General features: G+C 40.5%; 55 protein-coding genes and 1 other RNA gene (1 of these 56 running past the window's edge). 33 read left to right on the top strand and 23 right to left on the bottom strand.

What is annotated here, in order from left to right; all coding sequences use genetic code 11:
• The first annotated feature begins 44 nt into the window (after positions 1–44).
• Positions 45–602 (top strand): ankyrin repeat domain-containing protein, encoded by a 558-nt coding sequence (locus tag K2W90_02535; GenBank protein MBY0353219.1) that lies wholly within the window; start codon positions 45–47, stop codon positions 600–602.
• 6 nt (positions 603–608) lie between these two features.
• Here the strand turns inward: K2W90_02535 and K2W90_02530 are convergent, their stop codons facing one another.
• Positions 609–1220 carry a class I SAM-dependent methyltransferase gene (locus K2W90_02530; protein MBY0353218.1) on the bottom strand — a complete coding sequence of 204 codons (612 nt, stop codon included), beginning with the start codon at positions 1218–1220 and terminating at the stop codon, positions 609–611.
• A 148-nt stretch (positions 1221–1368) separates the two neighbouring features.
• Between K2W90_02530 and K2W90_02525 the strand changes: the two genes are divergently transcribed.
• From K2W90_02525 to K2W90_02500, 6 genes are all read left to right on the top strand, one after another.
• Positions 1369–1941, top strand: a complete 573-nt coding sequence (locus K2W90_02525; GenBank protein ID MBY0353217.1) for a hypothetical protein — start codon at positions 1369–1371, stop codon at positions 1939–1941.
• Between the two features lie 140 nt (positions 1942–2081).
• The gene (locus K2W90_02520; GenBank protein ID MBY0353216.1) at positions 2082–3347 is read left to right on the top strand and encodes an ankyrin repeat domain-containing protein; all 1266 of its coding nucleotides are present in this window, start codon (positions 2082–2084) and stop codon (positions 3345–3347) included.
• A 451-nt stretch (positions 3348–3798) separates the two neighbouring features.
• The gene (locus tag K2W90_02515; GenBank protein ID MBY0353215.1) at positions 3799–4587 is read left to right on the top strand and encodes a hypothetical protein; all 789 of its coding nucleotides are present in this window, start codon (positions 3799–3801) and stop codon (positions 4585–4587) included.
• A 30-nt stretch (positions 4588–4617) separates the two neighbouring features.
• On the top strand, positions 4618–6312 hold the full coding sequence (locus K2W90_02510; GenBank protein ID MBY0353214.1) for a vanadium-dependent haloperoxidase: 1695 nt from the start codon (positions 4618–4620) through the stop codon (positions 6310–6312).
• Between the two features lie 148 nt (positions 6313–6460).
• Positions 6461–7378, top strand: a complete 918-nt coding sequence (locus K2W90_02505) for an ankyrin repeat domain-containing protein (GenBank protein ID MBY0353213.1) — start codon at positions 6461–6463, stop codon at positions 7376–7378.
• 49 nt (positions 7379–7427) lie between these two features.
• Entirely contained in the window at positions 7428–8030 is a 603-nt protein-coding gene (locus K2W90_02500; protein MBY0353212.1) for an ankyrin repeat domain-containing protein, read from the top strand.
• A gap of 82 nt (positions 8031–8112) precedes the next feature.
• Here the strand turns inward: K2W90_02500 and metG are convergent, their stop codons facing one another.
• From metG to K2W90_02460, 8 genes are read right to left on the bottom strand one after another with little or no spacing between them, the layout of a single operon-like run.
• Entirely contained in the window at positions 8113–10071 is a 1959-nt protein-coding gene (gene metG, locus K2W90_02495) for a methionine--tRNA ligase (protein ID MBY0353211.1), read from the bottom strand.
• Positions 10068–11315, bottom strand: a complete 1248-nt coding sequence (gene lepB / locus K2W90_02490) for a signal peptidase I (protein ID MBY0353210.1) — start codon at positions 11313–11315, stop codon at positions 10068–10070. The genes metG and lepB (K2W90_02490) overlap by 4 nt, the downstream gene beginning before the upstream one ends.
• 28 nt (positions 11316–11343) lie before the next feature.
• Positions 11344–12567 (bottom strand): signal peptidase I, encoded by a 1224-nt coding sequence (gene lepB / locus K2W90_02485; GenBank protein ID MBY0353209.1) that lies wholly within the window; start codon positions 12565–12567, stop codon positions 11344–11346.
• A gap of 29 nt (positions 12568–12596) precedes the next feature.
• Positions 12597–13733: a spermidine/putrescine ABC transporter substrate-binding protein gene (locus K2W90_02480; protein ID MBY0353208.1), complete on the bottom strand. Its 1137-nt coding sequence runs from the start codon at positions 13731–13733 to the stop codon at positions 12597–12599.
• Positions 13726–14520, bottom strand: coding sequence for an ABC transporter permease (locus K2W90_02475; GenBank protein ID MBY0353207.1), 795 nt, complete (start codon positions 14518–14520; stop codon positions 13726–13728). The genes K2W90_02480 and K2W90_02475 overlap by 8 nt, the downstream gene beginning before the upstream one ends.
• Positions 14521–14523: 3 nt before the next feature.
• Positions 14524–15429: an ABC transporter permease gene (locus K2W90_02470; GenBank protein ID MBY0353206.1), complete on the bottom strand. Its 906-nt coding sequence runs from the start codon at positions 15427–15429 to the stop codon at positions 14524–14526.
• Positions 15429–16520, bottom strand: coding sequence for an ABC transporter ATP-binding protein (locus K2W90_02465; protein ID MBY0353205.1), 1092 nt, complete (start codon positions 16518–16520; stop codon positions 15429–15431). The genes K2W90_02470 and K2W90_02465 overlap by 1 nt, the downstream gene beginning before the upstream one ends.
• A 36-nt stretch (positions 16521–16556) precedes the next feature.
• On the bottom strand, positions 16557–17270 hold the full coding sequence (locus tag K2W90_02460; protein ID MBY0353204.1) for a hypothetical protein: 714 nt from the start codon (positions 17268–17270) through the stop codon (positions 16557–16559).
• A gap of 341 nt (positions 17271–17611) precedes the next feature.
• Between K2W90_02460 and K2W90_02455 the strand changes: the two genes are divergently transcribed.
• From K2W90_02455 to K2W90_02405, 11 genes are all read left to right on the top strand, one after another.
• The gene (locus tag K2W90_02455) at positions 17612–18115 is read left to right on the top strand and encodes a hypothetical protein (GenBank protein MBY0353203.1); all 504 of its coding nucleotides are present in this window, start codon (positions 17612–17614) and stop codon (positions 18113–18115) included.
• A gap of 39 nt (positions 18116–18154) precedes the next feature.
• Positions 18155–18769: a hypothetical protein gene (locus K2W90_02450; GenBank protein ID MBY0353202.1), complete on the top strand. Its 615-nt coding sequence runs from the start codon at positions 18155–18157 to the stop codon at positions 18767–18769.
• A gap of 137 nt (positions 18770–18906) precedes the next feature.
• Positions 18907–19446: a hypothetical protein gene (locus K2W90_02445; protein ID MBY0353201.1), complete on the top strand. Its 540-nt coding sequence runs from the start codon at positions 18907–18909 to the stop codon at positions 19444–19446.
• Positions 19447–19463: 17 nt separating this feature from the next.
• On the top strand, positions 19464–19988 hold the full coding sequence (locus K2W90_02440; GenBank protein MBY0353200.1) for a hypothetical protein: 525 nt from the start codon (positions 19464–19466) through the stop codon (positions 19986–19988).
• 8 nt (positions 19989–19996) lie between these two features.
• A complete protein-coding gene (locus tag K2W90_02435; protein ID MBY0353199.1) occupies positions 19997–20707 on the top strand; it encodes a hypothetical protein in 711 nt (236 codons plus the stop codon).
• A complete protein-coding gene (locus tag K2W90_02430; protein ID MBY0353198.1) occupies positions 20700–21341 on the top strand; it encodes a hypothetical protein in 642 nt (213 codons plus the stop codon). The genes K2W90_02435 and K2W90_02430 overlap by 8 nt, the downstream gene beginning before the upstream one ends.
• Before the next feature lie 28 nt (positions 21342–21369).
• Positions 21370–21987 (top strand): hypothetical protein, encoded by a 618-nt coding sequence (locus K2W90_02425; protein ID MBY0353197.1) that lies wholly within the window; start codon positions 21370–21372, stop codon positions 21985–21987.
• A gap of 26 nt (positions 21988–22013) precedes the next feature.
• Positions 22014–22562 carry a hypothetical protein gene (locus tag K2W90_02420; GenBank protein ID MBY0353196.1) on the top strand — a complete coding sequence of 183 codons (549 nt, stop codon included), beginning with the start codon at positions 22014–22016 and terminating at the stop codon, positions 22560–22562.
• Between the two features lie 38 nt (positions 22563–22600).
• Complete coding sequence (locus K2W90_02415) at positions 22601–23167, top strand: hypothetical protein (GenBank protein MBY0353195.1); 567 nt, start codon at positions 22601–22603, stop codon at positions 23165–23167.
• Positions 23157–23660 (top strand): hypothetical protein, encoded by a 504-nt coding sequence (locus K2W90_02410; protein MBY0353194.1) that lies wholly within the window; start codon positions 23157–23159, stop codon positions 23658–23660. The genes K2W90_02415 and K2W90_02410 overlap by 11 nt, the downstream gene beginning before the upstream one ends.
• Before the next feature lie 36 nt (positions 23661–23696).
• The gene (locus tag K2W90_02405; protein MBY0353193.1) at positions 23697–24137 is read left to right on the top strand and encodes a hypothetical protein; all 441 of its coding nucleotides are present in this window, start codon (positions 23697–23699) and stop codon (positions 24135–24137) included.
• On the opposite strand, the gene K2W90_02400 is transcribed toward K2W90_02405, so the two are convergent.
• The 11 genes from K2W90_02400 to K2W90_02350 all read right to left on the bottom strand — a co-directional run bounded on the left by K2W90_02400 (position 24128) and on the right by K2W90_02350 (position 38074).
• Positions 24128–24838 carry a PASTA domain-containing protein gene (locus K2W90_02400; protein ID MBY0353192.1) on the bottom strand — a complete coding sequence of 237 codons (711 nt, stop codon included), beginning with the start codon at positions 24836–24838 and terminating at the stop codon, positions 24128–24130. The two genes, K2W90_02405 and K2W90_02400, sit on opposite strands and share 10 nt — an antisense overlap.
• Before the next feature lie 72 nt (positions 24839–24910).
• Positions 24911–25287: RNase P RNA component class A (rnpB, locus tag K2W90_02395), an RNA gene on the bottom strand.
• Positions 25288–25934: 647 nt separating this feature from the next.
• Positions 25935–26897, bottom strand: a complete 963-nt coding sequence (locus K2W90_02390) for an MBL fold metallo-hydrolase (GenBank protein MBY0353191.1) — start codon at positions 26895–26897, stop codon at positions 25935–25937.
• A gap of 131 nt (positions 26898–27028) precedes the next feature.
• Positions 27029–28306: a hypothetical protein gene (locus K2W90_02385; protein MBY0353190.1), complete on the bottom strand. Its 1278-nt coding sequence runs from the start codon at positions 28304–28306 to the stop codon at positions 27029–27031.
• Positions 28307–28387: 81 nt separating this feature from the next.
• Positions 28388–29446 (bottom strand): tRNA 2-thiouridine(34) synthase MnmA, encoded by a 1059-nt coding sequence (mnmA, locus tag K2W90_02380; GenBank protein MBY0353189.1) that lies wholly within the window; start codon positions 29444–29446, stop codon positions 28388–28390.
• A gap of 179 nt (positions 29447–29625) precedes the next feature.
• Entirely contained in the window at positions 29626–30849 is a 1224-nt protein-coding gene (locus K2W90_02375) for a hypothetical protein (protein ID MBY0353188.1), read from the bottom strand.
• A gap of 94 nt (positions 30850–30943) precedes the next feature.
• On the bottom strand, positions 30944–32005 hold the full coding sequence (prfA, locus tag K2W90_02370; GenBank protein ID MBY0353187.1) for a peptide chain release factor 1: 1062 nt from the start codon (positions 32003–32005) through the stop codon (positions 30944–30946).
• A gap of 15 nt (positions 32006–32020) precedes the next feature.
• On the bottom strand, positions 32021–32233 hold the full coding sequence (gene rpmE, locus K2W90_02365) for a 50S ribosomal protein L31 (GenBank protein MBY0353186.1): 213 nt from the start codon (positions 32231–32233) through the stop codon (positions 32021–32023).
• 14 nt (positions 32234–32247) lie between these two features.
• Positions 32248–33327 (bottom strand): hypothetical protein, encoded by a 1080-nt coding sequence (locus K2W90_02360; protein ID MBY0353185.1) that lies wholly within the window; start codon positions 33325–33327, stop codon positions 32248–32250.
• Between the two features lie 122 nt (positions 33328–33449).
• Positions 33450–35660 carry a tetratricopeptide repeat protein gene (locus K2W90_02355; GenBank protein ID MBY0353184.1) on the bottom strand — a complete coding sequence of 737 codons (2211 nt, stop codon included), beginning with the start codon at positions 35658–35660 and terminating at the stop codon, positions 33450–33452.
• 35 nt (positions 35661–35695) lie between these two features.
• The gene (locus K2W90_02350) at positions 35696–38074 is read right to left on the bottom strand and encodes a tetratricopeptide repeat protein (GenBank protein ID MBY0353183.1); all 2379 of its coding nucleotides are present in this window, start codon (positions 38072–38074) and stop codon (positions 35696–35698) included.
• A gap of 197 nt (positions 38075–38271) precedes the next feature.
• Between K2W90_02350 and K2W90_02345 the strand changes: the two genes are divergently transcribed.
• From K2W90_02345 to K2W90_02295, 11 genes are all read left to right on the top strand, one after another.
• Complete coding sequence (locus K2W90_02345; GenBank protein ID MBY0353182.1) at positions 38272–38991, top strand: site-2 protease family protein; 720 nt, start codon at positions 38272–38274, stop codon at positions 38989–38991.
• Positions 38925–39665, top strand: a complete 741-nt coding sequence (locus K2W90_02340; GenBank protein ID MBY0353181.1) for a hypothetical protein — start codon at positions 38925–38927, stop codon at positions 39663–39665. Before K2W90_02345 ends, K2W90_02340 begins: the two co-directional genes overlap by 67 nt.
• A gap of 8 nt (positions 39666–39673) precedes the next feature.
• Positions 39674–40981 carry a site-2 protease family protein gene (locus tag K2W90_02335; GenBank protein ID MBY0353180.1) on the top strand — a complete coding sequence of 436 codons (1308 nt, stop codon included), beginning with the start codon at positions 39674–39676 and terminating at the stop codon, positions 40979–40981.
• Between the two features lie 16 nt (positions 40982–40997).
• The gene (tyrS, locus tag K2W90_02330; protein ID MBY0353179.1) at positions 40998–42194 is read left to right on the top strand and encodes a tyrosine--tRNA ligase; all 1197 of its coding nucleotides are present in this window, start codon (positions 40998–41000) and stop codon (positions 42192–42194) included.
• Positions 42195–42318: 124 nt separating this feature from the next.
• Positions 42319–43047, top strand: coding sequence for an ankyrin repeat domain-containing protein (locus K2W90_02325; GenBank protein MBY0353178.1), 729 nt, complete (start codon positions 42319–42321; stop codon positions 43045–43047).
• The gene (locus K2W90_02320) at positions 43044–43745 is read left to right on the top strand and encodes an ankyrin repeat domain-containing protein (protein ID MBY0353177.1); all 702 of its coding nucleotides are present in this window, start codon (positions 43044–43046) and stop codon (positions 43743–43745) included. The genes K2W90_02325 and K2W90_02320 overlap by 4 nt, the downstream gene beginning before the upstream one ends.
• 15 nt (positions 43746–43760) lie before the next feature.
• Entirely contained in the window at positions 43761–44399 is a 639-nt protein-coding gene (locus K2W90_02315; protein MBY0353176.1) for an ankyrin repeat domain-containing protein, read from the top strand.
• A gap of 28 nt (positions 44400–44427) precedes the next feature.
• Positions 44428–45099, top strand: coding sequence for an ankyrin repeat domain-containing protein (locus K2W90_02310; GenBank protein ID MBY0353175.1), 672 nt, complete (start codon positions 44428–44430; stop codon positions 45097–45099).
• Between the two features lie 104 nt (positions 45100–45203).
• The gene (locus K2W90_02305; GenBank protein ID MBY0353174.1) at positions 45204–46517 is read left to right on the top strand and encodes a hypothetical protein; all 1314 of its coding nucleotides are present in this window, start codon (positions 45204–45206) and stop codon (positions 46515–46517) included.
• 22 nt (positions 46518–46539) lie between these two features.
• A complete protein-coding gene (locus K2W90_02300) occupies positions 46540–47871 on the top strand; it encodes a hypothetical protein (protein MBY0353173.1) in 1332 nt (443 codons plus the stop codon).
• 14 nt (positions 47872–47885) lie between these two features.
• Positions 47886–49220: a hypothetical protein gene (locus K2W90_02295; protein ID MBY0353172.1), complete on the top strand. Its 1335-nt coding sequence runs from the start codon at positions 47886–47888 to the stop codon at positions 49218–49220.
• 16 nt (positions 49221–49236) lie between these two features.
• Here K2W90_02295 and K2W90_02290 read toward each other — a convergent pair whose 3' ends face one another.
• From K2W90_02290 to K2W90_02280, 3 genes are all read right to left on the bottom strand, one after another.
• A complete protein-coding gene (locus K2W90_02290) occupies positions 49237–50553 on the bottom strand; it encodes an amino acid carrier protein (GenBank protein ID MBY0353171.1) in 1317 nt (438 codons plus the stop codon).
• Between the two features lie 75 nt (positions 50554–50628).
• On the bottom strand, positions 50629–51912 hold the full coding sequence (locus tag K2W90_02285) for an APC family permease (GenBank protein ID MBY0353170.1): 1284 nt from the start codon (positions 51910–51912) through the stop codon (positions 50629–50631).
• A gap of 4 nt (positions 51913–51916) precedes the next feature.
• Entirely contained in the window at positions 51917–53203 is a 1287-nt protein-coding gene (locus K2W90_02280; protein ID MBY0353169.1) for an APC family permease, read from the bottom strand.
• 166 nt (positions 53204–53369) lie between these two features.
• Here K2W90_02280 and K2W90_02275 point away from each other — a divergent pair, with 166 nt between their 5' ends.
• The 4 genes from K2W90_02275 to wecB all read left to right on the top strand — a co-directional run.
• Positions 53370–54449 (top strand): peptidyl-prolyl cis-trans isomerase, encoded by a 1080-nt coding sequence (locus K2W90_02275; protein MBY0353168.1) that lies wholly within the window; start codon positions 53370–53372, stop codon positions 54447–54449.
• Positions 54450–54529: 80 nt separating this feature from the next.
• Positions 54530–55516: a hypothetical protein gene (locus tag K2W90_02270; GenBank protein ID MBY0353167.1), complete on the top strand. Its 987-nt coding sequence runs from the start codon at positions 54530–54532 to the stop codon at positions 55514–55516.
• A 90-nt stretch (positions 55517–55606) separates the two neighbouring features.
• Positions 55607–56449, top strand: coding sequence for a hypothetical protein (locus tag K2W90_02265; GenBank protein ID MBY0353166.1), 843 nt, complete (start codon positions 55607–55609; stop codon positions 56447–56449).
• Positions 56450–56583: 134 nt separating this feature from the next.
• Positions 56584–57671: the 5' portion of a UDP-N-acetylglucosamine 2-epimerase (non-hydrolyzing) gene (gene wecB / locus K2W90_02260; protein MBY0353165.1), read on the top strand. The gene runs 94 nt beyond the window's last position; 1088 of the gene's 1182 nt are visible here — the first part of the coding sequence; the start codon lies at positions 56584–56586; the stop codon falls past the right edge of the window.

Below are 57671 nucleotides of genomic sequence, written 5' to 3'. Positions count from 1 at the left end.
TAGTCGTCACAACAATAGTCACAACATCATCTCAAGGAATTGCCATGAAATTGTTCACACACACTCTCGCATCAACCAGCTTCGTTTTGCTTATTTCTGTCACTACATGTTTTGGCGCAGCAACAGAAGAAATGAAGCGTGGAGACCGCAGAATTATACAACTTTGTCCAGTCGACCGAACCATAATAAATGGTAATCTAGAAGAAGCAAAAGAAGCTTTAGCACAAAGACCCGCCCAAGTAAATGACCCATACACCAAAGGTCTCACGTTGCTACACATGGCTGCATTGCAAAACAACCAAGAAATGGTTGAACTTTTGTTGAATACCGGAGCAAAAATTGATGCACAAGACGATGATGGCAATACTGCCTTATTTAGCGCCTTCTACAAAAAAGATGATGAAGGTCTTGTACAATTTTTGGTTGATCGTAAAGCAAATATTTTAATTAAAGATAATCATGGCTTCACCGCACTTGAACTTGCACGCAGACAAGGGAAAGTAAGAGTTATGCGCGTTCTTGAAACTGCAATGGTTAATCAAGGGCTTAACAGCTGGTATGAGCAAGTCAAGGTACGTAGCGCACGGACAAAAAGTTTTTAAAAATTATTAGCAGCGCACAAAAAACATAAGCCATGAGTTTGGCGCAATAGAACGCTTAAGCTCATGCTCAACCACAAAACCATTGCGCGTTAAGATTTCAGAAAACTCTTGCTGGCTGTACAAAAAGAAGGTACGGCCAGTATGCTCTTCAAAAAGCTCGTCGTTGCCTTCTTTGAGCGAAATAAAGCCAATACCACCGGGCTTGATCGTCTTTTTTATCGACTGCAAAACTTTGTCTATTTCAGTTTTTGGAATGTGCAATAAGGTTGCCGCGCACCAAAAACCATCAAAACGTGCGGGCGCAAAATCTAACTCGTACAAACTTTTTTTAAGAAATGTTCCCGTTGGACATTGCGTGCGTGCAAAGTCTAGAAGACCTTGCGAAACATCAATACCAACATACTCATAGCCGCTTTTAAGAAATTGTACCGCATCGCGCCCGGTACCACTACCAAGTTCAAGAATTTTACCCCGCTCCAAAAGCTCTTTGTAAAGCTCAAACTCTGGTTCAAAATATGCCGGGTCGTTGTGCGTTTGGCCCCACGCTTGTGCCTTGGCATCATAAAACTCGATTGTTTGTTGTTCTTTGACTGAAACTTTTAATTCCTGATACATCATAAAAAAAGCCTTCTTTTTAATGTTAAAAAATATGATACACAGCTTATCGCACGCTCTTTAAATGCGAAAGCTTTTTTTGCTGGCACACGCTGTGCTAAAGTATGCGCACGTTAAAAACTATTTGTTTAAAGAACAAGAAGGAATATCAATGATTACATTTCGTTATTGCGCGGTGATAATAATGTTTTTTAGTTTGCCAAACATGAGCTGCCAAGGGGCTGCCGGAACACCCGAAAGCACCTGGGCCGCCGCTGAAGAATCTTTTAACCAAGCACAACTCATTCTTGAACCAGTTATGAATGGCGCAACACATCCAGACCAACCCAAACTCACTATCACCGACCCAGACATTTTTGAAACAGTTCTGAATACATTAACAAACGCTGCCCAGGTTCACAAAAAACCCACTATCCAAGAACGCTGCACGTTGTGCTCAAAAGTCTTAAATCTTTTGGAACAAGTACACCAATTTTATTGTAATGCGTTGATAGAAATACGAAACGAAGCTGATGGCATGGTAGAAATTTATCTGGACAGCGAACATACAAAAAGTGAACGCGGTGCACGCGGAGAATATCTTGTTGAGTGGAAAAAGGCTAACAAGAATATTTCTGAACTTGTAGATCGCATTTTTGATGATCAAGAAGGAACTACTTTTGATACTACTGCTTGGCTTGAAAGAATGCAGGCTTATGCACACAACAGTGGCTTAATAAACTAAGCACAAAAAACGCTGTTTTTTGATATTTTTGGTATATATTTGACAGATTGAATTAAATAATCTATCCTAAACGTATAATTAAAAACACTAGAATTACCACAAAAAAGACTATTTTATATCTGTTTAGGGGGTTATTTATTATGAAGAATATCAAGAAATTATTTGGATTATTGCCACTTTTGTTTGCCAGTTCAAGCCTTTTTGGTGCGTCGTTGCTTAAGAAAAAACGCTTTGACTATAAAAAAACCTATCCTCTCCACTTTGCTGTTGTGACTAATCAAACAACAACACTAACCGAACTGGTAAAAGATTACGCAAAGATCAATCAACAAGACAGTAAAAAAAACACACCGCTCATGCTAGCAGCTGAGCATGGTAGTTATGACTGCGCAATCATATTACTGGCAAACGGTGCTGACCCAAATTTTCAAGACCCACTCAAAGGCTCCGGCAATACACCACTTCATCTGGCAGCCTCAAATGGAAACGAGTGTATTATTCAATTACTCCTTGAACATGGAGCAATCCCCACCTTCATGAACTGTCAGGGCAACACACCACTTCACCTTGCAGTTCTTAATGAACGTCCAGAGTGCGCCAGTCTTCTTGCCGACCACCTGCTTTCAAACCCAAAGACTATGCTTTTTATTGGTTCCAAAAATTTGGATGGCCTATCACCAATAGATTGTGCACAAGGAGAAATGAAAAAAATTCTGTTAGCAACCTACAACAAAGCGCTCCACTGCTTTAATGCGGCACGGTCAGCAGGACCTTCTGTATGCCCCCCAACACCAACATTTGACCAAAGCCTGCAAGAACGGTTACAACAAGACTCCACATTTGCACAGTACGCCAACGATTATCCACTTCACTTTGCGGCATTTTATAACCAACAGGAAGTACTTACCCATCTTCTCAAAAAAGGATCTCTAAATGTTAATACTCAAGATGAGCAGGGAAAAACACCACTCTTTCTTGCCGCCCAACAAGGTCACTACGCTTGCGTAGTAGAACTTTTACAACACCAAGCAAATCCATCTATTTTCGATAGAGAATTGGGTAACACGCCTCTTCATTTTGCTGCAGCATTTGGTCATGCCGACATTGTTAATCTACTTCTCATGCATGGCGCTGATGCAACTCAAGTCAACCACAAACACTCAACACCACTCCACTTAGCAGCTCTCAAACAACAAACACCGTGCATTAAATTCTTGGCAAATCATTTGCTGTTAAAACCAGAAACACGGATATTTCTCGAGAATAAAAATCTTAACAATAACACCCCACTTGACCAGGCGCGAGGAGAAGCTGCTCAGGCTTTGCGTGAAGCAATGATTAAACGCCGCTTACTTGAGTTGGTAGAAGAGCCCTCAAGCGATACTGATTGCTCAGAAGACGAATAACCGCACACACTAATTTTTAGACATTTACAAGCACTCTGGCATAGCTTGAAGCCAAGCCAGGGTGCTTTTTTTACGTCCCTTCGAGGAGCCCGTCTTCGCTAAAGCTTCGCCGGGCTCCTCAGGGCGAACGGGATGGAACAAAACAATTTTAAAATTAAAAAAGCAGTAAAAAGAAACCAACAACGCTATAAGCCGCAAGTAAGCACATAGCTCCGCCCTCCCTGAGGAGCCCAACGGAGCCTTGGCGAAGACGGGCGTCTCGAAGGGTTGTTTTGTTTTTTAACTTCTCAATCACCGCTCACAAACACCACATCCAACAAAAATATTTCGCAAAACATCTACCAATAAATCTTTTTTATGTTCTTTAACAAAGTATTGAAATAATAAATCAAAAAATTCTATGCTTTTTGTGATTCGTGAAAAGTAGCAGTCCGAAAAACAAGGAGTATCCATGAAGCACCGCTCTATTCGCACACTTCTCGTGTTAGGCATGGTTGCATCGAGCCTGAGCGCTCGAAATTGCATTAGCGATCAAACCATGCAATTTAATGTCGGTTCAACATTTTGCCACGCCCAGTACGATCTTGGCGATGTGCCAACCATGAAAGGTTACCAAGCCGGTATTCATACAGACTTTACGTATTCAAAAGAAGAAAGTTTTTATGGCCAGGTGCAGTTTGACGGCAGCTGGAACGCTGGCTACATAGCAGGTAACTTGTCACAAAAAAGCAAAGTTGGCGACTACCGACCAGAAGCTTTTTTTGGTTATAACTTTAAAGGCTGGTGCGACAGAAGTGTGATCACCCCATTAATCGGCTTTGGCTACCACCATTTCTCAAACGAACTGTACCCACAAATCATTACCTACAACTACCACCATCTCTACATTCCTGTTGGCTTTGATGTAACCTGGCCAATGCGCGAATGCAACTTTGAAATTGGCTTGCGCGCACTTGCACGCCTTGGCGTTGCAACGTGGGTAGATTTGGAAACACCAGCAGTCAGACTTGCTGATGATATTGATCTTGACTGGTCATATGGCTTTCATGTTGAAATTCCACTGACCTGGCACAAAACCACCGCACACGACATCAACTGGCAAGTAAAAGTTGTGCCATATTTTGACTGGAACCATTTTGGTGATTCAGATGATCATGGTCCATTTAATTTGCAAATTAGCGTGCCTGAACTTGACCGTTGGCACCTTGGCCTTCACGTAGATTTTGGTATGCGATTCTAACCAAACGTAATTTGAAACGAGGCAAACATTATGAATAAAAAAATTATCCTGTTACTCTCGGTCCTTTGCTCGTACGGGCTTGCCCAGGCAGACGATTTCACTCTTGTCCGCCGTGCCAACCGTCGGTTTAATGCTGCCACCGTGCGTGATGAGGCAACTGACCGCTGTGTGCGACAAGATCTTTGGGAACAACCAACCAACGGCGATGAAGAGTTGTATGACGATTATCGCGGCAACTACAGCAAGGGGTTAGCACAACTTGCCAGCGGCCTGCCAGATCCAAAGGCTTATGAATCTCTGCTATTTGCACTGGCAACCGGTAAGCCAAGCGATTTTGACAAAATTATGATGGGCACCAATCCTGTTCAACGCAAACTACACTCCCCACAAGCCGGCTTTGATTTCAATTTGGGCGGCGCTGACAGCTGGATTCATTCCATTGCCGCACCTCCTGCTTTAGCATCGGCAGAAAAAGCTGGTGAGCTGATTGAGTTGTATCAAATGGCTTTATTGCGCGATCAACGATTCAATGAAGATTTTGCAGGACCAACGGCAGAGGTTACTGCTGCTCTTACAGCGCTTAATGCGCTTTCTGACTTCAGGGGACCAAAAGCCGGCGGTATGGTTACCGCGCAAACTCTCTTCAGATCCAACGTTCCTGGCGCCGTTGATGGACCATATATTTCACAATTTTTATTGCTTCCAGTTTCGTTTTCAGACACCACATTTACTCAAACATACAGAGTTCCAAAAGCTGTTGGTAATGTAAACATCAATCTTAACAACAAGGACAACAATTTCTTAACAGATATCGCAACATGGACAAACATACAAAAAGGACAAAATCCTACAAATGCTATTGATTTTGAAACTGGGTTGTACCGACACATTATCACACTTCGCGACCTTGCCAGCTTTGTACATAACGACCCACCACAACTTCCTTACATTTTTGCGCTTTTAATTCTTGCTGGATGGGCAGGAACTGATGCAACGGTTTTCAATCCAAATAACCCTTATGCCGGCAACCCAACGCAAACACAATTTGCAGAGTTCTTTGTGCCACAATTCATAGGACTTTTATCACTAGCTTGTGATATGGCTCTTCGTGCCGCATGGTACCAAAAGTGGGTCGTGCACCGCACCATTCGACCAGAATACATGGCATGGCTTGCTCATCAACAATACAATGGTGTTGCTGGTTTTACAAACTTGCATAATGATCTTTTTGCTCCTTCAACTACACTAGACGATATCAACACTTTAAACATGACAACTGGTGGTGATGATACTTATCTTCTTCCACAAGTATTTCCTGAAGGTTGTCCACTCCACCCAACCTACCCTGCAGGACACGCAACAATTGGCGGCGCTGCAGCAACAATTCTTAAAGCATTCTTCAATGGGGATCATGACGTTCCCAACCCGGTAGTAGCAAATGCTGCAGGTACTGCTCTCGCCCCATATGGTGGCCCAGCCCTAAAAATCGGTAACGAGCTTAACAAACTGGCAGCAAACATTGCAATCGGCCGCAACATGGCTGGTGTTCACTACCGCTCAGACGGAGAAGAATCACTACGTCTTGGCGAAGCTGTAGCACTTTCATTGTTGGAAGACTTTGCATACACCATGAACATCGATTTTGAAGGCTTTAAACTTAAAAAGTTTGACGGCACAGAAGTTACCGTTGGCGCAAAAAAGGTTATGCCAGGCTTACCTCGCTAATATCACGCTGATCTAAAAAAAAGGGCTCCGATTTTGGGGCCCTTTTTTATTGCACTAACTAGTAAAAAACGTTATAGTTTACCCCCGTAAAATTTTTACTAAATTTTTTGTATTTTTATAACACACATCAACAAAAAGGTTTCTCTTCATGAAAAAACAACTGGTACTTGTACTCACGCTCTCATGTTCACTTTTTAACAACGCAACACCTGCTGCAAGCCCTGCCGCCTCACCGGTAACTGAACGCACCGCACAAGCACTGCTCAACTTACGCAGATCAAACCCCCTCACACGCCTTCAACCAACAAATATGCTCAGTGAATACAAACAAGCATTGCTCATTGATTGCATTAAAAATAACAACACCACTGCTTTGTATTTTTTCATGTTTAGCCACCCAGAAGCCTTGAAAGCACGAGACAAAAATGGCAATACTGCTTTGCACTTGGCAGCAAGTAGCGGCAAGCTTGACTGTGTTAAAACCATTCTTGAACAATGCTGCGACAACTGCCGCATCTTGAAATATCACAAAAAAAGGCAACAACTGTGGCAGCTTAATGCTCAAAACAACAGCGGTGCAACAGCTCTTCATGTGGCAGTTATTAACGGGCACAAAGAAGTTGTGCAAGAACTTTTAAAATATGGCGCTAATCCAAATGCGGCAACGTTAAAACTAGAAACTGCTTCAAACGTAACGCCCGTTCATTCAGCAATTATCATGAACAATCTTGGACTTTTGTACCTGCTGCTTGAACATCCAAAAACTGACCTCAACCTTGCCATGAATGTTGGCGCTTACGCACTAACGCCACTTCAACTTGCACAACAAAAAGGATTTGTTAAGTGCGTTGAGCTTTTGAAATATTATGAGAACAAAAAAAAAGCAACAGACTACGTACAAGCAAAACCATTGCAAACACCAACAATAAGCAAGCTTAAAGCAGATGGTATTGATCTGTTAAAAGAAGAGCATGAAGCCAAGCAACAAAAAATAACCCAACCAGCACAATCACTCAATCTTGAAAATCAAGAAAATACCGCGCCAGAAATGCTAGATTCAAAATAGTTAAATAGCCAATAAACGCAACCACCAAACTGTTAAAACAAGAAAGCACATGAATATGCTTAAAAAAATTGTAATGCCATTTATTTTTTGCTGCACTGTTTTTACTCAAGCAACACCGGCAATGCCTGATTTTTACTACGCAGCTATCAAAGATAATCTTGAACAACAAGGAACAACTGTTTTGCACGCAGCGGCAGAACATGGATATGACGCTTTTATAATGCCATTAATTGCGAGCGGTTTTCTTGTTAACGCGCTCGACAACAAAGGCAACACAGCCTTGCATTGCGCTGCGTTAAACGGGCATAATCTCTGCGTTGAACAACTTCTTATTGCTGCTCAAGTTCAGCATGAAAACTTACTCAACATACAAAACAACTGGGGCTTTACGCCATTGCATTATGCAACACTGAGCAACAATACAGCTTGTATTGAACTTTTGTTAACGTATGGCGCTAACCCTCGCGTTACAACATATCCCAGTGAACCGGGAAAAAGCGGAAAAACAGCACAAGATTTGGCTATTGCGATGGAAAAAACTGAAGCGTTTGCAGTCTTGCAAAAATGGGCTGATTGGGAAGCAACAAGAATTAAAAAACCTATGTTGCCATCATTTGACGATGTTTTAAGCTTTACTGGCTTAACACGATAATTTTTTTATTTTTTTATTTAGTAAAAGAAAGAGGGTGCTTCTTGGTTTAAGAAGCACCCTCTTTCTTTATTATCAAAAACTTTTATTGCAAACTGGTACCGTTTGGTACATTATGCGCAACCGTACTCATGCGCAACGTACCATCAGCATCTTTGGCAAACAGCATCATACCGTGCGATTCAAAGCCCATCATTTTGCGTGGTGCCAAGTTGGTAACAAACACGCCCTGCTTACCAAGCAAATCTTCAGGCGTAAAGTATTTTTTAATGCCAGAAAGAATTTGGCGCATGCCAAGCTCACCAAAATTAACCTGAAGCTTATAAAGCTTATCGGAACCTTCAATCGCTTCACACTGTTCAATAGTGCCAACGCGCAACTCAACTTTTGCAAAATCATCAATCGTAATCACGTTCTGTTCCTGTTTTTTTTCTTCAGTTGTCTCTTGAACCGCCGACCATACATCAGGCCGCACAAAGAGCGGCTCTGGTGTCATAGTCAACACAAAGGTTTTATTCCATTTATTTTCACGCAAATCTTGTTCGTAATTTTTGCCCAGCTCAAGCGTGTGGCCAAGTGAGGCCAACAAGCTTTCCATTTTGGTAGGCATAATGGGCCAGAGCATAATACCTATCGCACGCAAACTGTGACACGTTGCGGCAATAACTTCGTCAAAAAGCTCACGGTTAGTTTTTGCCAAAACCCACGGTTGTTGCTCATGAAAAAAGGCATTAACCAGTGACATAAACTTCCAGAGCTCTGCCAACGCAACATGATAGAAACCTTTGTTCATCTCTTCCCAATAAAAGCGATAGGTCTCAGCACAGTGGTCGCGCAAAATACTAGAACGCGCTTCCCACAGCGAAGCTGAACAGGCACCATCATCGCCTATTGGCGGGTTCACACGTTCAAGACCGTGCTTGAGCGCAAGCGTGAGCGTGCGGTTGAGCAAGTTGCCCAAATTATTGGCCAAGTCTGCAGTAATGTGCTCTTCCAAATCTTTTAAACTAAAACTACCATCTTGCGTTATAGCCATTTGTCTAATCAAATAATAACGCACTTGGTCCACGCCATAACGCTCGGCCAAGGTCATGGGATCAATAGCATTGCCCAGCGATTTAGACATTTTTTGACTGTCCATCAAAATGTAGCCGTGCACCAATAAGCGCTTTGGCAACGGCAAGCCTGCAGCCATTAAAAATGCAGGCCAGTACACGGCATGAAACCGCACAATGTCTTTGGCTAATATTTGCATTTCTGCTGGCCACCAAAAGTCAAATTTTTCACGCGCTTGCGCCGACTCTTGGCCATAACCAAGCGCACTGATGTAGTTTACCAGTGCGTCGCCCCACACATACACGGTGTGCGCAGCATCACCCGGGAACGGGATGCCCCACGAAACGGTTTTGCGTGAAATACTTAAATCTTTTAAGCCGGATTTTACAAACGAAATGACTTCGTTAATACGATCTTTTGGCGTAATAAAGTTAGGATTGTTTTCATAAAAATCAAGCAACTGCTCTTCGTATGCTGAAAGTCTGAAAAAATAGCTTTCTTCAGCAACTTCACGCAACGTACGGTTGCACGAAGGGCACAAATAAATACCGTTGGTATCTTTTGCCGAATCGGCATCAATAGTTACAAACGTTTCACACGGCACGCAATACCAGCCGGTGTATTCAGATTTATAAATATCATCTTGCTCAATTAATTTATTAATAAATGCCGTTACTGCTGTTTTATGTTCAGCATCGGTGGTGCGAATAAATTTGTCGTAACCAATGTTGTAGTGCTGCCACACTTTTTTAAATTCGGGGACAATAGCATCTACAAATGCTTGCGGTTGCTTGCCAGCCTCCAAAGCTTTTTCTTGAATTTTTTGCCCGTGCTCGTCGGTTCCAGTTAAAAAGAAGACTTTTTCACCAAGCAACTTGTGCCAGCGCGCTGCGGCGTCTGCCAACAAGGTTGAGTACAGCGTTCCCAAATGTGGTTTTGCGTTAACGTAATAAATGGGTGTCGTTATATAAAATTTATTTTTGTTCATGACTTTCTTTCTTCTGCTTGATAGCGCGGCTCATTAAAGGTGTCGAGGCGGGTAAAAAACGAACCCCAACGCACACGCTTGGTCCAAAACGTTATTGGATGTTTTACAAAATCAAACAACCAAAATGGTTCTTCGCTGTCTATTGAATACATTACAAAACTGGCACGACCATGAATTAACCGTTGGTCTAACAAACCCCAGTAGCGACTGTCGCGACTGTTTTTGCGACTGTCTCCCATTACCCAGCACATCCCTGGCGGTATGGTTATGGGACCAAATTTGTCGATATTATAAATGTGTTCTTCGTGCATACTTTGTTTTATAACATACGTCGGCGTAAACGGCTGACTCAACACAAGCTCGTGAGTAACAGGATCTCGTACCACATCACGCTCTTTGAGATGATAAAAAGGCTGCTCATCAAACGAAACGTTTGGATTATAAGAATAATGTGCAATTTTACTTGAAGCACACAATGCTGTTGGAATTTTAAATCCAAAAAAATTGTTCTGCGCAACAAGGCCTACTCTCTTTTTTACTTTAACCAGTGGGTACGAATTTACGTACGGCTCTTCTAACAACTGCCCATTCAAATAGACAACGGTACGACCATTTTCTACACGCCCTTCTATGGTATCACCCGGTACGGCAATAACACGCTTTACCCAATTGTCTGGCCCTGCGGACAACCCCAGCGCTGGCACAGGAACGCCAATATAGCGCTGCCACAACCAAGCAAAGAGATTTTTTTTGTCATAGTCAAATTCAGGGTTATCAAAAATAACCAAATCGCCCCGCTTTACTTGATCCAAATAGTAGGCCATTTTGTTGCCCCAAATCCGATGGCCAACTAAAATATTTGTCTCAGCAGAACCGGAAGGAACATGGTAAAGCCCAAAGACAAAACTACGTAAAACCAATGCAACAAAAAAGGCAACAGTGACTGAATTAAACCATTGACGCCATTCGGGCAACGTTACATTATAAAGCTCAGAATAAACCGCATGAAACTCACGCATCTTATTCTTAAGCACTACTTCGTCTGCTTGGCCCTCTGCGGTTGGATGCATGCCAATCTGAATCTCATTGAGATAATTTTGAGAGTCGGTCATCAACTGAGCTGCCTTTTCGGCTTGCCTTGTTAAACCTTGTTTTTGCCAGCTGCTAATCCGTTTTGCAAAAAACTTCTTACGTCGCTCAAAACGAGCGCGAGCCTTTTCAAATGAACGGTTCAATTCGTTCATAATGTGGGTACCTATCAGTAGTGATTATCTATTCTTTTGCTTGTGCAACAACGTCATTTTTCAACATTTTAAGCGTGCGATTCCAACGAACATGCTTAGTCCAAAAATTCATTGGGTGTTTTAATAAATCAAACAACCAAAAGTCTTCTTCACTGTCCAGCGAGAAAAGAACAAAGCTTGCACGCCCACGAATATACTTTTTATGCAACGGACCCCAATAACGGCTGTCTTCACTGTTTTTTCTGCTGTCGCCCATGACCCAGTACATATCTTTTGGCAGCGTAAACGGCCCAAAGGTATCGCGACTAAAAAATTCTTTGTACCCAACTTTAATATCATAAATTGGCGAATAAGGCTGGTACAGCACAGGCTTGCCAGTATGCGAATCACGAATTATATTTGCTTCTTCAATATCGTAAAATGGCTGAGCATTGTATGGTTTTGTTGGCACATACGTATAACGCAATTCTTTGGTCCAATGCTTACGCAAGAAACTAGGAACCATAAACGGTCCAATGTTGTCAAAATTAATAAAGCCTTTTTCTTTACGCATGGCAATGAGCGGATAAGGATTCACATACGGCTCATCCAGCTTGGCACCATTCAAATAAATTGTTGTTTTGCCATCTTCAATGCGCCCTTCAATAGTATCGCCAGGAATTGCAATAACACGCTTAACCACATTAATAGGCCCCGCACTTAAACCCAGCATAGGAACCGGCAAACCAATAAAGCGTTGCCATAAATATTGTATAGTGCTTGAACGGTCATACACGTGACGAGGGTCGTCAAAAATAACCAACTCACCGCGCTGCACGGGATGCAAATAGTAGGCCATTTTGTTGCCCCAAATCCGGTCGCCCACCAAAATGTTTGGTTCGGCAGAACCGGTGGGCACGTGGTACGGACTAAAAATTGTGTGGCGCAAAATAAATGCTAAAACTAACGCAACAACAATTGCTTCAAACCATTGCTGCACAAGCGGCTTGGTTGATTCATTTAATTCTTTATAAATTTTGCCAAAGCGCTTTACTTTTGCCTTTATTGCTACAGCATCTGCTGTGGCTGCAGAGAACTCGTGCTGCAGTTCTTGCACCAAATGGTCAGCCTGCTCAAGCAAATTTTTTGCGTTGCGACAAGGCTCATCTAAACCCTTTAAGCACCATTTTTCAACTTTTTTTTTGAACAACTCTTTCTTACTTTGATACTTGTCGTTGAGGTGTTTAAATTTTTTTCTTAAGCGTTCGATCATAATAATCCACCTAACTTTTTTGAGCTTTTTTAGGAACTTTTGACTGCAAGCCACATCTCTTCAAGTTTTTTGCGTGGCGTGTCGTTATGTAACAAATGAAGCTTAGCAAAGATATCGTCACTTGGGAAAAAATGCTTATTCTTTGAAAATTTTGGATCTATCAGATCATACGCCAAGCGATTGGAAGGATTGTAACCATAATACTCGGCATTGGCAGCTGAATTCTTTTTAGATAACATAAAATTTATAAAAGCATGCGCTTCATCAATTTTTTTAGATTCTGCTGAAATACAAAAACCTTCCATCGTAAAAATGCTGCCTTCAGTTGGAATGTGAAAACCAACATCATCAGAGGTTTCGTAAATTCTACGAATGTACTGGTTTGACGTGATAGCAACTTGAATAACGTCGGCCAAAAAGAAGTAACGCAAATCTTGATGGAAATAATTTTCGGCCCATTTTTTTTGCTCGAGCAATACTGTTTTTATTTTTGCAATACGCTCGTCGGTAAAGTCTTGCGCATGCTTGCTCCCAAATAAATAGAAGCCAGCAAAACAACTCATTTCTCGTGAGTCTTCAAGTACCGCAATTTTGTACTCATCGGTAATTAAATCTGGATGCACCAAACGCGAAGGCTTTTCAAAAATTAACGAAAGACTAATTTCTTTTGGATCTTTTGAGAAAATATCTTTTTTGTACGCAATGCCGTACGGCGCCCAACCACCAGGCAATGAATATTTGTTTTCAGGATCGCAAAAGCGATTCATCAAACGCTTGTCTAACTCTTCCATCAGGGGTATTTTGCTGTGATCAAGGGGCAAAAGCAGGTCTTCTTTACGTAACAAATCTATCATGTACGCCGTTGGAATAACCACGTCGTAACCCTTACCGCGCGTTATCTTGAATTTTGCCAAAAGCTCTTCGTTGCTATCAAAATATTTTAGACCAACTTTAATACCAAACTGCTCTTCAAATTCTTGTGCAGTTTCTGGCGCAATCATGTCGGCAAAGGCATAAACATACAATTTTTTGTCATCGACTAACAACTCTTGCACATGTGGAATGTACAAAAAGAACCCAATAACGCTCACATAAAACATCGTGATAAGAAAACGAATACCACATTTACGCACAAAAACTGGATCTAAGGTAAAAAATTTATTCATGACCAAGCACCTGATCGGCAACACCAAGCGCGCATAACAAGAGCACAACCACACTACTCACCACCAAGAAGCACGCAGAAATAGCATTGATGGTTGGGTCTATACCGGCACGCGCCAACGAATAAACGTAAACCGAAAGTGTTTGTACCGATGGGTTTGAACAAAAGAATGCTATTAAAAAATCATCAAGCGAAAGGGTAAAAACCAATAATGACGATGCCAAAAGCGAGGGCGTGAGCAAGGGAATATAAATTTTACGCAATGTTTGGCCATAGGTCGCTCCAAGATCGAGCGACGCTTCAGTTAAAAATGGATCAAGCTCCACAAAGCGAGCACGCACAATAGGCACTACAAAACCAAGACCTAAAAGCGTATGCCCAGTAATTAAGCTACCATAACCCAACGGGATATTGAAAAATACAAAAGTACTTAAAAGCCCAATAGACATAACAATTTCTGGCAACAAAATATTTGGATAAAAAATATTAAAGAGAAAGGGCGTCTTCCACCAGCGACTTGCCAGCACAAAACAGGTACCCAGCAAAACGCTTAAAAAAGTAGCGCTAATGGCAACAATAACAGAAACTTGCAGCGATTCTAATAAATCGGTATTTTTTAAAAGTTCTTTGTACCAACGTAAGGTAAAACCAACCCAACGAGCCGAAACTTCAGAATCGTTAAACGAAAAAATTGCCAACACCACAACGGGCAGGTACAAAAACAGATAGGCAAGCATTACAAAAACTGGATGCACCAGCCTAAAGAAAAAGCGTCTATTTTCAACCATTTCTTACACGTCCTTCATGAAATCTGCATGCAACTTACGCATAACACGCTTAAGCGTTTTATGAATGTTGTCTAAACAATAACCAAAAAACAACATAGAAACGGGAAAGCTGACCATCACCAGCGCTAAAGCGGCTCCGGCACGCCAATCTCGTGATATTAAAAAGTTGTTAACAATAATGTTGCCTAAAAATATGGTCTTGCCGCCACCAAGCAATGTTGGGACAGCAAACTCTCCAAATGAAGGCAAAAATACCAAAACAAAACCGGCATAAACACCCGGTAACGATTGAGGAAAAATAACACGACGAAGCGTGTCAAAACGTCCAGCACCAAGATCTGCTGCCGCTTCAAGCAGTCGCTTGTCCATGCGCTCAAGTACCGTAAAAATGGGTAAAATCATGAACGGCAAATACACCGAAACCATGCCCACAATGACTGAAAAATAACTGTTTGTCAGATTAACTGATGGTGACAAAAGGCCAGTCCAGTAAAGAAACTGATTTAAGAAACTATTTTTGTCGAGCAAAAACATCCACGCATAAATTTGCACAATTAAACTTGTCCACGAAGGCAAGATTAACGAAAAAAGCAAAATGGTGCGAAAACGCTTTTGTACCTTGAGCGCCAAAAAATAGGCAACCGGATAGGCAATAAAAAATGAAACAATAGTTGTTGCAAGCGCCACGCTTAGCGAATTTAAAAAGACCCTAAAATAAATGGCCGAAAATATATCACGATAATATTTGAGTGTAAGCGTAAACGTATGCGTGGTTTCAGAATAGTCACAAAAACTATACAAAACGAGTAATGCTAATGGCAAGTACAAAAAGAACAGCTGCCACAACAAAACAGGGCACGAGAGAAAAAACGAAAATTCTTCAGCAATTAAGCCACGTAATCGTTTCATTAATATTCCAACAGCCCAACGTTTTCTTTTTGAAAGTACAAATACACTTCATCATCATAATCAATAGTTTCTGAAGGAAAATGCTCATCATTTTGTTGAAACACCATCAAGCGTTGTCCATTGTCTACCGTCACCCGAAAGGCTGTTGAGCGACCATAATAAATCATATCAACTACTTTGCCTTTCACACAATTTGAAAAGCCTTCATTCGGGTTTTTTGTGATATGAATTTTTTCTGGCCTAATATTCATAAGCAAGCGGCAACCGGAAATTAACCACGGCTTTTCCAACGGAAAATAAACAGAATAAGTACCCAAGCCATCAACATTTACCATCTGCTTGCCTTCAATCACGTGGTAGGTACCTTCAATCAGATTAGTACTGCCTACAAACGTTGCTACAAAGCGGGTGGTTGGAAATTCGTAAATTTCTTTAGGTTTGCCAATCTGCTCAATTCTGCCATTGGTGCTCATAATTGCCATTTGGTCGGCAACGGTTAATGCTTCAAATTGATCATGCGTTACGTACACAAAGGTTGTTTTAAGCTTGAACTGCAAGTCAATCAACTCAAGCAGCATTTTTTCTTTAAGTTTAAGATCTAGCGCTGCCAAGGGCTCGTCAAGCAACAAAACTTCTGGTCTGTTAATAACGGCACGCGCAAGCGCCACGCGCTGTTGTTGCCCACCCGAAAGACTGCGAGGATATTTATTTTCATGGCCAATCAAGCGCACAATACTCAATGTTTCAGCTACACGCTCATCAATTTCTTTGCTTGGCACACCTTTAACACGCAGGCCAAAAGCAACATTTTCAAAAACGGTTAAATGAGGGAAAAGGGCGTATTGTTGAAAGACGGTATTAACACGACGCTTGTTGATGGGAACATTGGTAATGTCTTCATCGCCTAAAAAGATTTTACCTGAATCTACCGACTCAAGTCCGGCAATAAGACGCAACAACGTTGTTTTGCCGCACCCACTGGGCCCAAGCAATGCAAAAAACTTACCGGCAGGGATTTCCAGCGAAAGATTATCAATGATAACTTCGCCGTCATGATATTTAGTTACTGATTCAAATCTAATGCGTCTCATCTATCGCCCACCTTTTAATCAAAAAAGATTACCTGCTTATTTTTTGGCCTTACCAAACTTGGCTTTACCAAACAAGGCAGGAATTACCACGTCGGCCAATGTGCAGGGAATAAGCACAACAACGATCATGTACAAAAACACAAAGCCCATTCTTGTCCACCAGTCATGAAAACCAAAGCTCACCAGATACAAAATAGAAGCCATGGAACTGATAAAAATATGGAAGAAGTGGAAGCTTACTGAATAAAAAACTTGGCGACTGCGCTCGTGCCCACTCATGACCCAACCATTAATAATACCTACTATCAGAAACGGAAGCACGGTGTCGAGATGTTTTAAAAAACACCAATGAAAGTGCATAGACAAGTCAATAAACCTGCCACCAAGATACGGCAATATTGCATCGGACAACGTACAAAAAATAGCAGGCACACAAAACCCAACGGCTATGCCGCCAAGCGTACTCTTGGAATATTTACGAAACATTAAAATAGTTCCAGTACCCGCAAATAATAAATGAAGGTAATGAAAATTATGGAACAATTTGTAAGCAATTGAATGGTGCCCGTGACCATGGTGCGCTTCGCCGCCAATTGACAATAAGCTTAAAAAAACCATCGACAGCGCCACTGAAAAAATGGCAAACGGCAAATGGCACAAAATCTCTTCCCAAATCGTGTGGTGATGCTCTAAAACGCCATGATCTTTGTGGCCGTTTTCTATATCAGAATGGTGGTGGTCGTGTTTCATAGTTACAACTTTCTCATTACTCATTTTTTTGACTTACTCAATACCTTAAAAATTCTTTGCCTGTGCACCTTTAAAGATAGCCCCAAAAGGCCTAGAGCGCAAATAAAACAGGGAGAATTATGATATCGGATAAAAAATGAATGTAAAGAACCGCCAAAAAATTTCAATATGAAAACTTTACACTACAAATAGCACTCAAAAGAGCTTCAAACCATCGCAATACCTTGTCTACAAATCTGGACCAAGAAATCCAAAACCGCTCGTTCTTTGACTTCTGGCACGCCCTTTTTCTAAACTCACCAATAATTGGGTTGCGGTTTAACCGGGGAAAGGGACGTGTCATGAAAAAATTAATCGCTCTTTGTTTTTTTTTGAGTATACTTGCCAGTCTAAAAAGTGCAGGCACGTACAAAGAAACAGGCGACAGCGAACTGTTGGAACGTTATGGAGATCTGTTGCCAGAATGTGCCCAAGAGCTCTGTTACAAAGCATTATGCCAGCGCGTAATAAGTTTTTTAAAACCACGCCGACTTTTTGCCAAAGAAAATGCCGGTGTAAAATATACGCTAAACCACTATGCGCTCAATGCGTTTTTGGCCGCCCATCAGAAAACCATTCCCCAAAAGAGCATGTGGTTTACTAAAGAAGACTTTTTTTCAAGAAACGAAGAGATTGTTTTAGATACATATATTGCATTTGTTACACAAGAAAGAACAGAAACAAAAACACCAAACCGCATCGAAGCACTCTGTCACGCGATATGTTTAAGATTTCTTGGCAGTAGAATTCCAGATCCAAAAATCTTAACAGAAGACCCTCTCGACAGCGGCTGCATCATTTTTTAGAACCAAATAATTTAGTTAGAAAAACACACCAGGACGCTCATGAAGAAAATTTTATCGCTACTTTTTTTAATAACAATTCTACCTCTCAATTTGTTTTCATGCGCAGGATTGCCAAGTAAAAAATCATGGAATGATAACAAATCAGACGATATAGCCTTGCCCGATCCTAAGATTATCAATTTCTTCGTTAAGAAATTTCTTAGCGATGAGAAAGTTTATAACACCTCACAAAAAGAACAAGCAAGCGCTTTAATGTACGCACAACAACGCCTTCTTAAAATTCATCAAACGCAACGCTTTGGTGTTTTTTGCCAACCAAAACAAATATATAGCCACATCCACCTTTCTCCGTTGGGAAAAAAATATCGAGATTTTGTTGAAGAACTAAGAAAATATTTTCCTGAAGATACAAGAAATATCGCCGAAAAAGAATGCCACTCCCTCTTTTTAAAATGGATGGGTCAGCAACCACTTTACTGCTGGCATTTCACTGAAAAAGATGTGCGTGCACTCACACACGGGCTGTATCTAGGTTATCTCTTCATCTACAATGGCTACGTTTACCGCAGAGTTTATACCGGCAAGAAGGTAATTAGCTATTTAGAAACACGATTTCTGAATCCACAACAATATGACTCACTCAATTTTCGATAAAAAACTTTTTCTCGATCATAAATTACTCGACATCCCAAAACTATTCTCTTAGACTATTTCTCCACGAAATGATACGATTGCATGGGCTTCCTGCAATAAATTAACAACTTCTTTTTTTTAACAATAGGATTTTTACTATGCTTCGCTCGGCCAAAAAATTTATGATCATTGCTGTTTTATTTTCAGCATCATGCTCACTACAAGCAGCTGACAGTGCACCAGAATTTCCAGGCGCAGATGAACAGGCCGCTCCAAAAATTGTTGTTGATAAAAAAATCTTACAACTATGCTATGCCCACCTCATTCATTTTCTTGTCCAAAAATTACCTGGATCAGGCGCTATAAAAATACAAACTCTAGAAAACAAAAAAGTATCTTTATCTGGCATTAATGCCGATGCATTGAGCTTTCTTGTTGGTCATGCTTACACAGCACTTGGAAGCATTCGACGTTCAGCTTCTTTTTCTCAAATCGCTCATATTAAACCAGTAGAATTAGTAGACACCTACAAACAATGGCTCGACGAAACCATTAACGAAGACGTTTACATAAAAGTAAGCGATAACCAAGCAGATCAAGAAGAAATCAAGCAAAATATACGTAACATTTTTCATAAACTTTTAATTTATCTCACGGGAAAACCAGTTCCTGGAACAGGCGGTTGCTCGATTTCCTAGTTTTTTAGGTTAAGAATATGTTTACAAAAATCGCACTTTTTTCTTTGTTTGCTTGTGTATCATGCTCTCTGCACGGAATGGCATTCAGACTGGAAGACATAGAAACCTATGACGTTATGGATAGCAGCTCTAAAACACAAAAGACTTACTTTAAAGCACTCACCGCATTTATATTAAAATCTCTGCGCGGAACCGATCGCATTCAGATTAGATATATAACTGGCCACACCACGGAATTTGTTGGCATAAATAAAGATGCCTTTAATGAACTGGTCCAGCTTGCACAAACCGAATTAGACTACGCAAAAGAACATCCTAAATCTTTCGAAAAAGAAGCAAAACAATCAATAACAACTTTTAACGAATGGGACCATCGCGCAGGAAAAGCCTTTTGGGAAGCAGATTATGAGCTCTTGAGTTTGGTTGATGCTCCAAAAGTCCATCACGAGGTACATCCAAAAATTATACGCCTCAACTTTAATAAAATGCTAGTCTACATTTCTAACCCCTCGTTTTTTTCAAACCTGTGGGCATTATTTTGAGAAATTCAATGCTAAAAAAATTTGCTCTTTTTTCTTTGCTTTTTTTCACCGCCAACTCGCTACACGGCGCTGCCGGAAGCAGATTGAGCGATGTTGAAAGAAAAGCGCTCAAGCCAGTAGCAGAATTTTATTATTATAAACTTTTGCAATTCATTCAAAACCATGTACGCGGCACCGATCAAGTTGTTGTACAAAACTGGAAACGTGAAGAAACAATATTGGACAATATCGATCAAGCCGGGCTTGAAGATATGAAGCAATACGCCGGCATAGCTTTTTTTATGGCAAAGACAGCTGAAAATGCCCACCGCTTTGGAAAAAGTGTTGGAGGAATATCCCAAAATTCGCCTGCGCCCAACACTGCCTGCGCTGCATATGTTCACTTGATACAAACAACGCGCCCTGAACAACACCAAGATCGTACTCAAGAATTTGTAGCACACAATTTTCACATGACGTTACTTTTGATGCTTGGTGTTGATATAAAAGCTCTCGAGCAACAAGCGTGTGAGACCCTTGCTACAGCAAGTTCAACAGAGATCACTTCCGTACATATTCCTGGCAAATCTTTAAATTTGGAACCAAGATTTCGTTCAGATCAAGAATTAGAAGACGACGACATTGACCCAGAACGCTGCTTAATGGGCAAGCTTGCGTGCTATTGCTTATGTTCGATTTATTCAGGCGTTATTTACTTGAAAGAGAGATTCTATGTTTAAAAAAATTACTCTTTTTTCTTTGCTATTTTTTGCCTCGTACTCGCTGCACGGCGCGGCCAGTAGCGAGAAAACAGATGTCACACAATGTTCAATCGTCATAAAATCAGGCTATATTTGCGCATTAAGAGAGTTTATCCAAAATCACTTGAAGGGTGACACGCGCGTCGCGGTAAAACTAGCAAGCCCACATTGTTCCGTTTGGTACAATGTAAATAAACACGCTCTCGGCTATATTGTGGAATTTGCAGCCAGCAAAATACTGCTGCGAGAACTAAAAAACCGAGGCCTTGAAACCAAAATTATGCCACCCAGGAGAACCACCAAGGAAATTGGCACTGCCTGGCAACACTACCTTAATTTTGTAAAAAAAACCACGCCTGCACACCACCGCCATCTTGATCAGAAAATAATTGAAGATAATTTTCACAAAATGTTATTGTACATGCTCGACGAAAAAATACCAACGGCAGACGAAATGCTCAAAGCTGCAGAGCAATTGACAAGTCAACGACAATTGCTCGATGATGGTAATAATGAAGAAGAATTGCGCGAAGATAATTGCTGGCGTTGTTTGTTTCTTGCCGGACTTACAGCAATAGGCTTGTACGGCGCGTACCACGACCATCAAGAATGATTATTATTTATAAAAAAGGATGAATTCTATGAAGCTTTCTCTTCGTGCTCTTTTTTTATTTTTGTTTGTTTTTGGCAACAATTCAGTTAATAGCGCTAGCAATCCTTACGATATTTCAGCAAGCTCTGAAACAACTAAACAGTCGTATACACAGATGCTTTTGAATTTTATTCAGAAAAATGCCTGGGGCAAAGACAGCGTAATTATACGTAGAAATAGCAAGCAAGAAACAATCTATAATGTTGCTGGGAAAGCCATACAATCTCTAATGCGCTGTGTTCACGCTAAACTTCATAAAGATAAACTTACATTAGCTTCAACCTTGCAAAATACAGAAAAGAATGGGCGAGAACTGTGGAGCAAATACCAAAAGTTTGTTACAGATAAGAAGAGGTTTCCCAAGGGCCACGAACAATTTGTATCTCGTAAAATAATCATCAACAACTTTCACCAAGCATTCCTTGTTCTCATTGGCAGACCAACTGAAAGTTTGCCTGCAACCTCTCAAGCACCTCAAAAATATGCGACTAATTTTTCACAAAACAGTCAAGACAATGAACGAGAAACAGATTGTTGTTGCTCTTTTGGCTGTGTTTGTTTTTGTGCGGCAATGGGAATACCACTCGTAATAAGTTATTTTCTCTAACAATTTTACCAAGAAAGATGATAATTATGTCCTTCAAAAAATTTATACCTGTTTTCTTGTTCATAGCAACACTAGGCACGCTCAACGCAGCCGCCAACAACGAAAACAACATTGAAACGAGCTCTGAAAAAGTACAAGATGCCTACTTCTTTTCACTTCTTCAATTTATTCAAAACCATGTGAGAGGCAAAGATACCGTCATACTGCGCAACTGGCAGGGAGAAGAACGAGAGCTTGATGGTATAAACAAAGAAGTCTTAATGTTCATGACAAGCCACGCAAAAACAGCAGCTGCTTGCATCAGAATGAAACAAATAACTAGAGAAGTTTCACCACATCTAGAAGACCTTGTGCAAGGTTTTGTCACATTGCGTGGGCAAGAGAAAATCGCAACCTATGAACGATTTGCCAAAACAATTCCTGTGCTGGTTACCAAACACCACCAAAACCAAGAATGCGTGGAATTAAATCTGCATAAAACCTTGATAAACGCAATGGGACAAGATATTGGCTGCATTGAGAGAGAAGCGAAAACAATGCTCAGTGCGATTGTTGATGACCAACTGCAAAGATAATTACATCAAATGAATTTATAGAAAGAACAAGGAAACTCATGAACCGCACACTATCAACACTTTTTTTCTCAGTTCTAATTTTTTCCTCAACAGCACTTTATAGCGCTGCCGTCAACAACGAAAACAACATTGAAACGAGCTCTGAAAAAGTACAAGATGCCTACTTCTTTTCACTTCTTCAATTTATTCAAAACCATGTGAGAGGCGAAGATACCGTCACACTGCGCAACTGGCAGGGAGAAGAACGAGACGTTGAGGGCATAAACAAATTTTGGTTAGCATATATCACCGAAGACGCACTAACAGCAGCAACGTTGCTGCGCGCAAACCAAATGCATAAAAACCTTCCTGAAGAAGTACGAATCTACAACAACTTACTTCATCAGCCTTTATTGCCTAAAGAAAATCTTACCAAAAAATATGAAGCTTTTGCCAAAACAACTCCCAAGCTCATTGCACCGCATCACCAAGATCAGGAGTGCATAGAACTCAATATTCACAAAACATTGATGCACGCAATGAATAAGAACATTGCTAAGATTGAAGTAGAAGCAAAAAAAATACTCAGCGCTCTTTATCCAGATAAGGAAGTTCATGAAGAGTAAACTCTCTAAACTCTTTTTTTCTCTTTTTCTTTTTTCATCAGCAGCACTTTATGGCTCAGCAGAAGGTCTTTACAACATTGAAACATGCAGTCCAGAAATCAAACAAGAATATGTTAAATTGATAGCTAATTTTATCCAAGAACAGATACCTGGCAACAATACTGTTATTATTAAAAATTGTGATGGTACCACAACCAAGCTAAGCAAAATAAACAAAAAAGAACTTTGCCAAATCTCTACTTACGCAAAAACACGCCTTGCTCGCTATTACGCACGAATTGAAAATCCCAAGGTTCTTATCTGTTCTACCTATTTGAATTTTATTGCAACAACTTGCCCACGCTTTCATCAGGATATTGACCGGACAACTTTGGAACTCAATATTCATAAAACACTACTTTACATGCTAGGTTTTGATATAAAAAAATTACAACACGTGATAAGAAATAACAGCAAATGCCCATTTTTTATGCTTTGTATCAAATTTTTATAAATAAAGAAAATAGTGTGAATATTATAAAGGAACAGTATGATAAAACATTGTGTACTCTTGCTTGTTCTTATGCTACCAACACAAGCCCAAACTGCCTGTGGTAGCCCCTCAAGGCAAGAAAGTAGCATATTCAGACTCTCAGGAGCTCAACTCGATGCAAAGAGCTACCTAACAAAGTTCATTTTTGAAAATCTTCTACTTTCCAATAAAGATACACAAAATACTATTACATACTTTGTGCTCAATCTTTACAAAAACATGTCGCCGTTAAAACAGGATGCACGAATTATCACCGAGTACGAAACAATAGTTAAAGGACTACGTCAGGGACATCCCAATCTTTCAGAAAAAATAATCCACGAGATTTTCTTAGGCCTCATGGGCTGCATCACAACAAATCTTGCTGAGCAATTAAAACTGCCAAGCATCAAAACAAATGACGATAGTGAACAATGTGACAGCGAGTTCTATGAATAGCAAACTTGCACATGAACTTGCTTGAGCTTGGTAAGATCTACTATAGTTCCAGCCATTGGCTTTTGTTCAACAATTTTTAATTGCTCTTGAACAACTGGCTGAGCATCTTGGCCAACAACCTGAACATCAATATTTGAACGTTTAAAAAACTCTTGAACAGAAACAAGCGTCAGGCCAACAACGTTAGGCATCAACACCAGCTCATCGTCACCAGCAGAAATATACGCCGTCATTTTGAGCCGATCAAGTGGCTGACCAGGGCTTACTGACTGCGCAAAGCATGCATTTTTTGGATAGCGACTGGCAAGTAAGACCTGCTTAATAGTTACTTTTGCTTGGGCTGCTTGGCGTTCAAGAGCAAGGCTATCTTTATTTAAAAGATCGGGAGCTAAACTTTGTGGCGGCTTTTTAGCAATCGTTACAAAAATTTGTTGGTTGGGGCGCACACGCTGGTAGGCCGCTGGCGCTTGCTGCAAAATAGTACCTTCAGGAAATTGATCATCTTCTTTTTCTGCCAACAACCGCAGTGCAAGCTGTTGGCGAGCCAAAACGCTCACTGCTTCTTGCACGTTTGAACCCATCACACTAGGCACTTCTACCGTTTTTTGCTGCATAAAAAAATAGGCAACGGTATAACCCAAAACAAAAAATATGAAGGGCAGAGCCCAGATATAATAAGAAAGCTGTTTGAAAATCTTCATAGCGTGCACACTCGCTGGTAAAAAAAGAGCCGCACTTTTTGTTCAGTGCGGCACGATTATCCATAGATGTTTCTTTTGGGTTTGCTTGTAAGCTGGATTCTGTACTCTGACCGTTCGTTAACGCGTTGTCAAAGTAGCAACCATCTATCTAAGCGACTAACCCGCAGATATGTAAGAACAAGAAACTCGTCATCTGCTGCTCTGTCTTGCTCCAGGTGGGGTTTGCCTCGAGAGTACATTACTGCACTCAAGCGTGCGCTCTTACCGCACAGTTTCACCCTTACCGTTAAATTGCTTTAAAGGCGGTTTATTTTCTGTGGCACTTTCCGTGGACTTACGCCCCCCTCACTTGAAACCATGTTCTCGTGAGGCACCTCTCTTGTTTGGAGTCCAGACTTTCCTCTCACGCGCAAGCAAGGCCTGCACGGAGCGATTGCCCCACATACCCAAAAGAATCAAATATGTTACTAATAGTGTAGCAGAGATCTTTGCAAAGATCACCAGCAAACTCACATTTTGGCCTAAAATAAGCTTTTTTACTAAAAATTGGTCGGCCAAAAGGGCCAAAACTGCCAATGCTGGTACCGCCAGCTCCCCATTGCCTCGAACCATTTTTTTTATAACCAAAGCAAGAGTAAAGAGCGGCAGCAGGTATAAAAGAGCTAAACCAAAGCGTCCGTGCAAAAAGCAGTCTTGTAACAAAAAAAAGATTAACGAAAACCACCATTGCACGCTCAGCTCTTTGCGCTGGCAGCAGTCAAACGTAACGCTAAAAAGATGAACCAAAAGAGTAGACACAAGCCATTGCTTGGCTAACGCAAAGCAAAAAAAATCGATGAAAAAAAATACAAGAAACAGCATACTACGCCCTTTATTTAGACCAAGGGTGCCGTTCAAATCCTTCGACAAGCTCAGGACGAACGGCGGATATGATACTTTATTCAACTGCCCACTACGCCTCTTGTCCTTCGTAGCCCGTTCGTCCTGATCCCTCGTCAAGCTCGGGACTAAAGGCCCTTCCCGCCTGCCCTGAGGAAGAACTCGTAGAGTTCTGTCTCGAAGGGTCGAAGGATAGGGTGCAGAAGGAAGCAAAAGACTAAAAAACGCGTGGCTCTCCAAACTTTACCACATGAAGCGTTTTATTTAACAACGCTCCAGCATGAGTCTGCCATAATTCTTGCAAAAGAAGTAGAGGGCCATTAAAAGTATCGGTACCTGCTTTAAAAGTGCCCCAGTGCATGGGGATAAAATGACGCGCGCCCAAATCTAAAAACGCCTGCACCGCTTCCTGGGTATTGACATGCGAACCTTTCATAATGTGGCGCGGCTCGTTGGGACCAATGGGCAAAAGCGCAATATCAATTAAAGAAAAATATTTTGCAATCAAACTAAAGTGGGGTGAGTATGCCGTGTCGCCGGCAAAATAAATCTTAAAGCCATTATGCTCAATCATCCAACTTGCCCACAGGGCTTTGTTAAAATCAAACGCATGACGCGCTGACCAGTGTGCTGCTGGCAGGCAATGGAATGAAAGATTGTACGCATTAAGTGATTCTGCCTCCCACCAATCTTTTTCCACAACGTTGGTTAAACCCCACTGCTCAAGCAAACATTTATTGCCAAGTGGTGTCAAAATAGTTGCGTTGTGATGGCGTAGCGCTTGTATGCTCCGCTTGTCTAAATGGTCGGGATGATTGTGCGAAATCACAATATAATCGATACGCGGCAACTGCTCAATGGTTAACGCAGGCGGTACCAAGCGTGGCGTGAGTGCTGAAATTTCAAAAAATACCGGATCGGTTAAAATGTTGAGATCACCAATCTGAATCAAAAAAGTTGCGTGACCAATCCAGGTAATAATTGGTTGGGCACTACGCTCTTTTGGAGCGCTTGCACATTGCCACTCAGCAAAAGCAACTGGTAAATCTTTGTTGAACGATAAAAATTTATCTTTTAAAAAATGAACAACAGTGCGGGCCATGCTCAGCACATGCTGCCAAATACTGTCACGATGATGATTGTAAAATCGTCGTTGCCAACGATGCGGTTTAATTTTCATGCTTTTGTTTTGGTTAAAATCCGTGTACACAAAATAATGATAGTAGTGAAAGATTGATCTAGATTGCTGAGTATACTACGAAATTAAACAATTTTAAAATGTATAAAAAAATTTCAAATTGAAACAATAATTTATAGTACCGGCACAACACCTTCTGCCAATGCGCGCGCCTGCAAGCCAGCCTCAATAGCATCCAAGTCAGCATACGGCCCACGACCAGTAAAAAGATCATAGACAATATTCTTTTGAGCATTGTTGGTAACTTTTTGAGCTGGATCGGCAACAACCCCACCAATCGAATCAGAACAGAAAAGGCCTTTAGTTGTCATAATCATAACCGTCCAATGAGATTGGTTAGGATTATACATAATAAACTGCGGTGAGCCATCTTGCCGGAACTTACGAATATTTCTAATAAAATGTGGAAATTTTTCTTTTAAAAAAGCTTGCCAATAATTTCCAGCTTGAAGGTACTGCGTACTAATACCTGCCCCTGAATCGCCCTTGGTCTGCGTTTGATAAACTTTTTGCATGCAAGGATATAGAAAAAATCTATCGGTCATTTTCCAAAAATAGTGCCCTGGGTCTGGAACAGGATCAAGCAATCTTTTTATTACGTCGTCATCTTTTAGCATCATCGCCAGCAGATAAAAACTTTCGCGACTTGATAAAGAACCTACTGGTCCAACCGGCCAGTAGTACTCAGCAGCAGCTGCAAGATTGTTTTTAAGAATATTATCTAAACCCTGGGCAAACCGCAAAAAGCCTCGCGCACCAAACGTCCAATTTTTTGTGGGACTATGTTGCAAGCTCTCTTTGGTTTGTGTTGCTAATTCAGCAATAATTTGGTCGTACTCAACTTTTTTAGTTTGCTCAAGCTCTTGTTTTAGCAAGCCAAATGTTATAAAACATTTAAGCAAATGTGCATCAAAAGCCTTCATCTCTCCAGGTTTACAAAAATTAACACTAATCAGTTTTTGCCTAAACGCATCAACGGCGGCTGACGCATCAGCAACCGGCGTCCCGTACTGAACAAATAAAGCTTCTGCTTCAGCTTTCCACCTGGCCGGGGCGTTACGCGTCAAAGCATCTGCCGGCACATCAGGATTATTAAAGGCCTCTTGCCACATCATAGCCCCGTTAATAGCAGCGTAGTAACCACATTGATCATAACTTTGAGGCACTGATGTTCGATTAAAAATTTTTCGCTCTCCGTCGGCAACATCGCGCAAAGCAGCAAGCAAAAAAGCTTGATTCATGACCAACAAATCTTGAGACAACTGAGCAAGCTTAGTTTTTAAAGCATTTAAAGCAGTGCCCAAGTCATCAAGCGCTGTTGGGCAAACACCACGAGACAACGCAAAAAAGAGCGCACACAACCAAAGAGTTTTAGCGAAACGAATCTTCATAACATTCCTCTCCCCGCCACATAACAAACATTTCGATAAGCTTATAAAAAATGGGCAGAAAAAAGAAAGAAAAAGGGGATATCAGCAAATAGTTGCCGAACCAAGACAAACATCGCCCTGATAAAACACCGCAAACTGACCGGGCGCTATGCCTTGGTCTTGACCGTCAATAACTACCAACGCGCGTGTTTGGTGGCTATCAAGAAACGTTACTGAGCACATGTACGAAAGCTCACCGTGGCGCAGTTTAAGATTTAAACCAGTAAGATCTGCCGGTTTACCAGAAAGCCAATTAAAATGATGCACTTCAAAACTGTTACGCTGTTTGTCGGGTTCGTAATAACATTTTGAAATGTAAACAAGATTGCGATCAGTATCTTTTGACACCACAAACCAAGGACCGCCCGAAAGGCCTATGCCCTTGCGCTGGCCAATGGTGTAGTACCAAAAGCCTTCGTGCTCGCCAATCTTTTGATTCGTTTCAAATTCTATCAAATCACCTTTTTTTGTACCAAGATGATGTTTTACAAAATCACTAAACTTTATTTTGCCCAAAAAACAAATACCCTGACTGTCTTTGCGACTTTGCGTTGGCAAATTAAACTCTGCCGCGAGCGCACGCACGTCTGCTTTTGGTAAATGGCCGATTGGAAACAAAATGCGCGCAAGTTGCGCTTGGCTGAGTTGCGACAAAAAATAGGTCTGGTCTTTAACAGGATCTTGTGCTTTTTTGAGTACAAAGCGCCCATCAACTTCTTCAACCTGAGCATAGTGCCCGGTTGCAACTTTTTCAAAGCTTGGATCCAACGTATCAAAAAAGGCACCAAATTTTATGAGTTGATTACACATCAAATCTGGACTTGGCGTGCGGCCGGCCTTAACTTCGGCAATAGTATAAGAAACTACCTTGCTCCAATAAGCTTCTTGCAGTGGCACTACTTCAAGCGGGACTTCTAGCTGTTCGCACACACCACGAGCGTAAGCAAGATCTTGCTCCCAGGGACAATCGCCCAAATAAGCAAGCTCATCTTCGAGCCAGATTTTAAGATAAAAAGCGGTAACATCATGTCCTTGTGCTTTGAGAAGCGCCAAGGCTACGGAGCTGTCTACCCCGCCAGAGACTAAAACTGCAATCTTCATACGGTATTCGCGTGTTAAAATGGACCCCCATTAAGACCTATTAAGTTTCAGAATAACACAAAAAACGTTTTTATTGAAGGCACTTTTAGGCCCTAAAAAAGCCTATTCTAGACAAAAACGCCTAAAAAACAGGGCCTGGCAAAACGCCAGACCCGTTAAAAATACTAAAAAATTAAATCTTAAACAAACAAGCTTGCAATAGCAGCATTAAGTAAGTTGGTCAGCATACCACCCAAAAGCGCCAACAAACCAAGCTTGGTCAACATAGTGCGCTTACTTGCACAGATAGCACCAATACCGCCAATTTGAATGCCAATGCAAGAAAAGTTCGAAAAACCGGCCAACGCATAAGTCATAATAGCGCGTGAACGCTCAAGCATTTCAGAGCCGGTAAACGTTGCATACGCAACAAATTCATTGATCACCACTTTTTGTCCCAACAAGCTTGCAGCCAGTGAACGGTCTTCTGGTGCAATACCCAAAAAGAACGCCACAACATAAAATGCTTTTGCAAAAATATCGTTAAGCGACATGCCAACCGTTGAAACCAAAATGGTGTTAACCAGCGCCATCAAACTAATAAACGCAATCAGCATAGCGCCAACGTTAACCGCCAGGCTTAAACCATCAGTTGTGCCCCGCGAAATTGCGTCGAGCGAATTTTTGGTTTCAATTTCAAGTTTGAGTTCACTGCCGCCCATTGTTTCTGGCGTTTCAGTTTCTGGTATCAGAATTTTTGCTATCAAAACAGCACCAGGAATGGCCATGATGGTTGAAGAGAGTAAGTGTTCGATTGGCACACCCATGCTGCCATAAACGGCCAACAGCGAGCCACTTAAGTGCGACATACCGCCAACCATGACCAGCAACATTTCTGATGAAGTCATTTTTGGCAAGTAGTGCTTGATAAGCAAGGGCGCTTCGGTTTGGCCAAGCATGCTATTGGCAGCAACTGAAAGTGTTTCAGCGCCAGAGGTTCCCAAAATTGGGCGAATCACAATTGCCAATCCTTTAACAAAAATTTGTACAATGCCCAGATGGAACAACAAACCCATCAACGCACCAAAGAAAATAATGGTTGGGATAACTTTGATGGCAAAAACCATACCCCATGGCCCTTGAATGTCTGCCAGGTTACCAAAAACAAAACGTGCACCTTCGTCGGCAAATTGATACAGCGCTTGAAAACCATGTGATATTGCCAAGAAAATATTTCTGCCAAGACTGGTGTTCAAAATGAAAAATGCAAACACAAATTGCATCGTAAGAGCACTTGCAACTAAGCGGGGACTAACTTTTGATTTATTTTTTGAGAAGAGAAAAGCAACGCCAATAATGACAAAAATACCGATGATACTGATATAATGATTATCTTTCATCAAAAATTCGACGATACCAAACATAAGCAATCCTCTCATAAAAATTAGTACTATAGTTACACAAGTTTTGGTACTATAGCCGAAAAATTTGAAAGGTTCTAGAAAAGAATAAAGCGTTTTAGTCGATGGAACTTTTCTTGCGTCGTTGCTCACGATCCCAGTCGATCAGTGGCTCGAGCAAGTCATTAAGATCACCGTCCATCACCAAATCAAGCTTTTTAAGCGTGACATCAATGCGATGGTCGGTTATACGATTTTGAGGGAAATTATAGGTACGAATTTTTTCTGAACGATCACCAGAACCAATTTGTTCTTTGCGCTGCGCACTTTGCTCAGCTTCGCGCTTCTCACGCTCAGCCTCATAAATACGCGACTGCAAAACTTTCATAGCACGCGCTCTATTTTTAATTTGAGAGCGCTCATCTTGACACGAAACAACAACGCCGGTTGGAATATGCGTAATGCGCACGGCCGAGTCAGTCGTGTTAACGTGCTGCCCACCAGCACCAGTTGAACGGTACACATCAATACGCAAGTCTTTTTGCTCAATGTTCACTTCAACGTCTTCAACTTCGGGCATTACTGCAACAGTAACCGTTGAAGTATGAACACGACCAGCGGTTTCAGTTTTTGGAACGCGCTGCACGCGATGCACACCAGACTCATGCTTAAAGTATTTGTAAACGTTTTTGCCTTTGATATGCGCAACAATTTTACTGTACCCGCCAATGTCGGTATCGTTTGCTTCAACAATCGACATGGTCCAATGTCTGGTCAGGGCATAGTTGGAATACATGCGGAACAGGTCTGCGGCAAAAAGCGCGGCTTCTTGTCCGCCAGCGCCTGACCGAATTTCAAGAAAAACCGAACGGCTATCGTGCTCGTCTGCTGGATAAAGAATGTCTTCAAGTTCCTTAGTAAGTTCTTTGACCTGTTTTTTGGATTCTTCAATTTCCTCCAAATAAAGATCTTTGAGCTCACCTTCTTCGTTTGCTGCTTGTTGCTCATTTTCAGCAATAGTTTGCTCAAGTGCTTCAATTTCTTTATGCAACTTGAGTAAGCCTGAAAGCTGTGAAGCGCGACGTTGAAGTTCTATGCGCTCTTTTGGGGCAACCGAAGAAGAAGAAAGTTTTCCAACAAGCTGATCATACTCAGCTTGTATTGCATTCCAATCTAACATATAAGCGTGACGCTCTTATCGTTTTTTGTTTGTTTTGTCGTAACGTTGTTGGAACTTTTCAATACGACCAGCGGTATCAACAAATCTTTGCTCGCCAGTGAAAAGCGGATGGCATTGTGAACAAATATCGACATCAAGATCTTTTGATGTTGTTATTGTTTGAAATGTGCTACCGCATACGCAATGAGCAGTTACTTCGTTAATTTCTGGGTGAATACCTTGTTTCATTGTAATCCTCGCTTTTATACAATAATGCCTTTTTGCTGATGCTTTTTTTTGAGTGCGTCAATTAAACGGACCGGAGCAGTTTCAATGCCTCGATTTTGCGCTAGATAATAGGACGCACAATCAGCCCATAAAACCATGTTAAACAACTGATCACTCAAAGTATCGCCCAAAATAGGCGGTTTGTAAAGATTAACCCGGCATTCCTGCATAAGTTCTTCCGTGGCTAAAACGGCTTTTTTGAGGTTTTCTGACAAGAAATTAGTGTAGAAAAATAGAACAAAAGGGGCTTTTTGTGCCTGGGTAAAGCCAACAATCAAATTATGGCACAACTCAGGAAAGGCCGAACTTACCGCATGAACCTTGGCGTTTTCATTAAATTGAGTCTGGGCACGGTAGGCAAAAGCCTCACTCTCTCCACTAACTCCCCAAATATGGAAAAATTCATTATTACCAACAGCTGCTAAAAAATCATCAAAATAAGACTTTTCAGTCAAAATGGGCAGATTTTTTTCAGCGTGGCTAATAAAGCCCTCAACCATTTTTTTACCATCTTTTAACAAATCCTGGTACTCAAAAAGGGCCATAAAAAAGCCCAAAAAGGTACCAAGTGCCGAGCGCGGCGTTTTAGACTCTGGAACCACAACGTAAGGCAGCCCATGTTTTTTTGCCAGCTCAAGCGCCCGACCACCGTGCGTAATAACCAGCGTGGGAACCTTTTTTGCAATCAGCTGCTCCAAAGCATCAAGCGTTTCCCAGGTATTGCCGGAGTAGGAAATGACTACAGCAAGTGTTTGGTAAGCAAACATTAGCGGCATAGAAAAAGAAGGGGAGGCAAATGGGTCTGATTCCTCCACAATAAGTGCCCTATCAAGGTACGTAGGCAATATCGAAGTGGCAATAACGGTTGACGCAACACCAGCTTGGTCTAAAAAAGGCTTGAGCATGCGGCCTACAATACCGGAACCACCCATGCCAACAAAAGCTACTGTGTGTACCCGCCCAGGCAGCTTATTGCCAAATTGCTTAATAAATGTTTGCGCACATGCAAGGCCATCACGCAACTTGTTTGGCCACAACCGTACTTCTTCTATCATGCAACACCTCAAATTTTTAACTTAATTAACTTCTTAACCAAAGTAAAAGTATAGCGCACACATAAAAAAAAAGAGCCCTCTTTTTACGAGAGCCCTTTTTTTATTTTTAACTTACAAATAGTTTATGCCAACCCAATTTCTTTCATTAAGCTCATGCCATCTTGTTTTACATTATCATGCTTAGTTTTTGCAACAAGTTGACGCAATTCGTCGGCAGCTTGTGTGCGCTGACCAAGCTCGTTCAAGCACTTGGCAATATGAAGTTGCGAGTATGGGAAGCTTTCATGATCTTTTTCATTGCACAGTTTAAACATAGCCAATGCTTCTTCATAATTGTGTGCGTGAAGCAATGCTTGAGCATAGTTATAACACAAACCAATGTCTCCATTGCTGCGTTTGAAGGCAAGACCAAAGTGTTCGGCCGCTTCACGATATTTGCCTAAACTGTAATACGAACCGCCCAACAAAGTAGCAACATCTTGGTAGTTTTTGTCCATTGACTCCAAGAGTTGAACAGCACGCTCATAATTACCAATACTATAAAAAGAAGCAGCACACAAATAGTGCGTCTCTTGATCTTGATAATCACCGTTGAGTGCAGCTTCAAAAGACTGAGCAGCCTCAGTCATGCGATTTTGTTGCTGATACATTTTACCCAGCGTAATATGTGCTCTGCTATAGTACGGACGCAACTCAAGGGCCTGTTTAAAGCATATCTCTGCTGCTTCAAGGTTGTTAGTGGTGTAATGCAAAATACCAAGATTGTGGAACAATTCTGGATGCCCTTCACCAATTTCAATTGCTTGGCGGTAATGGTCGAACGCCTTGTCGTTATCGCCTTGATTTTGATAAATTGAACCCAAATTAATATGCGGCTCTGCGTACCAATTATCTTTTTTTATAGCCATATTAAAAGCTTCAACGGCTTCGGTTGTTTTGCCAATAGTGTAAAGAGACGTACCAAGATTATTAAAACAGCGTGCCTTACCCGATTTTTCGCTCGCATCTTTCCAAAATGCTAATTCTGAACTCCACACTACATTTCTGGTTTGCGTTGCATAACCCATTAATACAACCAATGCACTAACCATACCAATGCTATACGTTTGCATTTTTTCTTTGGTTAACGAGCTGGTTGCCATTTTAATTAAATGTGCAAAACCAACAGCAATTAAAAGCATAGCACCAAAAGAAGAAAGATACGTTTTGTAGTCACACACCAATTCTGTTGAAGGGAAAATACTAGCGCGCGGGGCAATAGAAATAAAAAACCATGCAATACAAAAACTAATGACATTAGTTTTATCTTGCCACCACAAACGTAATGCAGCCCCAGCTAGTGAAAGTAATATCAAAAAGGGCACAAAGACATCTAGATTAAAAATGCCCTTTGAAAGACGCACATCATAATCAAACGACAAATCAAACGGCCAGAAAAAAATCTTAATATAATGCAAAATAATTTTAAATTGAGAGATAAAGTAGGGGAAAAGGGTTATTTTTTCAGCCACCGCTTCAGTAAGCACATTACCACGATTGTTGGCAAGAGGCGTTACCGTAACCGTTGAAAGATAGTTAATTCTGATGATGTTAAATTTTACCAACAAACCAAGCATTATCAAAAAGTACATGCCATGAATGTACCAACGGCTTACAAATTGCTTCCAATCACCTTCAGCCAAAAAGAACCAATCAAACAGCATAGTAAGTACCGGCAGCACAACAATGGCTTCTTTGGTACCAACACCAAAAGCGGTTAATACATACGAAAACGCATACCAACCAATTTGCGCATTTCGGCTTTTTGCTTTCACCGCCAAGGCAAAGGTAAGCAACACGGCAAAAGTAAAGAAAACTACCAAGCCTTCAAGGCGCATTTGTGTTATATAAGTCGCTGTTTGCGTTTGTACCGGATGCAGCAAAAAAAGACCGCTCACCAACGTTGCCAACAGATAAGCATTACGCTGCAAAAAGTCATTCTTTTTCAAATCTTTAAATACCATTACCAATAATGCAAAAATCATTATGCCAATAGTAATGTGCAAAAAAAGATTAAAAATACGATAAGCAAACGGATCGGTTTGCCAGTAATGATACGTAAATTGATTTAAAATACGCGACACCCACCGCGAGTTTGCAAAAAATTGCTTAGCAGGATCAAAAACACGAACATAAAAATATTCAACTATGGTTGGTAAATCATCAAAAACAAATCCGTACCACAATGATGCTTGATAAAATAAAAATGTAGCCAGCGCTAACAAAGTTGGAATAATAATGCCTGGCTGCAGAGCCCATTTTTTGATCGTTTCAAAACTATTCGTTTTGTTCATTGCATTTCTCCCTCTAACTTCTCATACGTTCTTCACTACGCAACAGATCGAGACGCTTGCGCCGCCGCTTGCTTAATATCTTCTAATTTTACCGAGCCGTTACCTTCAATCATTTTTTCTTGTAACGACAAGCGAGCAAGTTCTGTATTCACGGCATTTTTAAAATTATCGTCAGATTTAAGTGTTAATAAATCATTCAAATATCCCTTTGCATAATCATTTTGCTTGAGCATTTCAAAACACTTGGCAACTCTAAAAAATGCCTGCGGCAACGGGTCTGTAAAGGTCGTAGATTTTTTGAACAAGCCTAACGCTTTTTCATATTCAGCTTTACTAAAATGCGTTTCTGCCAAATTATAAACATAGCGCTTGTCCAGCGGATTGCTTTGTACTAAACGTAAAAAGATAGACTCAGCTTTATCAAATTGATTAACCATAAAGTAAGCATTGGCCAAATTAAACCAGACCTGCTCATTTTGCATACCGCGCGCCAAGGTTGTTTCAAGTGCTTGTACCGCTTCGTCATATTTTTGTAACTTCAAACCCATCAATCCAAGCTTAAAAAATACCTCAGCAACATCTAAATCACCCAACGTTGCCTGCTTTAAATGATACCACATCTTTTCTTCATTATTTTTTATTTCGTACATCCGCGCAAGGTTGTAGTGCGCCTTGCCATAGTAAGGACGCAAATGTAATGCGAAATTAAGCGCACGTTCAGCATCATCAAATTCTTCTTTTTGCAACAACAACGAACCAATATTGTTGTATGCTTCTGCGTAGTTTGGACAAATTTGAATTGCAGAACGTAATGATTCTATTGCTTTGTCAATCTCGCCCTTCATTGAATAAGCAACGGCAATATTGCTCAGTGGATCTTGATAATGCCGGTCCATTGAGATTGCTTTTTTATAAGCAAGTATTGCTTCGTCAAGCTTTTCTACTTCAGAATACGCAACACCAAGATTGTTGTGAACACGCGCCTTGCCAGGAGCTTTTTTTGCATTGTCTTCCCAAAAATCAACAGCAGAGCGCCAAATTTGATTACGAAATACAGTGCCCACACTATATGGAACACAAACTAATGCTAACATTACTAAACTGATGTTAAATTCTCGCGCATAACTTTTACCGGCAAATTGTTTAAAAAAGTCGGCTGATCGAACCCACGCACCAGCTTTATTGAGCACATACGCCAGCCCCACGCTCATGATAAACAGCATGCCAATTGAAGCTAGATAGGTTTTATAATCGCAAACCAATTCTGGCGACGGAAAGAAGCTAGAGCGGGGTGCTACTGATACCAAAAACCAAGTAAGGCCGTACGCAACAAACGTATGACGTTTTTTTACCATTGCCCAAAGAATGTAGGCCGCAATGGCAAGGAGTGCTAAAAATGGAAAAAAGGAATCAATTGCCAAAAAGCCCTTAGCCAACTTCCAATCATATTCAACACTAATACCAAGCGGTACCAAGAAAATAAACAAGTAGTGCAAAATAACTTTAAATTCAGAAATAAAGAACATGTACGGCGTAATATCGTCCAATGGCTCTACCGTCAACACATTACCACGATTGTTAGTCGTAGCAGTATCAAGCGAAACAACCTGCTTGGCAAAACCAACACCCAAATAGTGCATCATTAAACCAATAATAAAAACGGTAAAGAGTGCATGCACCCACAAGCGTTTTTTAAAACTTGACCACTGTTGTTGTGCAACAAAAAACCAGTCAGTAATAATTAATAAAATCGGCAGCACAATAACAATTTCTTTGGTCCCACAGGAAAAAAATCCAATCACAAAAGACAACGCTAAAAAAAGCCAACGATTTGTTGTATTTTTTGTCGTAAATGCCTGCACAAAAAATGTTATAGTTGCAACAATGAAAAGCGTTGCAAGACCCTCAATACGGGCTTGAATAACATAACTTACCGTTTGCGACTGAACCGGATGCAACAAAAATAGTGCTGATGTTGCGGTGGCTATCAGCAACGCGTTATTGTGTAAAAAACCCTTAATCTGCCGACACAAGCTTAAGACTAAAAAGAATACAAACGCACCAGTTGCAAGATGAATCATCACATTGAACAAGCGATAAGAAAATGGATCGAATCGACCAATTTGAAAATTGAGCGTGTTTAACCAGTCGCCAAACCAACGCGAATTTGTCCACCAGCGACCTAAGGGATTGTCAAACCTAATGGCAAACTTTTTGGTAATATTAGCGATATCATCAAACTGAAAGGGGTAGCTGAGCGAAGGGGCATAAATAATAAGCGTTATAAGACTCAAGATAGCGGGGGGCAAAATTTTTTCCCATAACGTCAGCTCTCGTTTGTTAACAGCGTCACCAGCGGCAGAAACATTAACCTGATCAACAATATGATCATTTTTTTTCTTACTCTTCGTCATTGCATCTTCTCCTTGTTTTACTCAAGCTCTTCATTGGGCCCTTGCTCTCTACCGAAAATTCTAATCCAAAAAAAGAAGATGTCGAATAAAAAGAAGATCTGCGTTATTTGCAAGATATTTGACCATCAAGCCAAACTTGCTTAATCTTTGAGTTTTGAAGGTATAATGCGGCACTTTGATTTTTTAGGGCATAACAAATGGTAACACCATATTTTTTGGGCTTGATAAACGAACTAGCACTCCTCTTCCCCATCTTTCTTCTTGTTTTTACCTTTCGCGGTTTTTTTAAAGCATTAATAGCTTATTGCATGGGAGACAACACGCCAAAACGTCACGGCTTTTTGAGCTTAAACCCACTGGTGCACCTTGATATTGTTGGCTTAAGTATTTTTATTATCTTCTTCTTTTTAATTGGTAGCTTGCTAACCGGCACTATCCCTCGCCAACTACTTCTTTTTATGTTGTTGGCACTGGGCGTGCGTTGGACTATTCATGTTCCAATTGACGACAGCAATTTTAAACATTATAAACTGGGCGGCATCATGACGTGCCTTGCTGGCTCAATGGGCAATTTTCTATTGGCATTTTGCGTCTTCTTATTATTCAGGTTTGTACCTTTCAGCAGCCTACCGCCTTACATAGCACTCACGTTACTTGAAATTTTTAAGGGCGTTATTGATATTGCCATTTGGTTTGGCGTGCTCGACCTGGTACCAATTCCTCCTTTTGATGCCGGCTACATTTTGCATTACTGCCTACCCTACAACAAGCGTTACATTGTTGAGTGGCTTGAAGAATATTCACTGATTATTGTTATGGTACTCTTTTTAATGCCGGTAGTCAGCGACCTGTGGTGGGGAGTTCTTGCCATGGCAAGCAGCACCATCAAGCAGCTCATGTTCCGCATGTTATTTTAGAAACGATCATCATGAGCGTCAGCTTCTTTGACATTTGGCCCCAACTGATTGCTTTGCTTGTCGTTTTTTTTATTTCATTGGCCATTCATCAACACGCGCACCAAAAAGCGGCACGCCTACTGGGCGGTAAAATTAAAAGTGACTATAGCTTCATGTGTTTCCTAGGCAAATCTGACTTACGCATACCTGCCAAACAAAGAGCATTTAACCAAGATAATTTTCAAAATTTTAAGCGGCCCGTTTTGCACACGGCGTTAACCCTGTTTGCAGGACCAGCTATCAGCATTTTAATTGCTTTGTTATACGGGCTTATACTTCTTGTTATGCCCCTGCACCTTCTCTCTAAATCTGCTGCGACATGCATAGGCATAGCTTTTGGACTTACCGCAATTACCAATGCAATCATTGGTTTTTTAAGCATATTACCCTTTCCCACCGGCTCTGACGGCAACCACCTGTACAGCTTGCTCAAAAAACACAAACCAGGTTTTGTGCGAGTTTGCAACTACCTACTTTTGACCCCAGTTGTACTCTTTTTCCTCATAGCACTCCCACCAACGCGCCCCTTAACCGGTAAATGCATCTGGCTTCTGGCATTTCTTGTTTCACTCCCAATACATTTAGTTATCATTGTTTTTCATAAGATTGGCTCTTTCATAAGTATCTTATTTTAGGAACAATCATGACGGACACCAGCTTTCTGGAAATTTTGCTGCAACTGACTATCATAATTGTCTCTTCTGTCATTGCTCTCGTCATCCACCGGCGCGCGCACAAAAAAACAGCACACCTGCTGGGGGGCACAATAAAACGTAATCATATATTCATATGCGTTCCCAGTAAATATGACCTATTGATCCCTGCCAAACAGCGAGCCTTTAACCAAAATGATTTTCAAAATTTTAAGCGACCAGCTTTGCACACCGCGCTAACACTATTGGCAGGGCCTGCTAGCAACATTCTGATTGCTTTAACAAGTGTTTTCGTTATTTTTGTTATGCCCGTGCATCTTTTTTATAAACCAGTTGCAACATGCCTGGTAGGAATTTTTGCAACTAGCGCGCTTGCTAATGCTATTATTGTTTTTTTTAGCCTGCTTCCTTTTCCCACCGGCTCTGATGGCAACCATCTTTTGGCAATATTTCGTAGACAATGCCCCCGTTTTTACCAGGCTAGCAAGCACCTTGTGCTTGCACTCTTGTTCACGTTTTTGTTATTGTCATGCTTGCCGATTCACCCCCCTCTGAGCCAAATAATCATGATTCTGGTATTATTGACCGTCGTACCGTTATACTCAAATGTGGTTCTTTTTCGTAAGCCAAATTTTTATGTTACTTTTATTCTTTTAGGAAAAATTATGATGAACCCAAGCGCAGGCTTTTTTGCACAACTTGCTATCATGCTTCCCGCTTTTTTAATTTCTCTTTCGGTACATGAATGCTCACACGCACTGGCTGCAACGCTGTTGGGCGACAACACCGCCCGCCGCCAGGGCCGCCTCACGCTCAACCCTTTGGCTCATATTGACCCTCTGGGGCTGCTTTTTTTACTGCTTTTTAAAATTGGTTGGGCAAAGCCGGTAATATTTGATCAACGCAACTTTAAATACCCCCGCTTTTATGCCGTTTTAACGGCCTTTGCAGGCCCTGCTTCAAATTTTATATTTGCACTTGTATGTTTTTATGCATTAGCATACTTTCCTGCTAGGCTGTTTTCAGTAGCCGTTGGTTTAACACTAGTACACATTGTGCAAGCAACTGCCTACGTAAATATCATGCTGGGCGTCTTTAATTTGCTGCCTATTCCGCCACTTGACGGCGGCCATCTAGTTACCGCATTACTCATGAAGCGCTACCCACACGTTGTTGCCTGGCTGTATCAATATTCTATCTTTTTCCTTTTGTTCATATTTTTATTGCCACAAACCCGCACAATGTTGATACAATTAATCATTATCGCTGAACAAATAATACGAAGCTTAGTTTTTTAACACAAACGAGAACCCCATGACTACAAAAAAAGATCCATTTGAATTTTTGAAACAAGGCACAATACAAGTTACTCCAGAAGAAGATTTCAAAAAAAAATTGGCCAAAAACAAACCCCTCAAGATTAAACTAGGCGCCGACCCAACGGCACCAGACCTTCATTTGGGCCATGCGGTCGTTTTAAACAAAATGCGTCAATTTCAGGATTTGGGCCACACCGTTATCTTTTTAATTGGTGACTTTACCGCCCGCATTGGCGACCCTTCAGGCCGCTCTAAAACGCGACCACCCATGACTGAAGAAGAAATTAAAACCAATGCTCATACCTATTTTGAACAAGTGGGTAAAATATTGGACCCTGCCAAAACAATCATTCGCTACAACTCAGAATGGCTGGGCACCCTCAACCTGGTAGACATGATTAAGCTTGCAGGTCAGGTAACCCTGGCACGCATCATTGAACGTGAAGATTTTCAACTGCGCCTTCAAGAAAATGTTGCTATTGGATTTCATGAGCTGTTTTATCCAATTTTTCAGGGATACGACTCAGTAGCACTTGAAGCCGACGTTGAGCTGGGCGGAACTGACCAAACATTTAATTTGTTAATGGGCCGTCATTTGCAAGAACAGTATGGCCAAGAGCCACAAGTTATTATGACGTTGCCATTGCTTGAAGGGCTTGATGGCGTTAAAAAAATGTCTAAAAGCTTGGGCAATTATATTGGTTTATGGGAGCCTGCTACACAGGCTTTTGGCAAACTCATGTCAATTTCTGACACGCTCATGTGGCGTTACTACCTTTTATTGTTAGACAAAACTGAGCAAGAAGTTGAGCGCATGAGAGAAGAGGTATGGCACGAAAAGCTCCATCCCATGAATGCAAAAAAACAAATGGCTCACGGTATTGTTACTCGTTACTGGGGCCAAGCAGAAGCAGATGAGGCTCAACAAAATTTTGAAAGTCTTTTTCAAAAACAAGATTATTCTCAAGCACAAGAAGTCCACATTCTTGGCAAAATAGAAAGCCCCGTGTGGATTGTTACCTTGCTCAAAGAACTAGGCGCCATTACTACTTCGTCAGAAGCCAAACGACTTATTGAATCTAAAGCGGTTCACGTTGACGGTCAAACAATCACCGAGTTTAAGGCTGAAGTTACCTGTACTCAAGGGATGATTGTTAAAGTTGGTAAACACCGCATTTATAAAATTTCGTAAATCTGTAGAAATTTTGCAAAAAATAGTTATCATTGCCAAACATCTTGAAATTTTACTTAAAAATTTTAAATGATGTTATGAGTGGTAACTATTTTTGCTTTTTAGAACCTAAAGGCGGTGCGAGATGAAAAAACATTGTTATTTTTTCCTAATCGCATGGCTTCTAGTGGGCAAGGTTATACCAATCCAGGCAAGAGGTTCCATTTTTCATAAAATACTACTAAAAGAGCAGACTCTCTTAGCAAAAAAACAATGGCAAGCTCTTGCTCAAACAATTGCCACAAAGTCCAGCACGCTATGCCTCAATACATTGCTAGAATTTGCTATCATTAACCCAAACGATGACACAGTATCTTACCCAGCACTTAGCCCCATTATTACCTTTCTTGACGAATATGACCACTCTCTCCTGCATCTGGCATGCTCTCGGGTTAATGAATCAACAAATAACGTTACTGCAGAAACAATGATGGTAAATATTTTACTTGGTGCCGGTAGCCGTCTAAACCAGCAAGACAACTATGGCCAAACGCCATTGCATTTGGCATGCTCTTTTGGCAAAACCCACCTTGTTGAGCTTCTTTTAGAACACGGCGCAGACCCAAACATTCAAAATCGTTATGGCGACACACCCCTGCACCAAGCATGCTGGCTTGGTTGGTTTAAAACAGTAGACTTGCTCGTTCTTTATAAAGCAATCATCGACGTAAAAAATACAGCTCTTCTAACGCCATACGATCTTGCGTACAAACAACTTGATCCAGAAATACCGTGTGACGATCTTTATAAAATTATAGGCCTTCTTGCATCAACTAATCCAAGTATCACTCAAAATCTAGGTACGCCATCATGAAAAAACGGTATTACTACACATTTGTTTTATGTTTTTTGGCAATTAATTCTTTGGCGTCCGGGTCAGTAAAACAGCCGATAATTTCAATTCAAGAAGAAGAAGAAGAAGAAGAAGAAGAAAAAGAACTTTTACAAACGGTGTCTATCATTTTTAAAAACATGAATTCACCTTTTTTTATCATTATTTGTTGCTTATTTGAACCAAACGCTCTGGTAAACTCAACAGAAACAGAACTAGCAGAAAGCTCAATAATTGAAGAATCAGAAATCGAAACACGAGGCTTTAACTCCACGGACATTAACGCAAAAAATGAACAAGGACAAACAGCTCTTCATATCGCGTGCGACCAACAAAACATTTCTTGGGTAAATTCACTACTCCGCGCAGGCGCCAATCCAAATATACGATGCAGGCAAGGCTGTACGCCTTTACACCACGCAACAGAACGTGGAGATTTAACAATAATCAAGGTACTACTTAAGCACAACGCCAACCCAAATATCCAAGACAATAACGGTCAAACGCCGTTACACTGGGCATACCGTTATCACTTCGACACAAACACAGACGTCATTGATATCTTGGAAAAAAATGGCGCTATTAAAACAATAAAAGATATCGATGGCACAAGCGCGCAAGATAACTTTGATTTGGAAAGCTGTTCTTCTTGTAGTGATGGATTGTGCGTAATTTTATAAATTTTAGGAAAAACTATGGTAAAAAATTATTGTTATTTATTGATATTCGCACTGAGTTTATTGACGCACAATTCATTGATTCATGCAGCAGCATCAAACGCTTCTATCATCAACGAAGAAGTTTTAAAAGAGCTGAAACTCAAATCAAAACAAAAAGAAAGCATAAAGACTCTCGTCACAAATCTCTCTTGTTTTTCAAGCGAAGCTTGCCTAAAAATGCTGGAACACTTTGATACCAAACTTCTAGCAAAAATCATTAATCTACCACTCACTCCATATCGCGAAACATTACTTCATATAGTCTGTAAGCGCGATGCATTCAGCGCTAACTTTAATCCTGAATACGAAGCTGCAATAGTCATTTTTTTACTTGATAACGGAAGCCAAATAAATGCCAAAAATTTCTATGGTAGCCACCCATTGCATTGTGCTTGCTTTAGTGGCAACGTAACAACAGTAAGCGTACTTATTAACCATCAAGCGCCACAAAAAGAACCTGACAATAACGGAAAAAGTCCCCTCAACATTGCTAGTGAGCGAAAAGCACACCATACTCAAGATACTGAATGCGATAAAATAAGATCTGCCCAGTTTGCTAAAATAATAAGCTGTTTTACGCCCGCCAAACCAGCAAGGCCCCTAACGCCACGGTAACCACACGTATAATTTGAAAGAAAAAGCTATGACTAAAAAATATGGTTGTTTTTTTGCACTTGTGTGGTGCCTGTTGAAGCTTAACACACCAATGCATGCTGCCGCACTAAGCTCGAAACTACCTCTCACATCACTAGAAGTATTGCAAGTAAGCCAATTACTTTTGGCTCTTTCTGACAACTCAAGAGAAAAACAATTTGAAGCTTTAAAAGCATGCAATAAAAAACTCCTGGAAAAAATTATTAACATGCCTCTCAATAATAAACATAACACACTGCTTCATATAATTTGTGAACGCAATAATCCATTTAAAGATTTTAAACTCGAAGAAGAAGCTGCTTTCATTTCTTTTTTATTCAGCAATGGTAGCGATATAAATGCAAAAAATGTCTCACGCTCACAACCTTTACACCTGGCATGTTTTAGCGGCAACGTAGCAATTGTTGAATTTCTTGTACACAAAGGCGCTCAAAGAGCAGAAATTGATGGAGCAGGGCAAACACCTCTTGAAATTGCAACACAGCGCTACAATCAACACAAAGATTATAAAACAGAAAGTGACATAAAAAGAGCCAATAATTTTAAACGAATAATTGATTACTTGCGGCCAATAACGCCTGTAAGAAGCGTTCATACTCCTACTCGCCAAACAAAAGTCGAAGATGAAGACGAACTGTTTCCACTCGACGACCTTGAATAAATAACGAAAATAAAATAACTAACTTTAAAAATTGAGTTGCATTAAACAGCCACATTCGATACGCTTTTCTCTGTTATTGACCCTCAAAAAGAACGGAGAATGTAGTGAAGAAGATAAAGCTATCGTTAGTGGGCGTCATACTCACACTCAACTTTTTTGCAACACTTGTTGGTATTCAAAAAACAGAATCTGAAGTATTTGGCAATTTGTTTGCAACACAAAAAATCTATGCTGATCGCAATCTTGAAACAATGGCAACATTGCTTGACGATGCATTTGTACATGCTTTTGAACATCAATGCGAGTGCCACGCGGTCACGCTCAATTCAGCCTATCCATTTATTACCGCACTCACCAACCAGGAAGGCGTACCTTTTGACCGTCCTATTAATCCAGTTTTTTATAATAATTTATGCACTATTTATACTTGCCTTGAGAGGCGAAATCCTGCACTTATTAGCTTGTTACGTAATCTAGATATGTCTACACCAGAATCATTATCACTAGAATATGGTGGACATGGCGCGGGTTTGGCCGTAGAAAAATATTCTATCCTTTTAGATATGCTTTTTGCGCAAGACGTACCACAAGAATGCTTCACATATTCGCTTGCTGCAGCAAATCGCATGTTTGAGTTATGCTTTAGTCCCGAAACTTTTGATGCCTGCTATCACCTGCATCTTGACTCAAGTAACTATTCAATTGCACGTTTTTTATATGTTGCCATATGGAAGCATTTCGCTCTTGAAAGCTGGGAAAGCTGGCATCTTGATTGCCTTAATCAACTCAAAAAAGCAGCACAAGAAAACAAAAAAATTGTTTATATTGGCGGCGGTTACGATATCTACCAACTGCTACGTTCAGGCATTTATAGTTTTTCTATTATTGACTCTTTTGCATCTCCTCACAACAAAACATATCCTACAAATGCCGCATGGTTGGTGGAAAGCGAAGAAGCAGAAAATGGAATTGGCGACACCCTAACTTTTGAATGGGACAATGAAACCATTATTCTGGAACGAAAATCATTTAATATTACCAATACCTTTTCTTTGCAACAATCTCAAACCAACACACTAGAAATACCAGCAAGTACCACTACCTGGACAGTCAAAAATACTGCACAAGAAGAACTAGGTCGCATCAAATTTGTTCGTCGACCTTTGAGTAGCTCAGATTTTGAATATAAACAAAACACCATAATTTTGATGTCATTTAGCGATTTTTTTCATGCTATAATTCCAGACTTTTTGGGCGGTTATGGCGTTGATGTTAAAAATTTAGCTCCAGAATTTTTCATAATGATTAAGCAACTACGCGCACGAGCAACAAAAGATATGATGCTTAACATACGCGTTGCAACACTACTTAATTTGAGCGATTTACAATTTATTTCTTTGGGTAACTCAGGAAATTAGTACTGAAAGGATTTCGTTAGCCATGCTTACTACCAGATTTTTTATGCCCTTGATGGCACTTAGTCTTATTTATTTAAACCCTATCGCAGCCCACACTCACCAAACAAGTTATAATGTTTTTAAAACATGGATTCGCGTTCAAAAAGTTTTTGAAGACCGCAATTTTACTGAACTAACCAATAATCTTTCAAAAGATATTTTTTTAAAAAAATTTAGAAAAAATTTTGAAAAAACATATTCACTTCTTAAAAAATTTGACGCTTTTCTTCCCGCACTTACTGGCAATCTGATGAATGATCATGGTTACCAATTTGAAGAAACCATCTCGCCAGAAATGTATGAAATTTTTTATTTTTTATACTCAGCACTTGAATCTGACCCGGCAGCATTTATTGCTTTTTTAAAAAATAATCAGTTTTCAACAGCAATAACCAACCAAACTGAAGGTTTTGACACCTATGATGTTACAATCAATAAATACAAAGCACTGGTCAACCTTTTGTGTACGCATGCAAGTCATCAGGTCCAAGAAGAACTGGGCTACGCTCTTGCCAATCGCTTCTTTGAATATTGTTTTAGCACTCAAACATTTCCAGAATACCAACAATTGCTCATGAACGCAGAATTTTATCCCCTTGCCCGTTTTTTACACGGCGTTTTATGGAACTATTTAGTTGGCAGCGGCTGGAAACACTGGCACAAAAATACACTCGACGCATTGCAAGAAAGAGCAGCGCAAGGGCACAAAATTGTTTATATTGCCGGCGGCAACGACATCTACCAACTCCTCAAGCGCGGCATTTATACCATCGACATTATCGACCCATTTTTGCCATCACAAAACGCTTATTATGCAAAAAATTGGCAATGGTTTGTTGTTGGACAAGGAAAAAGTAATGGCATTGGTGATACCATTTCGTGTGATTTTGATAGCAAAAATATTGTGCTTAAGCGCAGCAGATTTGAACAAGGTGATACATTTTTCAATAAATTGTCCAATAACACGATTATTCCTTTACAAAAAAGTATTACCATCTGGCAGGTGCTCGATGCCCAAACGCTAGAAAATCTTGGAACCATTACCATTCACCGACGCTTTACCAGGCAAGAAGATTTTGAGATAAAACCCCAACAAACGTTGCTCATGTCGTATGACGAAATGATTTATGCTGCTATGCCAGAAATGTTAGATGGTTGGGGGATTGAGCCAAGTAAGTTTTCAAATGATTTCTCTCTGTTGGTAAAACAGCTCCGCAAGCCTGTTGGCAAAGAGCATATGTGCAACATGCGCATTGCATCACTCAGTAATTTTGCTGATCTTAAGTTTATTAATCTTGCTTCAAATCCAAACTAAAAAAAGGAAACATCATGAACATGCGCCAAGCTTATCTACTCGCTCTTGCGTTGTTGTTTGCATGGACTAACGCCAAAACTATCACCATAAAAAGCGAAGCTGACGTTTTTAAAAAATGGCATGAATGGCAAGGAGTTTTTGCTCAGCACAACATTCAAGACGCAAAAAATTTATTAGACACATTTTTTTCACTATCATTCAAAAGAATATACGAAGACAAGATATACGCACTGCGCCACCTGCGCCCATTTTTAATCAGCTTGACCAACAACACTATCAACGAACATGGTCACCAATTTCGGCCATTTTTAGATGCAACATTCAAAAAAAATATAGCCGATTTGTACGACTTGCTGGAACAGGACATATTGGCTTTTATCCAATTTCTCAATGATCATAATTTTGCATCAGAAATGACCTTGGCAAAGCAAGAATCTCACGAAAACTGGAATCAAACAATCGATTCTTATACAGCCCTACTCAACGCACTATTTCCTTATACCATCAACAATATAGCCGTGGGAACAGAACTTCAATTTGAAATAGCAAATCGCTTTTTTCGTTTTTGTTTTTCTCCTGAAACGTTTCCAATCTTTCAAAACATGCTCAATGAACAAAAAAATCTCCCAGCGGCACGCCTTTTGTATGCAACAATATGGTACCACTTAGCAGGGACGGGGTGGAAAAACTGGAGTGCTCAAGCATTAAAAAATATTAAAGAACAAGCCAGCCAAGGCAAAAAAATTGTGTATATTGCGGGCGGCAGCGATGTTTTACAACTGCTTAAAAACGGCGTTTACAATATTACTATCGTAGACCCGCAACTGCCTTCACAACCAAAATATTATACCAACGAATGGGAATGGCTGATCAAAGGCGAGGGCTCTGATGGGGGCATTGGTGACTGTTTAACAATAGATTCGGGCGAACAAAAAATCACCTTGCGCCGATCGCTTTATAAACCTTTAGGATCATTTTTTAAGGCACGCTTAGCCGACGGCCAAATTATCGCTCTTGAAAAAAGCTTTACCACGTGGGATATTTTTGACGAGCAAAACAATAAACTTGGTACTTACTCACTTGAACGCCGCTTTGCAGAACAAGCCGATTTTATAGCACACAAAGCAAAGGCATTAGTTATTTCTTTTAATGAACTTTACTTTATTTCATTGCCAGATTGTTTGAACGGTTGGGGTATTGAGCCACATAAATTTTCTCAAAACCTTACCTTATTTGTTAAACAATTACACGAGCCAGTTGGCAAACAAGAAGTGTGCGCTATGCGCATGGCAAGCCTAATTAATGCTTCAGATTTTAGATTTTTAGCATTAGGAACCTGCATTAATTAACACGCAGAAAATATCTTTATTTTTTGAATGTAAAAATATCTTTGCGCTTGCACGCCAAAACAATAATGCCAAACAAATTAATAAGCGCTACCGGCACAACAAAGAAATCTTTGATTGTCCACAAAAGCTCTACATCAAAAATTGAGCCAATATAAACTATTGCAGCAACCAAGATATAATAAAAGCCCATGCCACGATTTTTTGTCAGATACACATAGCACTGGCTACCATTAAACGAGTTACCCAAAATAGTGCCAAATGCAAACAAGAAAACACTGGCAACCAAAATAATTGAACTTGCTGGGAAGTATTGCGCAAACGCAACGGCCACCATGTTGATGCCAAGACTCACACTTGGATCTTGCCAGGTACCGGTCAACAAAATAACCAAACCACTGAGCAAACAAATAAAGCCAATCGAGTAAGCACTGACCATGGACAAAACACCTTGATCAAAAGCATTTTGCGCACCCGATTCGGAATGTGGAATAGTTGCCGTACCAATGCCTGCTTCACTAGCATAAATACCGTTGGCAATACCCCAGCGCAACATCTTTTGCCAACCATAGCCAAGCAAAACACCCGTGGCACCATGTGCTGTACAAAACGATTCAAACATCAAACCAAACATAGCCGGCACGCGTTCAATATTCAATGCAATAATCCAAAGCGCCGCCCCACAGTATAATAAAAACATAAACGGCACCAACTTAGCTGACAAGTTACCAATTTTTTTAATACCGCCCATCAAATAAAACGTTACCAAACCTGCCATTAACAAACCGGTAATGCCAGTTGGCATGCCGTACGTTTGCAAAATATCGGCCAGCGTGTTTGCTTGATTACTCGACCATACCATGAGCAAGATTGCTGCCAAAAAAGCATAAATTGCTGCCAGTTTTGGATGAAACTCTTGACGCAAATATTCCATGGGCCCGCCGCTGTACGAACCATCTTCACGCTTGGTGCGATAGTGCATTGCCAAGGTAACTTCAACAAAGTTTGTTGCCGCGCCAAAAAATATAGCAATCAAAAAACCCAACAGGGCGCCTGGCCCACCAAGACGAATGACCACTGCAGGAGACACGATGTTACCAATGCCAATGGTTGTCGACATGGCGGTAAACAGCGCTTTGTGTGCCAACACCGTATGCTCGCCTTCTTTTTTTTGCCTGAAGAGACTTTTGAAAAGCAAGCGAACCATGTGTGGCAACATACGCAACTGCACAAAGCCCGTTTTAAATGACAAAAAGATGCTGCCAAAAAATAGGCAAAGCAGCGGGACTAATAATAAACTTTCGCTCAATTCTTTAACTGAATAGCCAAACAGCATAACAGATCCTTTTTGTAAGATTTCTTGATTGCTCAATTAAAAACGGGTCATTATCAAATAAACGCGCTACTGGACTTAAGAACACTGCTGATTCAAAAACTGCTTGCCTTTGTAAACAATAATCCCTATTCCCAAAACAATGAGTAACGGAATCAGATTGTACATGCCAGCATCAACCAACGACTTAGAACATAAATACAGTAAAAATGAGCAGCTCAAGAGTGCCGCCAACGCAACAATTTTGTTTTTGCTGGCCACAAAAAAGGCTACGGTTGTGAGCAAGTAGCCAATGGTAACGCCAAAATCACCAATCACCACCAAATAACTGTCTGCCGTGGTCAACAACAAAAAGATGCTAAGCAAGAAACACTGCACCATCAAGCAAACCCAGGGGATTTGGTTTTTGGTTAACTTGGTCAAATAAGAACCACCAATGATATTTTTGTCCTGAGCAATAGCATACAAATTCCAACTATTGTAAAAATACATGCCATAAAAGCCACCCAAAAACGAAAGCATTATCGTTGCATAAACAATATTGCTGAGCAAATCTGCTACAACCGGATCACTGGTAAACAAGCCTATTGCGTGCAAAAAAGGATTAACATCAAAGCTACCCTGAACGCGCAAAGCACAAAACTGCAACACAACGTAGACCAGCATGATAATACCAAAAGACGACCAAATCACTGCGGAAGCTTTACGCTGACTATCGCCAATTTTGTCGGCCACCGCACAGCAGGCCTCAAAGCCAACGTAAGCAAAAAAAACCATAGGAATCGTTTCAAAAAAGTTCGAAAAATCCCATGCTTGCGCAACATATGATGTGCCAGTACCAACAAATAACGCACCAACAACCAGCACCAACATGGGTATCATTTTCATGACAACAAAAAAGATTTGCGCACGCTCCATAAATTGAATATTAATCACATTGAGCAGGGTAAAAAATAGTACCAACAATAAATCAAATTTTAACCCTAAAAGGCCGCAGGGCAAAAGCACACGGTGCACCGATGCAACATTTTGTAGGTAACTTGAAAAAGCGTGAATCACCGCAGCATTACCTGCAGTTGTGCCCACAAAATAGCCCCAGCCACTCAAGAAACCCCAAAAACTGCCCAACGATTTTTGACTATACACATACAAACCGCCAGCTTCGGGATGTCGCTTAGCAAACCATGCAAAAACCGCGACCAACGGCAGTAAAAGAAGGCCACAAAAAAGCCATGCAAATGGACTGAATATCCCACTTTTTAGAGTAATTGATTGGGCTCCCAAAAAGAATGCGGCACCAATAACAATATTAATATTGATAATAACGGCTATCCAAAAAGGAATGGTTTGTTGTTTTGTCATAAATTTATTTTTTCTTGTTTAAATACAAAAAGGTTCCAACGGCAACGCCAATAAGTAACGGACTTGCATAGCAAAGCCGCAACATATTGCTGCCTTCAATAGAAACCCAAGAAAAATAACCAAGAGCGCCACATGAACCAAATCCAAGAGAAGTAAGCACCATTTTAAAGTAATCTTTTTGCTTTGCTTGAACACGAGCAACCGCTAAGAGCGTTAGCGTGTACGCAGTAAGAACACCCAATGTTGAAATGGCCAACAAAATTTCAGTCGTTGGAATAAAGGTAATAAAACCAAACGTTATGAAAGCAACAATAAAAATAGCATAAACGGGGCGGTTGTAGTGATTAACACTGGTCAACTTTTTTGGATGCGGAAAAAGTTTTTCCTGCGCCATGTTGAAAAAGTTAGTAATATTTGAAAGCGTTACCCCGTAAACTGCGTTAGCAAAGCTCAACAGCAAAATAACGGTCAACCCACGTTGCATAAACCACAACACATTTGCTGATTCAAAGCCCAAAAAGTTGGTGAAGGCGGGCACACCTTGAGCAGCCAACTGAGCAGCACCCATAATGTGCAAGACACCAAGATGGAATAATGCATACAAAGAAACAACCACAAAGAAACCTGTTAAAATAACACCAAAGGCTTTTTGTGAACCACCCTTGAGCATGTGGCTAATGTTGCTACAGCTTTCAAAACCGCTATAGCCAAAAATTGCTGCCGGAATTGCAAAGCCCAAGTTTTTTACATCGCTAAAGTTAAAAACGTACGAACTGTCCCAATAAAATGGCAAAATTACAATTACCAAAATCATGGGAAGTAATTTAATAATAGTTACCACACTCTGAATCTTACTAATGAGCTCCACTGAAACTAAATTAAGAAGCGCGAGGGTTAAAACAAAACCAATATTCAAAAGCAGGCTATATTCATGCCAAATCGGCGTAGGAAATTGTGCAACCAAAATATCGCGAAATGCCAATATTTGCGTTGCAGCAACGGCTATAAAGCCCCACAAATATGCCCAAATAGCAATAACGCCAAACGTTTTATTAATACCTTGTGTGCAGTAATTGTAAAAACTGCCACCCCCTGGGAACATCCGCGCAGCCAAAGCTACACCCCAAATGACCGGAAAGAGCATAAGTGCCACCAGCGGCCAGCCCAAAAAGCTCATAGAACCAGCGCGAGTAGTCATAATTTGTGGGCCAAAATAAATGCCAACACCAACAATAATGTTAATGCTCATTAACACTGCGGACAAAAATGAAATTGAACCTTGCTCTTTCATTGGCAAAAACCTTTCAGTTATTGTTAAATTGCCGCTTTGTGAAAAAAATACTCACGCAGGCGCCACCCTTGCAAAATTAAGTTCGTATGGTACGATTGATATGCTTTTTTGTGTAGAGTTAGTACAGAGGTGTGACACTCATATTAGGTTATATTAAGGATTTTTTATGAAAAACACAACAATCAAATCGGTCATTCTTGCCCTTACTGTAGTTGTTTTGCCAGGATGCTCTGTTGTTGATACTATCAAAGAAAAGCTCACCGGATCCAAAGAAGAATCAAAACCAAAAGCCATGCGGTCCTTAGTTAAAGAAGCTGCTAAAGACGGCGGCAAAGTCTTGTGCAGCATCAACGGCACTCCAGTCATCACCGAAAAAGATTTCAATCAAAGCATTCAGCAAATGCTGCAAGCAAACCCATACTTTCGTGGCGCTGGTGCTGAATCACTACCTGCTTCAATTAAGAAAAAGTTCTTTGACGAACTGGTTAAACAAAAGGTCATTATTACTAATGCTCAAGAATCTGGCTTGCAAAAAGATCCTAAATTTATTGAAGCCTATGAAGATATGAAAAAGCTTGTTAAAGATTCATTAACAGTACAATTCTTTGAAAAAGAAGTATTTGAAGGCATTAACGCTTCAGACAATGACGCACAAAAATATTTCAACGAAAACAAAGAACAATTTGTTAAGGTAGCCGGCGGCGTTCTTGTCTCTGGGGCTCGTTTTGAAAACGAAGCTGACGCAAATGCTTTCAAAGAACAAGCAAAAGGCAAATCTGAAGATGAATTTAACACATTGGCAAAAGCAAATAGCAAAGCAAAACTAAAAAGCTTTGGCCGCGTTAACAAAGCTGAAGAAAAAGGCTTTGGCGCTTCCAGCGTTCCTGGCCCAATTAAAGATACTGCGTTTGCTTTGATGGATCTTCCTGCCGTTGAAAAAGTAAAAGTTGCTAAAGAATTTTGGGTTATCCACGTTTCAGATAAAGAAGAAACAACATATTTTGCACTTGATGAAATTAAGCCACAAATTTTGAATATCCTGAAAAATAATCAGTTCAGAGAAAAACTTGATGAAAAACTTAAAGCAATCAAAGCAAATATGAATATTTCTAGCGACGAAGAATTCTTCAAAGATTCACAAAAATCTGACCTTGAAGCATTGGCAGAGCAATTTAAAAAGGCAGCACAAGCAAGTGGCGCAACCGAAAAACCAGCTGATAAAAAATCAGCAGCCACGGCTGTATAAGTAGGTAGTAAAAAGCAAGAAAAGTACTATATAAGGACGAGTTTTCGCTCGTCCTTTTTTTTATCAACAGAGGCATTTCCATGAAAAAGTTATTAATTTCCATCGTAATTCTTACCTCATGGCACTCACTGGCAATTGCAAAAAAGAAAAAAATGGCTCATCCAAAAAAGGTTTCTCTCGCAAAAAAAGCAGAACCTTTAAAAACATCAGCCATCAAAACTGAATCTGCACCAAAACCAACCAAGATAGCAACAACCACTCCAGCCGCCACAACAACACCATCCGAGCAAAAAAAAGAACGTACACGCTGGGAAATTGATAAAATTATGGTGCGCGTCAACGGCAACAACATTTTAAAGTCACATCTTGAACAACCACAACTAGGCAAAGAAGGCGGCTTTTATTCGCTTAATGAAATGATTGACGAAGAACTCTTCTGCCAAAAAGCAGTCGAGCGACACTTGATCCCAACCGTGCCAGACATCAACCGCCAAATTGTAAATCTTAAAATTCAAAGTGGTATGGCAAATATGTCTGACGATGACTTTGAAGCACAGCTCAAAGAAAACGGCTTTAACATGGCTATGTACAAACGCCAACTCAGCCGCTTGATGGCTGCTGAAAACTTGAAGCGCGTAGAAATTAGTGAAAAAGTTGTAATCACTTCACAAGAAGTTGAAGCACACTACAAAAACAATCCAACGTTTGCACCAGCTCGTTATCATTTAAAAATTGCTGCGATTCCAGAAGATAAAATTAGTGAGTATAAAAAGCTTCTCAAGACTCAAGAAATTACCTGGAAAGATTTGGGCTGGGTTGAGAAAAATGAAATTGATGAGCAATACTCTTCGGTATTAGCTATGAAAAAAGGGTTTATTTCCAAGCCAATCAAATCACAAGAAAAATATCACAGCATCTTACTTGCAGACAAAGAAGAACAACGCATTAAAACATTGGACGAATGTTATTTTGCTATTGAATCACAATTGCGCAATCAAAAACGCGACAAGCTTCTTGAACAATTGATGTGCGACATCAAAGAAAAAGCAACTATTGTAACGCTTTAAAACTTGAATTGACATTTTGGCAGCAGTTATTTAAATTGCTGCCACTTGTTTTTTAATAATAAAACTGTTTCAAAAAAAATAGGAGTTTTTATGAAACGTCGTTATATGATTGCATTCTGCTCGCTTGCATTAGTTAACTCACCTCTTTGCGCCATTCACGAAAACACTGCAACATTTGGTGCTATCGGTGGCGGGGTTGCTGCAGGCGCTTTATCTGCCTGGCTTACTTCATTGATTCTGAACACTCGTCCAACAACTATAGACATAAACAATGTTCCAAAAAAACTAGATTTTTCTCATTTAACAAACTCAAACAAACTCATTATTTCTAGTTTGGTTGGTTTGGGCGTGGGCGGTGTTTCTTGGTATTTTCTTAATAAATATCTTCATACTCTTACGCCAACCGGGCGCTTTAGAGCTGCAAGCGACTTAATTTATTTTGTTGAAACTGATTCGCTGATTGCACGTAATTTTAAAAGCACTGATGAAATTATTAGCCATGCCAATGGACGCTTTGGCAGCAGCTGGCCTCTTGTTTTGGCACGTAACGAATATACAACTATGAAAAATGCACTCACAACGGCCTACGGCCTACTCAGTGCTTCAGGCAGTGAAGCTGCCGGTAAGCCTGAATACGGCGACTTGTGCACGCGCTGCAAAACACAGCAAGAAAAAATTGGCGTTTTGGCAGAAGTTCTTGAACAAAGACTTAACATTTTGGTAAACGACAGCACTTATCAATTTCAAGTTACGTTGCACGAAAAGCACTTAGAAAAAGAACGTGACCGACAAATAAAAGAGCGTGAAATAGCAGCCAAACAAAATCAAAAAAAACAGGATCGTTGGCATGAATCTTCAGAAAAAAAGAAAGACCGTGAGTTGAAAGAAAGACTTGCTCAACAAGCAACGGGTCCTATAATTCTTAATATCTAATACATTGTTATTGTAAATACTAGGCTGCTCTTTGATGGCACTTTTTCTTGCATTCTTGCCACCCTTTGCTATCTTTCAATGATGATTGTCTTTTAGTTAAGATAATTGTTAAAAAAGAGGTAGATGGGAAGATTATGAAAAAACCAGTCGTTGTTGTTGTTGGAACTCGACCTGGCGCCATCAAAAGCATGCCAGTTTATCTTGCACTCAAAAAAGCCGGCATACCAACCATCCTCTGCGCAACATTTCAGCACGATAGTTTGTTGCAACAAGTTTTTGATCTTTTTGATGTTAAACCGGACATCAAACTAAACATCATGAAAAAAGACCAAGATTTGTTTTATTTAACCGCAACAATTCTTGAAAAGTTGAAGATTGTATTTCAAGAACTTAATCCTGAACTTGTCTTAGTACATGGCGATACAACAACTGCTTTTGCCGCAGCACTGGCTGCTTTTTATTTCAAAATACCAATAGGACACCTTGAAGCAGGCCTGCGCACCGGCAACAAATTTTCTCCATTTCCGGAGGAAATTAATCGTAAATTTATTAGTAATGTTGCAACGTATCACTTTGCACCAACAGCGCTTAACGTTGCCAACCTGTTGGCTGAAGGCGTTGCGCGCGAAGGAATTTTTTGCACCGGCAATGTTATTGTTGACGCACTTAATGCCATTCGCGAGCGCATTGACTCACAACAAATACCCATTGATCCAGCCATTCAACAAAAACTAGCATTATGCCAAGAAAAGAGTCTAAAGCCAATCTTGCTCACCGCACACCGCCGCGAATCATTTGATGGTGGCCTGGTTCGCATTTTTAAAACAGTTAAAAAATTTGGACAACAACATAAAGACCTTTTTATTTTTTATCCGTTCCATCCCAACCCCAATGTTTTGGCAGCGCTAGAAGCCTCCGGATTAAAAGAACTAGAAAATATTTACTGCTGTCCGCCTCTTGAATACAAAGACCTTATTCATCTGATTGTTTCAGTTAATTGGGTTATGACCGACTCTGGCGGCATTCAAGAAGAAGCGATTAGCGTTGGCAAAAAAGTGCTCATATTACGCGACATTACAGAACGTATTGAGGGAGTTTGGGAAGGACACGCCCTACTGGTGGGCACAGACGAAGCATTAATCGCTCAAGGCATGGCAAATTATTACACAGCACAACCAGACAAAATGGTTCCTACTTTTATTTATGGCGATGGTAATGCCTG

Source organism: Candidatus Babeliales bacterium, from assembly GCA_019749895.1.
Classification (GTDB): Bacteria; Babelota; Babeliae; order Babelales; family RVW-14; genus AaIE-18.
Note: the sequence above shows the minus strand (reverse complement) of the source record. Positions and strands in the feature narration are given on the sequence as shown.

Coding starts and splice junctions, on each gene's coding strand:
- K2W90_02535 (MBY0353219.1), top strand. CDS start 45: ATGAAATTGTTCACACACACTCTCGCATCAACCAGCTTCGTTTTGCTT.
- K2W90_02530 (MBY0353218.1), bottom strand. CDS start 1,220: ATGATGTATCAGGAATTAAAAGTTTCAGTCAAAGAACAACAAACAATC.
- K2W90_02525 (MBY0353217.1), top strand. CDS start 1,369: ATGATTACATTTCGTTATTGCGCGGTGATAATAATGTTTTTTAGTTTG.
- K2W90_02520 (MBY0353216.1), top strand. CDS start 2,082: ATGAAGAATATCAAGAAATTATTTGGATTATTGCCACTTTTGTTTGCC.
- K2W90_02515 (MBY0353215.1), top strand. CDS start 3,799: ATGAAGCACCGCTCTATTCGCACACTTCTCGTGTTAGGCATGGTTGCA.
- K2W90_02510 (MBY0353214.1), top strand. CDS start 4,618: ATGAATAAAAAAATTATCCTGTTACTCTCGGTCCTTTGCTCGTACGGG.
- K2W90_02505 (MBY0353213.1), top strand. CDS start 6,461: ATGAAAAAACAACTGGTACTTGTACTCACGCTCTCATGTTCACTTTTT.
- K2W90_02500 (MBY0353212.1), top strand. CDS start 7,428: ATGAATATGCTTAAAAAAATTGTAATGCCATTTATTTTTTGCTGCACT.
- metG (MBY0353211.1), bottom strand. CDS start 10,071: ATGAACAAAAATAAATTTTATATAACGACACCCATTTATTACGTTAAC.
- lepB (MBY0353210.1), bottom strand. CDS start 11,315: ATGAACGAATTGAACCGTTCATTTGAAAAGGCTCGCGCTCGTTTTGAG.
- lepB (MBY0353209.1), bottom strand. CDS start 12,567: ATGATCGAACGCTTAAGAAAAAAATTTAAACACCTCAACGACAAGTAT.
- K2W90_02480 (MBY0353208.1), bottom strand. CDS start 13,733: ATGAATAAATTTTTTACCTTAGATCCAGTTTTTGTGCGTAAATGTGGT.
- K2W90_02475 (MBY0353207.1), bottom strand. CDS start 14,520: ATGGTTGAAAATAGACGCTTTTTCTTTAGGCTGGTGCATCCAGTTTTT.
- K2W90_02470 (MBY0353206.1), bottom strand. CDS start 15,429: ATGAAACGATTACGTGGCTTAATTGCTGAAGAATTTTCGTTTTTTCTC.
- K2W90_02465 (MBY0353205.1), bottom strand. CDS start 16,520: ATGAGACGCATTAGATTTGAATCAGTAACTAAATATCATGACGGCGAA.
- K2W90_02460 (MBY0353204.1), bottom strand. CDS start 17,270: ATGAAACACGACCACCACCATTCTGATATAGAAAACGGCCACAAAGAT.
- K2W90_02455 (MBY0353203.1), top strand. CDS start 17,612: ATGAAAAAATTAATCGCTCTTTGTTTTTTTTTGAGTATACTTGCCAGT.
- K2W90_02450 (MBY0353202.1), top strand. CDS start 18,155: ATGAAGAAAATTTTATCGCTACTTTTTTTAATAACAATTCTACCTCTC.
- K2W90_02445 (MBY0353201.1), top strand. CDS start 18,907: ATGCTTCGCTCGGCCAAAAAATTTATGATCATTGCTGTTTTATTTTCA.
- K2W90_02440 (MBY0353200.1), top strand. CDS start 19,464: ATGTTTACAAAAATCGCACTTTTTTCTTTGTTTGCTTGTGTATCATGC.
- K2W90_02435 (MBY0353199.1), top strand. CDS start 19,997: ATGCTAAAAAAATTTGCTCTTTTTTCTTTGCTTTTTTTCACCGCCAAC.
- K2W90_02430 (MBY0353198.1), top strand. CDS start 20,700: ATGTTTAAAAAAATTACTCTTTTTTCTTTGCTATTTTTTGCCTCGTAC.
- K2W90_02425 (MBY0353197.1), top strand. CDS start 21,370: ATGAAGCTTTCTCTTCGTGCTCTTTTTTTATTTTTGTTTGTTTTTGGC.
- K2W90_02420 (MBY0353196.1), top strand. CDS start 22,014: ATGTCCTTCAAAAAATTTATACCTGTTTTCTTGTTCATAGCAACACTA.
- K2W90_02415 (MBY0353195.1), top strand. CDS start 22,601: ATGAACCGCACACTATCAACACTTTTTTTCTCAGTTCTAATTTTTTCC.
- K2W90_02410 (MBY0353194.1), top strand. CDS start 23,157: ATGAAGAGTAAACTCTCTAAACTCTTTTTTTCTCTTTTTCTTTTTTCA.
- K2W90_02405 (MBY0353193.1), top strand. CDS start 23,697: ATGATAAAACATTGTGTACTCTTGCTTGTTCTTATGCTACCAACACAA.
- K2W90_02400 (MBY0353192.1), bottom strand. CDS start 24,838: ATGAAGATTTTCAAACAGCTTTCTTATTATATCTGGGCTCTGCCCTTC.
- K2W90_02390 (MBY0353191.1), bottom strand. CDS start 26,897: ATGAAAATTAAACCGCATCGTTGGCAACGACGATTTTACAATCATCAT.
- K2W90_02385 (MBY0353190.1), bottom strand. CDS start 28,306: ATGAAGATTCGTTTCGCTAAAACTCTTTGGTTGTGTGCGCTCTTTTTT.
- mnmA (MBY0353189.1), bottom strand. CDS start 29,446: ATGAAGATTGCAGTTTTAGTCTCTGGCGGGGTAGACAGCTCCGTAGCC.
- K2W90_02375 (MBY0353188.1), bottom strand. CDS start 30,849: ATGTTTGGTATCGTCGAATTTTTGATGAAAGATAATCATTATATCAGT.
- prfA (MBY0353187.1), bottom strand. CDS start 32,005: ATGTTAGATTGGAATGCAATACAAGCTGAGTATGATCAGCTTGTTGGA.
- rpmE (MBY0353186.1), bottom strand. CDS start 32,233: ATGAAACAAGGTATTCACCCAGAAATTAACGAAGTAACTGCTCATTGC.
- K2W90_02360 (MBY0353185.1), bottom strand. CDS start 33,327: ATGATAGAAGAAGTACGGTTGTGGCCAAACAAGTTGCGTGATGGCCTT.
- K2W90_02355 (MBY0353184.1), bottom strand. CDS start 35,660: ATGAACAAAACGAATAGTTTTGAAACGATCAAAAAATGGGCTCTGCAG.
- K2W90_02350 (MBY0353183.1), bottom strand. CDS start 38,074: ATGACGAAGAGTAAGAAAAAAAATGATCATATTGTTGATCAGGTTAAT.
- K2W90_02345 (MBY0353182.1), top strand. CDS start 38,272: ATGGTAACACCATATTTTTTGGGCTTGATAAACGAACTAGCACTCCTC.
- K2W90_02335 (MBY0353180.1), top strand. CDS start 39,674: ATGACGGACACCAGCTTTCTGGAAATTTTGCTGCAACTGACTATCATA.
- tyrS (MBY0353179.1), top strand. CDS start 40,998: ATGACTACAAAAAAAGATCCATTTGAATTTTTGAAACAAGGCACAATA.
- K2W90_02325 (MBY0353178.1), top strand. CDS start 42,319: ATGAAAAAACATTGTTATTTTTTCCTAATCGCATGGCTTCTAGTGGGC.
- K2W90_02320 (MBY0353177.1), top strand. CDS start 43,044: ATGAAAAAACGGTATTACTACACATTTGTTTTATGTTTTTTGGCAATT.
- K2W90_02315 (MBY0353176.1), top strand. CDS start 43,761: ATGGTAAAAAATTATTGTTATTTATTGATATTCGCACTGAGTTTATTG.
- K2W90_02310 (MBY0353175.1), top strand. CDS start 44,428: ATGACTAAAAAATATGGTTGTTTTTTTGCACTTGTGTGGTGCCTGTTG.
- K2W90_02300 (MBY0353173.1), top strand. CDS start 46,540: ATGCTTACTACCAGATTTTTTATGCCCTTGATGGCACTTAGTCTTATT.
- K2W90_02295 (MBY0353172.1), top strand. CDS start 47,886: ATGAACATGCGCCAAGCTTATCTACTCGCTCTTGCGTTGTTGTTTGCA.
- K2W90_02290 (MBY0353171.1), bottom strand. CDS start 50,553: ATGCTGTTTGGCTATTCAGTTAAAGAATTGAGCGAAAGTTTATTATTA.
- K2W90_02285 (MBY0353170.1), bottom strand. CDS start 51,912: ATGACAAAACAACAAACCATTCCTTTTTGGATAGCCGTTATTATCAAT.
- K2W90_02280 (MBY0353169.1), bottom strand. CDS start 53,203: ATGAAAGAGCAAGGTTCAATTTCATTTTTGTCCGCAGTGTTAATGAGC.
- K2W90_02275 (MBY0353168.1), top strand. CDS start 53,370: ATGAAAAACACAACAATCAAATCGGTCATTCTTGCCCTTACTGTAGTT.
- K2W90_02270 (MBY0353167.1), top strand. CDS start 54,530: ATGAAAAAGTTATTAATTTCCATCGTAATTCTTACCTCATGGCACTCA.
- K2W90_02265 (MBY0353166.1), top strand. CDS start 55,607: ATGAAACGTCGTTATATGATTGCATTCTGCTCGCTTGCATTAGTTAAC.